Genomic DNA, 57671 nt, shown 5'->3' on the forward strand with positions numbered 1-57671 from the left:
GATGCAGTAAGTGGAGCAACCTATTCCTCCAACGGAATCATCCAGGCAGTTCAGAATGCCCTCTCCCAGGCAGCGGCAGATGGAAACAGCCAGCAGGTCACCCCTACACCTGCGGCAACTGCTTTACCAACTCCGACATCAGCTCCGTCACCTACAAAAAAACCATCCAAAAAACCATCTCCTACAAAGGAACCGGAAGATCCGGACAGTCCCAAAAAATATCTGGACGGTAAATATACAGCTTCGGCAAAGGGCTTCAATGGAGACGTGAAAGTAATTGTGACCATCAAGGATGGAGTGATCCAAGCTCTGAAACAGGAAAATACGGACACAAAGCAGTTTTTTGAAAAAGCATGGAGCGTGCTGGAGGAACAGATCATTGGTACGGATTCTGTAGATGATATTGATGCAGTCAGCGGAGCAACCTATTCCTCCAACGGAATCCTCAACGCTGTAAAAAAAGCTCTTAAAGAAGCGATCAATCCGGAGTATGGAAAGAAACCGACACCAACTCCGACAAAGAAACCGACACCAAAGCCAACAGCCACACCGAAACCTACGGCAACGCCGAAACCAACGGCCACACCGAAGCCAACAGAGACGCCGGCAGCAACCCCGACGCCGGAGCCGGAGAATCCGAATATGACGCCGGTTCCTGAAAAACCCAATGTAACTCCAACACCAGGGACAGATGAGCCGGATGCAACACCGGAGCCAACGGAAGCACCGGAACCGGTGGGAATGTACAGAGATGGAACGTATACAGGCTCGGCTTTTGGATATGGAGGAAAAACATATCTGACAATTACGATCTCAGGAGGCCAGATCGCATCCATTGAGCAGACAAATCAGGATACACCGGAATTTTTTGATCCTGCATGGAGCACGATCTATTCTCAGATCATGGCAAACCAGTCGGCGGATGGGATCGATACTGTCAGCGGAGCCACATATTCTTCCGAAGGGATCCTGGACGCTGCACAAAAAGCCCTTGCCCAGGCAAAGAATTAACCGGGTGAACGTTGGAGCAGCTATAAACATCTGAATCTAAGCCAATAATAAGAGGTGAAAGAAACCTCTGGACTTCTTGATTTTTTTTGAAGTTCAGAGGTTTTTTGCTAGGTTTCTGAAATTGCTTCTATAAATCGATAAAAAAATAACAGGAATGTATACAGAATAATATGAAAAATATCAGAAAATATAAGCGGTTTAAATAATTTGAAATGCAAATTAGCGGGGATTAACCTGAGAAATACAATAAAATTTTTATTGCACAGGGCAATGTTTTATGTTATGTTTGAATGTGTGTAATTAAAGTTGTTATTAAAATGACAAACAACGCTGAAAGGAGAACAAATATGAGCAGTAAAATTACGATCATCGGAGCAGGAAGTGTAGGAGCAACTATCGCTTATACCTTATCACAGAGGAGTATTGCATCAGAGATTGTTCTGATCGATATTAACAAAGATAAGGCTGAAGGTGAGGTTATGGATATTGAGCAGGGAACCAGTTTCCGTGAGCCGATCTCCATCGTGGCAGGAGATTACCCGGATGCTGTAGATTCTGACATTGTGATCATCACTTCCGGTATTGCCAGAAAACCGGGACAGACTCGCATCGAGCTGACACAGACCAACGTCAACATTATGAAGAGTATTACTCCGGAGATCGTAAAGGTGGCTCCCAAAGCGCTTTATATTATCGTAAGTAATCCATGTGATATTATGACTTATGCATTTGCAAAGCTTTCCGGACTGCCGGAAAATCAGATCCTTGGTTCCGGAACCGCCCTGGATACGGCCCGTCTCCGCTGCAGACTTTCTCAGCACTACGGTGTATCTGAGAAAAACATCCACGCCTATGTATTCGGAGAGCATGGAGATACTTCCTTTGTACCGTGGTCCAGAGCCTTTGTTGCAGGTGCGACCCTTGATGAGTTTGACAAGATCGTTCATGAGGATCAGAAAGATCTGCAACCACTTGACAGAGAAGAGGTTCTGGAGTATGTTCATACTTCAGGATCAACTGTGATCGCCAAGAAGGGTGCTACATTTTATGCGGTAGCCGTATCTGTTTGCAGACTTTGCTCGCTTCTTCTTGCAGCATCTGATACAATAGTCAGTGTATCAACCATGCTTCACGGAGAGTACGGTGTTGAAGACGTATGTCTTAGTACCATGGCTTCTATCGGACCGGAAGGTGTAAAACGTATCGTTCGTGTTCCGCTGACCGAGGAGGAGACAGAGAAGCTTCATGCAAGCGCCAATGCTCTGAAGGACGTGATCGCACAGATTGATCTTTGATAAATGTCAGAAGCTGTGTAAAGAGGAAAAAGCAGCCTCAGGCAAATTTGAAACAACGGGAGAAAGATAAAAATGGATATTATTCAGGTAATTACCAGAGAATTGAACGTTGAGAAATGGCAGGTCGAGGCAGCGGTTAAGCTGATCGATGAAGGCTGCACCATTCCTTTTATTTCCAGATACCGTAAGGAAGCAACCGGTACACTGAACGACGAACAGCTTCGTAATCTTAATGAGAGACTTACTTATTTAAGAAATCTTGAGGATAAAAAGGCTCAGGTTCTGGGCAGTATCGAGGAGCAGGGCAAGCTGACTCCGGAGCTGAAGAAACAGATCGAGGCAGCGCAGACACTCGTTGTGGTAGAGGATCTTTACCGTCCGTACCGCCCGAAGCGCCGTACACGTGCCATCATCGCCAGGGAAAAAGGTCTGGGACCTCTGGCCGACATCATCCTTCTCCAGATGACGAAGAAACCTCTTGAAGAAGAGGCAAAAGCATTTCTTTCTGAGGAAAAAGAAGTCAAAACTGTGGAAGAGGCCATCAGCGGTGCCAGAGATATCATTGCAGAACACATTTCTGATGAAGCAGATTATCGTATCAGTATCCGTAAGAGAACAATGGATAAGGGAACTATATGTTCTGCCGCAAGAGATGAGAAGGAGCAGTCTGTATACGAGATGTATTATGACTTTGAGGAGCCGGTGAAAAAGCTTGCAGGTCATCGTGTCCTTGCTCTGAACCGTGGTGAGAAAGAGAAATTCCTTACTGTGAAGATCCTTGCACCTGAGGAAGAGATCATCCGTTATCTTGAAAAACAGGTGATCGTCCGCGATAATCCATACACTGTACCTGTTCTGAAAGAAGCCATTGAGGACAGCTATAAACGTCTCATCGGACCGGCTATTGAGCGTGAGATCCGAAGCGCCCTTACAGAGGCAGCAGAGGATGGTGCCATCCATGTCTTTGGCAAAAATCTGGAGCAGCTTCTCATGCAGCCTCCAATTGCAGGACAGGTAGTTCTTGGCTGGGACCCTGCCTTCCGTACCGGATGCAAGCTGGCAGTGGTAGATCCTACCGGAAAGGTTCTGGATACCACAGTTATTTATCCCACAGCACCAACCAATGAGACCAAGATCCGTGCCGCAAAGGAAACCCTGAAAAAGCTTATCAGCAAATATCATGTGACACTGATCTCTGTAGGAAACGGAACGGCATCCAGAGAATCCGAGCAGATCATCGTGGAGCTTCTTAAGGAAATCCCGGAAAAGGTCCAGTATGTTATCACCAACGAGGCAGGTGCTTCTGTATATTCCGCAAGCAAGCTTGCCACGGAAGAATTCCCGAATTTCGATGTTGGACAGAGAAGCGCCGCATCCATCGCAAGACGTGTACAGGATCCGCTTGCAGAGCTTGTAAAGATCGATCCGAAATCCATCGGTGTCGGTCAGTATCAGCATGATATGAACCAGAAAAAGCTGGGAGAAGCCCTTAACGGCGTTGTGGAAGATTGTGTAAACAAGGTCGGAGTGGATCTGAATACTGCGTCTGCATCCCTTCTGGAGTATATTTCCGGAATCAGCAAGGCCATCGCAAAGAATATTGTAGCCTACCGTGAGGAAAACGGCCGTTTCCAGACAAGAAGAGAACTTCTTAAGGTTGCCAAGCTTGGTCCGAAAGCCTTTGAGCAGTGTGCAGGTTTCACACGGATCACAGGAGGCAAAAATCCTCTGGACGCAACCAGTGTCCATCCGGAAAGCTATGACGCAGCAAAAAAACTCCTGGAAAAGCTGGGCTACACACCGGAAGATGTGGCAGAGCGTAAGCTTACCGGTATTTCTGGGCAGATCCGCGATTACGGAAAACTGGCAAAGGAGCTGGAGATCGGAGAGCCAACCTTACGTGATATCGTAAAGGAACTGGAAAAACCTGCCAGAGATCCACGTGACGAGATGCCGAAACCGATCCTCCGTACCGATGTCCTGGATATGAAGGACCTGAAAGAAGGCATGGTCCTCAAGGGAACTGTCCGCAATGTTATTGACTTCGGTGCTTTTGTGGACATCGGTGTGCATCAGGATGGCCTGGTCCATATTTCCGAGATGAGCGAGAAATTCATCAAACATCCGCTGGAAGCAGTCAGTGTGGGAGATATCGTGGATGTCCGTGTTCTTGGTGTTGATATGAAGAAAAAACGTATCAGCCTTTCCATGAAGGGAATCAGTAAATAAAGAGAAAATCCGAGACATACCGCGCGAATTTATGCGATCAGCATAAATTCTGTGCATCGCCAGGCGTGTTACTGAGAACAGAGTGAACAGTAATGTATATTCAGCAGCATTCTGCGGCGGATTACCGGACAGATATACAATAAAGCTATAACAGAAATACAGCAGTGGTTTATACCCTATACTTTATAGAACCGGAGAAATCAGGTTTACAGGGAAAAACCACTGCTGTATTATTATATTACCAGATGCGGATTATAGGGAATGTTTACATCAGGAATACATAGATCGATCCGCATATGTATATCGAATGATCGATCAGACAAGAGGGATACATATGTAATCAGAAATGTCAACAAATGTGAGTAAATACACTCAAAGGTGTTTAAAATCCAAAACACTAGTTGGTAACTTAAAACTACTGGAATTACAGGAAATGAACCAGTGCAAGTTGAAACAGCCTTGCTAACTATAGGGTAGAACCTTGATGGTTGTAATTGAGTAATGGTATAAGTCTACGAAAACCAAGTAGCAAAGAAAAACAAATATTAAGAAAGGAAAAGCTATTTAGATGAAGTCTGTATAATGTCATATACAAGACTATACAGATATGTACCGATGGCTTAGTCGGGAATTTACGACTGTGGAGTGTACAAGAACTTGTGAGTAGATTGATATTTATATCATCAAAAGCATATACGTTGAAGCAGTAACTACAAATCGTGAGATTGTAGTAAATCATCTAGCATATACACATATGTATATGTTTTTAGTAGCAGGGATTATATTTGGATAGTACTGTACAGACCGTGCAGGAGGTCGGAAATCAGGTAAGCCAGTACAGGCAGATGTTTGAAAATTACCTGCCGGACATCACGAAATTCGGAATCAAGGTTGTTCTGGCTATTGTTGCTTTCTGGGTAGGAAGCACGGTAATTAAATGGATCGTAAAGTTTGTGAGGAAATCACTGACAAAATCCAGGCTGGATACAGGAGTGGCACAGTTTATGTCCTCACTGGTCAAGATCGTACTTTACATACTCCTGATCTTTAACATATCCATAAGCTTTGGAGTAAAGGAATCATCTCTGGCAGCACTTCTCGGAACTGCAGGTGTTACTATGGGTCTTGCCCTCCAGGGCGGACTTGCCAACCTGGCAGGAGGCATGATGCTTCTTCTGTTCAAGCCTTTCCAGGTAGGGGATTACATCATCGTTAACGGACAGGACGGAAGCGAGGGAACGGTAGCCAAGGTCGAGATCTGTTATACAACGTTGTTATCCATTGATAACAAGCACATCGTGATCCCGAACGGTACTCTTTCCAATGTGACCATCACCAACGTAACAGCAAGGGATCAGCGAAGGCTGGAGATCAAAGTGGGGATCTCTTACAATGCAGATATCCAGAAGGCCAAGGATATCCTGGAAGATATCCTCACCGAGGATCCGGATACAAGAGAAGACGAAGAGATGGTGGTATTCGTAGACGAGCTGGCAGAAAGCTCTGTGATCATGGGCTTTCGTGTCTGGGTAGATACCGACCGCTACTGGGCAGCCAGATGGAGATTGAACCAGAGGATTAAGGAAGATTTTGATTATTATGGAATTGAGATTCCTTATAATCAGCTGGATGTGCATATCCATAAATAATGTGCATAAAGGAAGAAAGCTAAAGCCCTTTCACATGGCAGAGAAATTGCTGTGTGGGAGGGTTTTTTGGTGAAAGTAACTGGTTTTGGGATTATTACTGCCATTCACGATAATAGAGAATATGAAAATTATTGACAAACCAGTGTCGGGGTGCAATAATACCCCACAGAGATAGTATTTGGACTCAAAACTATACTCTGGCTGAAATCACTGGAATCTTATATAAAAATAGCCAGCCGGAACCCGGGATCGGGAACGGACGGATATATGAAAATTATAAAAGATACGAGCCTGTATCGATGATAACGAAGGCGTTACAACAGTTATGGGAATTTTGAGCAACTGTTGAAGAGCATGCTTTTCGTGTATAAAAAACAGGACTCAATATACAGGGAATCAATCAGAAGCGTTTCAGGGTCGAAGTGTACCCCGAGACGTTTTTTTATTAAATACGGAAGCGGATGTTTTTATCCACTTGAAAGTTATTCCCTGCAGGAAAGGACTTATATAAGATGACAATAGAGATGTTAAAAGGAAAGATCCACAGAGCAACCGTTGTCCAGGCGGAACTGGATTATGTAGGAAGTATCACTGTGGATGAGGAACTGCTGGAAGCTGCCGGGATACTGGAATATGAGAAGGTCCAGATCGTAGATGTGAACAACGGCAGCCGTTTCGAGACATACACCATTTGTGGAGAACGCGGAAGCGGTATGATCTGCCTGAACGGAGCAGCAGCAAGATGTGTAAGCACCGGTGACAAGATCATCATTATGGCTTACGCACAGTACGAGCAGGAAGAAGCCCGTACTCACAAGCCTGCAGTTGTATTTGTAGATGAAGAGAACAGGATCAGCAGAGTGACCAATTATGAGAAACACGGACTGCTGAAGGATATGGCCTGACGCAGATCAGGAAGATAATAAGACGAAGGTGAATTCAGAAAAGAGGCTATCTCGAATCTATTAAGAAAACCGGTTCCGGAACCGGAAAAGAGGAGAGCACAATGCAGGTAACAAAAACAGTAGAAGAAACAAGAAAACAGATCAAAGCGTGGAAAAAAGAAGGAAAAACAGTAGGCCTTGTGCCAACCATGGGATTTCTCCATGAGGGACACGCAAGCCTGATCAAAAAATGCAGAGAGCAGAATGATATCGTAGTGGTATCCGATTTCGTCAATCCTACACAGTTCGGTCCTACCGAGGACCTGGAAGCCTACCCGAGAGACTTTGAGCGTGACAGCAAACTCTGCGAAAGTCTGGGAGCAGACCTGATCTTCTGCCCGGAGCCTTCCGAGATGTATCATGATCCCCACGCATTTGTAAGTATAGATACTCTGTCAGAGACACTTTGCGGAAAAACACGTCCGATCCATTTCAAAGGTGTGTGTACCGTTGTGACCAAGCTGTTCCACATTGTGGCACCGGACAGAGCATATTTCGGACAGAAAGACGCACAGCAGCTGGCCATCATCCGCAAGATGGTGCGTGATCTGAACTTCGATATTGAGATTGTAGGCTGTCCGATCATCCGTGAGGAGGACGGACTTGCAAAATCCTCCAGAAATACATACTTAAGCCCTGAAGAGAGAAAAGCAGCTCTTTGCCTGTCAAAGGCAGTAAAAGCCGGACAGGAAGCCATTCACGCAGGAATCCCGGCAGAAGAGCTTCTCGGAAAAATGCGAGCAGTGATCGAAGCAGAGCCTCTGGCAAAGATTGATTATGTATCCATGGTAGATGCACTTACCATGCAGCCGGTGGAAAAAGCTGACCGCAGCGTTCTTGTAGCAATGGCTGTTTACATCGGAAAAACAAGACTGATCGACAACTTCAGCTACGAGGTATAATGTATGGGAAAAGTTTTAAAGAAAATCGGAATTATCAGCAGCCTTGCATCCAGATATATCGGGATCATTATCATCGCTTTTTCCTGCCTGGCTTTTTTCTGGCGTGACGGATTTTCCTGGATGACGAACTATACGTCTGTATTTCTGGGAGTGATCATGTTTGGTATGGGTCTGACCATAAAACTGGATGACTTCCGGGCAATTTTTTCCAGACCCAAAGAAGTGGTGATCGGTGCAGTGGCTCAGTATACCATTATGCCGGTGATCGCCTGGCTTTTGTGTAAAGTGATGAACCTTCCGGCAGATCTGGCACTGGGAGTGATCCTGGTGGGATGCTGTCCGGGCGGAACAGCCAGCAATGTGATCACCTATATCGCAGGAGGTGATGTGGCGCTTTCTGTGGGAATGACTATAGTTTCCACACTGGCAGCACCGTTGATGACACCGTTTCTTGTATATGTTCTGGCAGGAACCTGGGTGGAAGTATCCTTCTGGGCTATGGTGATCTCTGTGGTAAAGGTAATTCTGATCCCGGTTCTCCTGGGAGTTTTTCTTCGGAGCCTTGCGGGAGAGCATGTGGATAAGGTATCCGATGTTATGCCGCTGGTGTCGGTTGTAGCTATTGTTATGATCATCGGAGGAATTGTGGCTGTAAATGCAGAGAAGATCGTAAGCTGTGGAGTTCTGGTGCTTGGAGTAGTGGCGATCCACAATTTCTGTGGTATGATGCTGGGATTTCTGGCTGCAAAAATCTTCCATGTGGAGTATTCCAGAACAACAGCTATAGCTATAGAGGTAGGCATGCAGAACAGTGGCCTTGCTGTCTCACTGGCAGCAGCTAATTTTGCAGCCAATCCGCTTGCAACACTTCCGGGCGCGATCTTCAGTGTATGGCACAATATTGCGGGCTCCATTTTTGCGGGGATCCGCCGTGCAGGTGCAGAAAACCTTGCAGAGCTTGACCGGATCAGGGAAATCGACTGCTGTAATTGCGAAAAGCAATAAGCAGTGAATGCGGATTGCGGATATCCTCCTGACGGGGAACAGCAAAGCTGTGGAAGAATGTCTGTAAAGAAAGATCCCGGGGAGTTTGAGAGATAAAATGGCAGATTATGTCGAAAGAAAAAGTCATAAAATGCAGAATTGTGGTTTACAAATTTTAGCCGGTATACTATAATAACCACATGGACGAACAAACGTCCCCAACATATGAAAACAGGGGGGCCCGCTGAAGCGAGCTGAGAGTAGACTGTAAATGTCTTGACCCATAACCTGATTTGGATAATGCCAACGTAGGGACATATGCACGAAGGATTCTTAAAGACACAGAAGATCAGAGAGTACAGAAGAGATCAGAAGTACAGAAGATTTTCATTAAGTACGTAAGAGTAAGAGCCGGTTGCCGTGATGCGTATGCGTTGCAGCAGCCGGTTTTTTGTTGTATAAACACAAAGAATTTATGGAAGGAGATTTTTTTTACATGAGAAATTACAGTACACAGATGGAGGCAGCCCGTAAAGGCATCATCACACCTGAGCTTGAGATCGTAGCTAAGAAGGAACGCATGACAACAGAGGAACTGCTTCCGCTGGTAGCCTCCGGTAAGGTGGCGATCTGTGCAAATAAAAATCACAAATGTATCGATCCGGAGGGCGTAGGCTCCATGCTCCGCACCAAGATCAATGTAAACCTTGGTGTATCCAGAGACTGCAAGGACTACGATGTAGAGATGCAGAAAGTAATGGAAGCTGTAAACATGGGCGCCCATGCTATCATGGATCTTTCTTCCCACGGAAATACCATTCCGTTCCGACGTAAGCTTACATCCGAGTGTCCGGCAATGATCGGAACCGTTCCGGTTTATGATTCCGTTATCCACTATCAGAGAGATCTTGATACGCTGACAGCTAAAGATTTTATCGATGTAGTCAGACTCCATGCACAGGATGGTGTTGACTTTGTAACTCTTCACTGTGGAATCACAAGAAAGACCATCGATCAGATCCGTAATCACAAGAGAAAAATGAATATCGTTTCCAGAGGAGGATCCCTTGTATTTGCATGGATGTGCATGACCGGTGAGGAGAATCCGTTCTATGAATACTACGACGAGATTCTGGATATCTGCCGCGAGTATGATGTGACCATCTCTCTTGGTGATGCCTGCCGTCCTGGATGTCTGGCTGACGCAACAGACGTATGCCAGATCGAGGAGCTTGTACGTCTTGGCGAGCTGACCAAACGTGCATGGGAAAAGGACGTTCAGGTTATGGTTGAGGGACCGGGACATGTGCCGCTTGATCAGGTTGAGGCAAATATGAAAGTACAGCAGTCCATTTGCCAGGGTGCACCGTTCTATGTATTAGGACCTATCGTAACTGACGTTGCACCGGGATATGACCACATCACATCCGCGATCGGCGGAGCAGTAGCTGCTATGTCCGGAGCAGCATTCCTCTGCTATGTAACACCGGCAGAGCACCTTGCACTTCCGAATCTTGAGGACGTAAAACAGGGAATCATGGCATCTAAGATCGCAGCTCATGCAGCAGACATTGCCAAAGGTGTCCGCGGTGCCCGTGAGATCGATGACAAGATGGCAGATGCCAGAAGAAAGCTTGACTGGGAGGCACAGTGGGAATGCGCCATGGATCCGGAGACAGCAAAACGTATCTGGAATGAGCGCAAACCGGAGCATGATGATACCTGCTCCATGTGTGGTAAATTTTGCGCAGTACGAAGCATGAACAAGGCACTTGCAGGAGAACATATCGATATTCTGTAAGAATACAGAATGCATATGAGCATGCAGCATCACAGTAGAACGTGGTGTTGGCAGTATCCAGCCAGAAAACTGGTTGATTGAATGCGGATATGGAAAGAACAGTAATGCTGAAATTGTGGAAAGTCTGATGTTCCGATAATAAAACATAAACCGCTGTGATCTAAAATGAAGATCACAGCGGTTTTTTGCAGAGTTGGGGACATTATTGCAGCTTGCGAAAAGACAGGGCCGCGTTATAATAAAAACAGAACTTACATATAAATGGTTTACATAAAAAGGAAGGAAAGGTACGAAATGAAATTTCCGAAAAAATTGATAGCATTTGGTCTGTCATTATGTATGTCTATTGTTCCATGTGGACCGGTGGTGGCCGAAGATTTTACAGACGCACAGACGGATATAACAGACGCCATTGATACTTTTACAGATGACGGGAATTTTGAGGAATCAGAAAATACCGTAAACACAGATCAGATCGCGGGAGAAGATAATACCGTGAGCACAGATCAGATTACAGAAGAAGAGTTTCCGGGATCAGATATCGGAACGGAAACGGATGAAGCTGAAAGCTCAGAGAATGAGGAAATACAACAGGATTCTGATGAAGGATTAATTCTGGAAGAACCTTCGGCGGTCATCAGAAAAGCAGAAGGAACAGAGGAGGCTGCGGCACCGGAAGAAATTTTTGGTGACGGAGAAAACAAGGAGCAGCAGGAAGATATATTCACAGATGATATTCCGGCAGCAGGCACTTCCGAAAAAGAAACAGATGTGGAGAGTACAGAAATATATCTGTATGCGATGAATGATACTTACAGCAGTGTGATCTCCATGCCGGATACCATGCAGACATCTTATCAGATCCAGACATCCGGCAAAAATCCGGTATATACGGTTGTTTCCGGTTATACTGCGAAAGTCAGCGAAACCGGTCTTGTTACTCCTAAAATGCAGTATGTAACCTATGTAGACAAAAACGGAAATGACGTAAAGAGCCAGTGGGAATACATGTTTGGAGAGACCCTGATCTCTGTACAGGATGGAAACAGTACCGTTTATTATAAATTCATACTCAAAGATTATGCGGAGTATTACGCAGAACAAAAAATGGATACATTCCTCAAAGAAAATATTACTGCGGAAATGTCCGATTATAAAAAGGTTGAGACGATCGCCAGATGGCTTGCCAACAACTTCAATTACAGTCAGTATCATTCCGGTTATACAGGCCTGATGCTGGATGGCGGCGGAGACTGCTGGGCCAATACCAGCGCAGTGAACTATATGTGCGAAAAACTGGGACTGACCGTGTATGCAAGGTATGCGGCAAATGATCCGGGGGCGGGAAGCGGTCACAGGAACTCTGTAGTCATAATTGACGGAGAAAGATATCTGGTTGACTGCGGATATACGGGAAATGCCCCCAGACATTATGAATTGTCCAAAATGGACTATGACTATTCTTATAAGATTCTGAATGATGGAACACTCAGGCTGTATCAGTATGAAGGAACGGATACAAATATCGTAGTTCCGGATACTATTGACGGAAGAAAAGTAACGGTTCTTGGAAACAGTACCTTCCAGTATTGCACCCAGGCTTCTGATATAGAGTCTGTTACTTTGCCGGATTCGCTTACAACCATCGAAAAGAATGCTTTTTACAACTGTGAGAAATTGAAATCTGTTACGATTCCCCCAAATGTGTCATCTATAGGGCTGGCTGCTTTTGTGGAGGGCTTGTCTGAGTCCAGTCTGACAGAAATTAAAGTAGATCCGGAAAATCCGTATTTTTCTGAAAAAGACGGAGTGGTATTCAGCAAGGATGGCACAAAACTGATCGTGTTTCCGTCCGGACGTTCCGGAGATTACCAGATCCCGGATGGAACTGTAAGCGTGGGAGACTATGCTTTTTATTACTGTGTAAATGTTTCTTCCATAACAGTACCGGGAAGTGTCAGAAGCCTTGGAGAAGGTGCTTTCGGAAACTGTTCGTCGCTTACGAAAGCTGTCCTGAACGAAGGCTTGGAAGAAATCGGTGAATATGCATTCCAGAGCAGTTCAGGGATCCGTGATATTATAATTCCCGCATCTGTAAAATCAGTTGGGAAAAATGGACTTCGTCTGTCTTCCGGGTGCAGGATAAGAGTACTGAGCACAGATACTGTCTGGGCGGATGATGCGTTCAGGGATTCAGCACTGATCGCGGGAAAAAAGGATTCCACACTTCAGAAATACGCAGAGGACCGTGGCTGCACGTTTGTGGAGCTGTCAGCAGACAACCGGATACCGCTTCAGAATGAATGGTTTGAACAGATCACTTCAGACTATGAATATAATGGAAAAAGCCATGAACCCGAAATAGAATCCAGTGAATCCGCACCGGAACTTGAGCAGGGCTTCGATTATGAAGTAACTTATGAAAATAACATCAATGCAGGAACTGCGACTGTAAAGATCACGGGAAAAGATATTTTCTGCGGTACAGTAGAGCGGAGTTTCAAGATTACGCCAGATGAAAATGGAATGTATGTGTGCTATTTTGCGGAAAATAATGAAACATACCTGGAAACCACCTTTAAAGGAAAAAAAGTGGAACCGGAAGTGGTAATTGACGGACTGGTACAGGGAAAAGATTATACGGTAACCTATGTTAATAATGAAAAGCCTGGTGAAGCTCGTGCAGAGCTCACGGGAATCGGCAATTATAAAGGATCGGAAACATTATATTTTACTATTTACGGAAAACTGCCGGCTGCGGATCCAATAGCTGATCAGACATATACAGGAAAAGAACTTACACCTGCCATCGTAATCCCCGGATTGAAAGCCGGCGAAGATTATTATATGTACTACGAGGATAATCAGTATCCGGGTGTTGCAACGGTAACCATTTATGGTACCGGTTATTATAAAGGTACCGCAACCATTCATTTCAAGATCATAAAAAAGACAGAAAAGTTTGTCAGCAATGTTAAGCTAAACAGAACCTCTTACACTTATACGGGAAAATCCATCCGGCCATCAGTAACCGTAACTGTAAATGGAAAGAAGATCGGTGCGAGTGCTTATAAGCTGTATTACAAAAATAATAAAAATTCCGGAATTGGAACTGTACAGGTCAGAGGAATCGGAAAATACAGTCGTATCAACAAAACGCTTACCTTTAAGATCCTGCCTCTAAAAACTCTGCTGACAGGACTGAAAAAAGCAAACAGATCCTTTACCGCAAGCTGGAAGAAAAATATACAGGCAACCGGCTATCAGATCCAGTATGCAGCAGACAGCAGATTTACAAAAGAAAGAAAAACGGTCACAGTTGGAAAACAGTCTGCGACCAGATATAAGATATCAGGACTGAAAAACAAAAAGACCTATTATGTCCGCATCCGGTCATATAAAAGAGTCGGAAAAAAGGTTCTTTACAGTAGCTGGAGTACGGTAAAGAAAATCCGGGTTTGATCATAAAGGAGTGGATCTTAGATTTATATAAATGGAGCAGAATGCTTCTGTGACAGAATTAAGGCTTGTAATTATAAAAAGAGCGCGTTATAATGAACTCATAAAAAAGAAAATTTCTTCGGGGCAGGGTGTGATTCCCTACCGGCGGTATAGTCCGCGACCCGCTTTGGCGGCTGATCTGGTGAAATTCCGGAACCGACAGTAAAGTCTGGATGAGAGAAGAACGCGCAGTATTTAAAGAACGTGCTCAGTGCCCCGGGAAGAAGCTCCCGGGGCTTTTTATGTGAAGAAATTTTTTTCGCATAAAGATTTCTTGTGGAAATTTTCTTTGAATATTTCTGAAGAAGGAGAGAGAGTTATGAGTGAACAGATATTACAGAGAGGAAATGCTGTGGAAAGAAGCAGAACAAGAACCATCGCGCAGGTAGCCATGCTTGGTGCTGTGGCAGGAGTATTGATGAATCTTGAGTTTCCGATCCCGTTTCTTGCACCGTCTTTTTATCAGCTTGATTTTTCCGAGGTACCGGTTATGGTAGGAACCTTCGCTATGGGACCTGTGGCAGGTATCCTGATCGAGCTTGTGAAGATTCTCGTACATCTTGTGACTAAGGGAACCATGACTGCCGGTGTTGGTGATGTTGCCAATTTCCTGTTTGGATGTGCCTATGTGGTACCGGCCGGCCTGATCTACCGTTTCCGTCACAAAAAGAGCAGAGTACATGCAGTTGCAGGTATGGCAGCAGGAACAGTCCTGACAGCGATCCTTGCATGCTTTGTCAATGCCTTTGTATTGCTTCCGGCTTACGGTAAGGCGTTTGGAATGCCAATCGAGACCTTTATCCAGATGGGAAGCGCAGTACACAGCTCCGTAAACGGACTGCTTACCTTTGCACTGCTGATCATTGCTCCGTTTAATATCTTTAAATATGCACTGACATCTCTGATCGTATTTGTAATCTATAAGAAAATCCGTGTTGTACTGAAAGGTGACTGATCATAAGCAGCTGCCGGAGGATGAAGAAAAGATCAGAAATTGGTGGTTTCAGATAAATATCTGAGAATGTGAGAAATGCCATGTAATATATTGCCGATGGGCAGTAAATTACATGGCATTTTTTATGTCAGGCGTTTTGTTCTGCAGTTTTCATGACTCCAAGCTCACGTCTGGCAAAAACAACGGCCAGCACAAATGCAGAGGTATCTGCAATTGGTCCTGCGTACATGACGCCATCGATTCCGAAGAAGACCGGGAAGATGACGATCAGCGGCAGCAGGAAGAGCACCTGCCTTGTGAGGGACATGATCACACCAAGCCTGGCTTTTCCAATGGAGGTAAAAAAGCCGGCGGACATAGGCTGGATCCCGTTGGCAAAGGTCATCAGCATGAAGATGCGGAGATATTTTTCTGCAAAATGAAAGTACAGGTCGCTGCCGTTTCCGAAGATGCCTACGATCTGATGCGGGAAGAACTGGAAGCAGATAAAAAATATGGTTGCGATCACAGTACATAAGGTTACGGAATAGCGGTATGTCTGGCGTACACGGCTGTATTTTTCGGCGCCGTAGTTAAATCCCCAGATGGGCTGGGAGCCCTGGGAGATTCCGATGCAGATGGCCATAAATACCTGATTGACTTTGGAAATGATCCCTGCACAAGCGATCGGAATATCACTTCCGTAAGCGGAGAGTGCTCCGTAATGGCGAAGTGTATTGTTCATGACAATCTGCACTGCAGCAATGGCAACCTGATTGATACAGGATGCCATTCCCAGAGAAAAAATGGCAGACAGATTGCGTGCCTTAGGAATCAGCATGGAGTGGTCCAGGTACATTTTTCGGAGTCTGGAAAAATAAAAGATGATCAGAAGTCCGGATACAATCTGGCCGATCACGGTTGCCCAGGCTGCACCTTTGATGCCCCAGCCGAATCCAAAGATGAAAAGCGGGTCCAGGATGGTGTTGATGGCGGCACCGGCCAGGATGCAGGTCATGGAATAGGTAGGACTCCTGTCTGCTCGGATCAGGTGGTTGCCGCCTGTGCTTAAAACATAAAAGGGAAGTCCAATGGCGGTGATCCCCATGTAATCAATGGCATAGGGCATGACGTCCGGTGTTCCGCCGAAAAAATGAAGCAGTGGCTTCAGGAACAGAAGGACGATGACAGAGAGTATCGTACCGGAGATTATCAGCGCGGAGAGTCCGGTTCCTGCAATGGAGCTGGCTTTTTTTTCGTTTCCTGCGCCCATTTCCAGGTTGTAATTGGAGGCGCTGCCGATTCCCAGGAGCAGTGCAGCAGCAGTAGAGATAATGGTTACGGGAAATGCGATGTTTGTGGCGGCGTTTCCAAGCATTCCTACGCCCTGTCCGATAAAGATTTGGTCAACGATATTGTACAGAGCGCTGACCAGCATGCTGATGATGGCGGGAATGGCGAATTTGGCGATCAGGCTGCCTACAGGGGCGGTTCCCAGAGGGTTTTCGGCCTGGGCAGCATTGGTCTGGTTTTTCAATGTTTTTTCCTTCTTTCTTGTCTACAGTAGCTGTTTGGTAATGTGATAAGTGGATTTTTAATTTTATAGCAGGGTATTTATTATAGCACTATTGTGAAGGGAGTGTAAGTATAAAAAATTGACCTTTGGTTTTGGATGGGATAAAATGTTTTTAGAAAAATTTTCGGGAAGGAGCTTTTCAGATGGGTAAGATCAACAGTGTGAAAAAACTTACAGATAATAAGTTCGTGAATCTTTATGGAGTGGATGCGACCAGTGTACATGATACGCCGGTTTCTTATTTTGTGGCCTCCAGGGCGAAGAGTGTGGAGGATATGAAGCTTTCTACAGGGGAGAATCATCCGGATGGGGTGATCATTTACAGTGTTTATGGAGAGAAGCGGGATAAGGTTGTGCTGATCCGTCAGTATCGGTATACGATCGGCGGGTATATTTATGAGTTTCCGGCGGGGCTTGTGGAGCCTGGGGAGGATTTCCATGAGGGTGCTGTGCGGGAGATGTTTGAGGAGACCGGGTTGAAGCTGGAGCCGATCAAGGTTGCGGAGGCTTTTGAGAAGCCTTATTTTACGACGATTGGGATGACGGATGAATCCTGTGCTACGGTTTATGGGTATGCCAGTGGTGAGGTTAGTAAGGCGGCTCAGGAGGATAGTGAGGAGATCGAGGTTGTGATCGCGGACCGGGATGAGGTCAGGAGGATACTGAAGGAGGAGAGGGTTGCGATCATGTGTGCTTATATGCTGATGCATTTTCTTGAGGATGAGGAGGTGTTTGGATTTCTTGGGGAGATTTAAACGGAGGTAGTTATATGGCGGAAGGGGACGCCAGTGAGGGGCTTCTTTCCAGGCTGGGGCTTCGTCGGGGGCTGGCTTCTAAGGTGCCGGAATTCTGCTAAAAGCGCTTCAAAAAATCTCGAACTCGCGTCTGAAGCCGCTCAAACAGCGAGATTTTTTGAAGCAACGCAGATTTCCGCCACCTAAGAAGCAGCTCCCCTCCTGCAGAGTCAGCCTGGAAAGAAGCCCCTCACTGGCTGTGCGTTGGCCGTGAGACGTGTTAAATCTCGTGGGGAGTGTTGCTAGTGGGGTGGTATGACGGGAGTTGGATGAGCCGTCAGCGCTGCGCTGGACGGCTGGGAGGAAAGGCTGAGATTCCTTGTGGCATGACGGGAGTTGGATGAGCCATCGGCGCTGCGCTGGATGGCTGGGAGGAAAGGCTGAGATTCCCTGTGGCTTGAAGAGGGGAATGGGTCATCGGCGCTGCACTGGATGGATGAGAAAAACGGGGAATCTGCGGTTGCGGATTCCCCGTTTTGATCAGAGTTCTATGAGTTTTCCCAGGTCTTTGTTGTATTTGCAGTATTTGCCGTTTTCGGAGATAAATGGCTGGTAGGTGTCGGTACGGTTGTCTTTGACGTAGACGATTCCGGTGGCGATCATTTCTACCAGGGAGAAGCGTTTGCTTAAGCTGGAGATCCAGCGGTAGGTTTTTTCGTTGCCGGAGTCTGCCATGAGGAGGTTGTAGCCGCCTGGGCAGGCTTCCAGGGTGAAGTAGACTTTCTGGGACCGGATGGAGGTGTTGAAGACCTGGCCGGTGATGTAGGTGGAGAAGTTGGTTTCTACAAATTGGCGGAAGGTGTAGAAATCGTAGATCACGCCGGTGGTCTCATCTTTGATCTTGTCGCCGCGTTCGATGCGGGCTTTCAGGAGCTTGAGGACTTCGATGGTCCAATTGATGAAGGAGATGCTGCTGTAGGTCATGCTTTCCTGAAGTTGATCGACCAGTTGTTTTGACAGGATGTTGGATTTTGATGCTTCATTAAAAAGTTCTTCGTTCATAAGGTTCCCTCCAGTGTTGGATTTTTATATGGTTTTCGCTCTTTTTTTGTATCTTTTATTATAAGTCTGAATTATATATAAAGCAATAAAAAATGCGTAAAATACAAAGATGATTATCGGGAAATGATATATAATTGACGATTATGTTTTGAAAATGTCAGTGCTTTTGAGGGCTGGGTTAAATGTGGACTTTAAATATCGAGTTAATTTGGATAACTATAAATAATTATAAGGAAGAGTTTTACCAAATATTCTCATTTTATTGATAAAATTTTGTTGTATATCTCCCTTGACATAAAGCCTTCCTCCGGGTGTATCATAGTGCTGTGTTAAAGGAGGTAGACTATTATGTTTGAGACATTACAGGAGAAGACGGAAGAGAAAGCAATGGTACAGTTCCTTGAACGCTTTACAGATTATCCATTTCTGGTAAAGTTCAAGAATTCCGAGTATCACATTGGAGAGGGTGAACCTACATTTACGGTGAATTTTAAGAAAGCGATTCCTCTGGCGGATCTGATGAAGAGCACATCCCTTGCACTGGGTGAGGCGTATATGCGTGGGGATCTGGATATCGAGGGAAATCTTTATGAAGCGCTGGATCATTTTCTAGGTCAGATGGGGAAATTTTCTACCAATGAATCTGCTCTGAAAAAGATCATGTTCAGTTCAACATCAAAGAAGAACCAGGAAAAGGAAGTGACCAGCCATTATGATATTGGAAATGACTTTTATAAACTTTGGCTGGATGAGACTATGAGTTATTCCTGTGGGTATTTTATCCATGAGGATGATACGTTGTATCAGGCACAGGTAAATAAAGTTGATTATATCCTTAAAAAATTACATCTGGAAGAGGGTATGAGTCTTTTGGATATCGGCTGCGGCTGGGGCTTTCTGCTGATCGAGGCAGCTAAGAAATATAAGGTTCATGGTACCGGTATCACCTTAAGTCATGAACAGTATGCAGAATTTCAGAGACGGATCAAGGATCAGGGTCTGGAAGATTATCTTACGGTAGAGCTGATGGATTACCGTGATCTGCCGAAGAAGGAGTATCAGTTTGACCGTGTTGTCAGTGTCGGTATGCTGGAGCATGTTGGACGTGATAATTATCAGCTGTTTCTTGATTGTGTGGAAAAGGTTCTGAAGCCGGGCGGACTGTTTCTACTTCACTTTATCAGTGCTCTGAAGGAGCATCCGGGTGATCCGTGGGTCAAGAAATATATTTTCCCGGGCGGAACTGTTCCGAGCTTACGTGAGATCCTGAACCATATGGCAGAGGACAATTTCCATACCCTGGATATCGAAAATCTCCGTCTGCATTACAATAAGACATTGCTTCACTGGGAAAAGAATTTCCGGGACAATATTGAAAAAGAAAAGACTATGTTTGACGAAGAGTTCCTGCGTATGTGGGATCTGTACCTGTCAGCATGTGCGGCAACCTTCCACAACGGAATTATCGATCTTCACCAGATTCTTATGACCAAGGGTGTGAATAATGATCTGCCGATGACACGCTGGTATTGATAAAAGCCTTTACAAACCTGCCGGAAAGGAATATCATACTTCTATAAAACTATTTATAAAAACGTATAAGGAGCCTGTGGATTCAGCATATGATTACAGAAATGCTGAATCCGCAGGCTTCGTTTTTTAACCGATAAACCGCGAAGGAGTTATTCGGTCATGAGCAAGTAGCGAAGCGTATTGCGAATATTCGTTTGACTATTCCGTTTACCGATAATTATGGAATGTGCATAAAAACAAAGCTGCAAACTTGTTCAATAAGCAGAATCATAGAAAACTATCTTGACAGATCAGGAGAAAAGAATAATAATGTAATTACTTTAATAAAATAATTAATAAAAGATGATATACAATAGAAAGAAATCAAAGGAGGAGAATAAGATGCTTCAGCAGGTAATGACAAATCCAGGAGAGATTATTTTCAGAGAGGTACCGGTTCCGGAGGTAAAAGATGACCAGGTTCTGGTTAAGATCATGAACATTGGTATCTGTGGATCGGACATCCATGTATATCACGGCAAGCATCCGTTTACCAAATATCCGGTAACACAGGGACACGAAGTATCCGGTGAGATCACGGGACTTGGAAAGAATGTGACAGGTTTTAAGGTTGGTCAGAAAGTTACCATCGAGCCGCAGGTATACTGCGGACACTGTTATCCATGCCGCCATGGAAAGTATAATCTCTGTGAGGAACTGAAGGTTATGGGCTTCCAGACGACAGGAACAGCTTCGGAATTCTTCGCAGTAGATGCATCTAAGGTAACACCGATCCCGGAGGAGATGTCTTACGAGGAAGGTGCAATGATCGAGCCGCTGGCAGTTGCAGTCCATGCAGTGAAGCAGATGTGCGATGTAAAAGGGATGAACATCACAGTGATCGGCGCAGGTCCTATCGGAAACCTTGTTGCACAGACAGCCAAGGGAATGGGCGCAGCCAAAGTTATGATCACCGATGTCAGCGATCTCCGTCTTGCAAAAGCGAAAGAGTGCGGCATTGATATCTGCGTAAACACGAAAGAGAAAAATTTCGGAGAAGCTCTGGTGGAAGCGTTTGGCCCGGACAAGGCAGATGTGATCTATGACTGTGCCGGAAACAACATCACTATGGGACAGGCGATCCAGTATGCGAGAAAGGGCAGCGTTATCGTACTGGTAGCAGTATTTGCGGACATGGCGACTGTTGACCTTGCTGTTGCCAACGACCATGAGCTGGATATCAAGAGCACCATGATGTACCGCCATGAGGATTATGTAGATGCCATTGATCTTGTAAATGCCGGAAAAGTTCATTTAAGACCACTGATCTCAAAAACATTCAAGTTCAAAGATTATCTGAAGGCTTATCAGTATATTGATGAGAACCGTGAGACAACCATGAAGGTTATCATCAATGTGCAGGAGAAATAACGGTTTGTAATCAAAAATAATAAGAACTCCCGGATGTTGTCAGTTATTGACTACGTCGGGAGTTTTTTGTTATGTAATGAGCAGAGTTTCAAAATCAAAAACATTTTGCTCCACAGGACGACAGAAAAAAGAGTTTGTGTTATGATGGAAAAAAGCATAAAGAACGTCGAGTGCAGATAAAAAATAAGTTTAGAAACTGTTTAGTTTTTTCCGCTGTTGTTGTTTAGAAAAACGCTGTATAAGAAAGATGAACAAAAGCGCTTTGCTTAAATATATCTGCAGGAGGGTGAAAACATGGAAAAGGGAACAGTAAAAAGAAGGATTTTTCTTTCAAATGCACTGATGGTGCTGGTGACACTTCTGATCTTTCTGGCCATTAATCTGGTGGTTGTGAAAATTTACGCGGAATCCGTGGAAAAAGAACTGAAGACATCTATAGAAGACCTTATTGGGGGAAGCGGCACATCGAATTTTTCGGATTCTGATAATGTAAAATATCAACATGAGGATGGCCAGGAACTTCTCGGAGATCTGGATGATTTTCTGGAAAGCTGGACAATCCACAGAAATGAGTTTATTCTTTTATTTGGGGCAGATGGAATTATCTGTATCCTTGTACTTTTGCTGATGAGTCAGATTTTTACAAGGAATCTGGAGAAACATATCATGGAGCCTCTGGATCTTCTGGCACAGGGGGCAGACCGCATCCGGCACAACGATCTGACTACAGAGATCCGGTATGTGGGAGATGCGGAATTTGAGGATGTGTGTATCACATTTAACCATATGCAGGAGCACATTTTGCGCGAGCAGGAGAAGAACCGGAAATATGAGAAAGCCAGAACGGATATGATCGCCGGAATCTCCCATGACCTGCGTACGCCGCTGACTGCCATCCGGGGAACGATCAAAGGACTTATGGACGGCATTGCGGCAACTCCGGAAATGCAGGAGAAATTTTTGCAGGCTGCTTACCGCCGGACCGGAGATATGGACGGCCTTCTGAACCAGCTGTTCTATGTTTCCAAGATTGAAACCGGAAATATGCCTCTTTCTGTTCAGAAAATAGAGATTGGGGATTTTATCCGGAATTATGTAAAAGGAAAGCAGGAACTTCTGGATAAGGAAAAAGAGCAGATGCAGGCAGAAACGGGAAATATTCATCTGGATATTAATGCAGATCCGGAACAGCTGCAGCGTATTTTTGATAATCTTCTGGAAAACAGCCGTAAGTATGCAGAACGTGATGTGCTGAAAACAGAACTTTCCCTGAAAAGAACGGGAGGCGGCGTGGAGATTTCTTTCCGTGACAATGGTGTTGGTGTTCCGGAGGAAAAACTGCCCTATGTATTTGATGAGTTTTACAGAGGCGATGAGTCCAGAAACAAAAAAGAAGGAAATGGTCTTGGACTGTATATTGTGAAATATCTCGTGGAAGCAATGGGAGGAAATGTCCGCGGTGAAAATGCGGACGGTTTCGTGGTACGCATGGAGCTTCCGGCAGCAGAAACTCTGGTGGATGTGCAGAAGGGAGAAAAAAATGGCGGACAATAAAAAAATCCTTATCATAGAAGATGATCCGGATATCAGTATGATCGAAGAAGCCTATCTTCAGGCTTCCGGTTTTGAGACGAAGATACTCTCAGATGGAATGGACGCGGCGCAGATCGCAGAGGAGGAGCAGTTTGACCTTGTGCTTCTGGATCTGATGCTTCCCGGAAAAAGTGGCTACCAGGTCTGCCGGGAGATCCGTGATAAAGTGGATATTCCCATTCTTATGGTAACTGCCCGTACAGAATCCGTGGATAAGGTGCGTGGCCTTGGACTGGGAGCGGATGATTATATTTCCAAGCCTTTTGATCCGGCGGAACTGGTGGCGAGAGTGAACGCAAACCTGCGCCAGTATCAGCGGATGGTGGAGAAATTTTCCGACAAAGGGCCGGATGCTTCCGAGGAGATCCAGGTGCAGGATCTTCGGATCCTGGTCAACAGCTGGAAAGTTTTTAAGGGAGATACTGAGATACGTTTTCCAAACCGAGAATTTGAGCTTCTGAAATTTCTGGCAATGAATCCCAACATTGTTTTTTCCAGGGAAAAACTGTTCGAAAAAATATGGGGATATGATTACGTGGGCGACAGCGCCACGGTTATGGTGCACATCAACCGTATCCGGGAAAAAATCGAGGATGATCCCAAAAATCCCAAGATCCTGGAAACGGTATGGGGGGCGGGGTACCGCCTCAATAAATAAAACATACGAGGGAGATGGGGGAAAATGTGGGTACTTTTTGCAGTTGGTTCTTCGTTTTTTGCGGGAATCACGGCGATCCTTGCAAAATGCGGGATCAGAAAGACGGATTCAGATGTGGCGACAGCTATCCGTACGGTGGTGGTGCTTCTGTTTTCCTGGCTGATGGTTCTGGTCACAGGAACCTGGTCCGGGATCAGAAATGTGGATGGAAAAACATTGTTGTTCCTGGTTCTGTCAGGACTTGCCACAGGAGCATCCTGGCTATGTTATTTTCATGCCTTGCAGAAAGGGGATGTCAACAAGGTTGTTCCCATTGACAAGTCCAGTACGATCCTGACGATCCTTCTTGCGCTGATCTTTCTGCATGAAGGTCTGACGCCGGTCAAGATCGTTTCCGTAGTGCTGATCGGTGCAGGTACCATGCTGATGATCACAAGAAAAGAAGGAACCGGAGACGCAGAGGAAAAAAACGGTAAGGAATGGCTGATCTATGCCGTGCTTTCCGCAGTATTTGCCAGTCTTACTGCCATTCTTGGAAAGATCGGAATTGCAGGGATCGATTCCAACCTGGGAACTGCCATCCGTACTACAGTTGTGATCGTGATGGCCTGGCTGATGGTTTTTCTCAAGGGAAAACAGAAAGAACTTCATAGGATTGAGAAAAAAGAACTGAGATTTATTGCTCTGTCAGGACTTGCCACAGGAGCATCCTGGCTGTGCTATTACCGTGCCCTGCAGGACGGCCCGGCAAGTGTGGTGGTGCCTATCGACAAGCTGAGCATTCTGGTTACCATTGCATTTTCCTGGGTGGTATTTAAGGAGAAACTTACGAAGAAAGCGGCATTTGGATTACTGTGTATTCTTGCGGGAACCATTATGATGGCGGTTCTGTAAGGAATGCGGAATGCTTTTATCCGCCTGACCTCCGGGCGTGGAACGGTATGTCCGGGATAACAAGAGTTTAGATATTATTTAGAAAGATACCTTCTGTCTGTTTAAGATCGTTGTTTATGATGATCACAGAAAACAGACAGGAGGTTTTTTATATGTTAAGGGAAGGAATGAACGGATTCTGCATGGCACTTGCGGACAGCGTGCCTGGAGTTTCAGGAGGAACGGTAGCGTTTATCCTTGGATTTTATGACCGGTTTATCGGTTCTATCAATGATTTTGTATTTGGAAATATGGAAAAAAAGAAAACTTCTTTTTCTTATCTGGTGAAGCTTGGAATTGGCTGGATGACGGGCATGGTGCTGGCAGTTCTTCTTCTGTCATCGCTGTTTGAAAGTTATATTTATACCGTCAGTTCCCTGTTTATGGGATTTATCGCAGGTTCCATTCCGCTGATCATCCGGGAGGAAAAAGAAAGCTTTGGCGGTTCCCGGAACATCCTGAAGGGAATCGGGTTCTGCATTGCGGGAATCCTGGTGGTAGCAGGAATTGCATGGCTTAATGGAAAAACCGGTGTGGCTTCCATGGACCTTGGACAGTTTCACATCGGAACCGGGATCCGGCTGTTTTTTATCGGCATGATCGCCATTTCCGCCATGTTTCTTCCGGGAATTTCCGGTTCCACACTGCTTCTGATCTTTGGTGCATATATTCCGGTGATCACAGCAGTACGCGGGCTTCTGGGAATGGATTTTTCCTATCTGCCACTTCTGATCTTCTTTGGACTTGGTGTTCTGACAGGAGCGGTTACGGTAGTAAAAGGAATTCAGTTTTGTCTGGAAAAATTCCGTACCCAGTCGGTATATGCCATTCTTGGAATGATGATCGGATCGTTTTATGCGATCATGCAGGGACCTGCCACACTGAAAGTTCCACAGCCGGTGATGGGATTTGGTAATTTCCAGATTCTGGCAGCACTTGTGGGACTGGCACTTGTGCTGGGAATGCAGTTGATGAAAGAAAGAAGATAAGAGAAAACAGGCAGAGATTTTTTACAGGAGATGAGGTGAAAACATGTCAGTTGTGATCATACCGGCGTATAAACCGGATGAAAGGCTGGTCGGGATCGTAGATCAGCTGTGGACATATGGATTCCGGATTGTTGTTGTGGATGATGGAAGCGGGGAAGATTATCTGGATATTTTTAACAGAATCAACGATGTCTGCATTCTTCTCCGCCATGAGGAAAACAGAGGAAAAGGTGCTGCCATTAAGACTGCGCTTGATTATGTAAACCGTGAGATCTGGGGAAGCACACTGATCGGTGTGATGGACTGTGACGGGCAGCATCTTCCGGAGGATCTGCTGAAATTATTTGTCCATGGGGAAAACAGTGAGAGGCTTATGATCCTGGGTGTGCGGAATGTGGGAAAAGACATGCCGCTGAAATCGAGACTTGGGAATACCATCACGAGAAAAGTGTTTAAGCTTTTAAGCGGAGTCAGCATCTCGGACACACAGACAGGAATGCGGGTGTTTACCTCAGATCTGGTAAAAAAGCTCCTGACTGTGGAGGGCGAGAGGTATGAATATGAGATGAATGTGCTGCTGTTTCTGGCAAAGGAAGGAATCGATATTGATGAGGTTCCGATCAACACCATTTATCAGGACAGAGAAAATTCTACCTCTCATTTCCGGGCGGTGTGGGATTCCATACGGATCTACAAAGATCTGCTGAAGTTTACACTGTCTTCATTTTCCAGCTTTGTTCTGGATTATCTGTTGTTTGCGTTTTTTATGTTTTGTCTGCCACACACAGCCATGTTTGTGCTGGGAGCCAATATCCTGGCAAGATTGGTCAGTGCTTTTTATAACTACTGTATGAACTGTTATTTCGTTTTTCATAAGGAAAAAAAGATCCAGACGGCGATGCAGTATTTTGAACTGGCTGCTTTTATCCTGGTCATGAACAATATCATTCTGGAGGCGCTGACGCAGATCATTCATATGCCTGTGTATCCGGCAAAGATCCTGACAGAGTGTACCCTGTTTCTGATAAGCTGGCTGGTACAGAATTTTCTGATCTTTGCCCGTGATCCCGGGAACCGTCTGATGTCAGGAGGCCGGAGTAGAACATGGTAAAACGAATATTATGGATCCTGCTGGATGTGGCAGTGGCTGCGCTGATCCTTCTGGGGGTGTGGGTCATTAATTTTAAGATTCCCCAGAAGGGGGTCAGGGCGGTGAATATGGCGGAGGAGGACACGGCCGGAAATGATTCCGGAAGTTCCGGTTTGCAGAATTCCGGTGGGACTGGAAGCAGTTCAGATACAGGAAACGGGATGAACGGTACAGAACTTAAACAAACCCGAAAAGTTCTGAGTACCCAGGACTGGCATGAGAAATTTGCGGACAAATTTACCGATACAGTGGTTTCTACAGATACATCATACACAAGTCCCAACCTGTCCATTCAGATTTCTCATCACCAGTATGATTCCGGAACTGTGGATAACACACATGGTGGCAGTTATGCAAAATACGGAAGCAAAATTTCCTATGTGCTGGCGGATATTTACATTGGCGATATCACCTGCTTCCAGACTGCGTTTGCACAGGATACCTATGGAATTGGCTATACGGAAAAGCTTACAGATATGTCTGCAAGAATGAAATCCATACTGTCGGTCAACGGAGATTCCTATAGCAACAATCGTCACAGAGAGAATGGTACGATCATACGAAACGGTGTGATCTACCGCAGCCAGCAGTCCGGGGAGGAAACCTGTGTTCTCAACTGGGACGGAACCATGGATATTTATCAGCCGGGGCAGCTGGATGAGCAGAAACTCATCGGCAGAGGTGCTTATCAGAGCTGGATCTTTGGGCCAAGTCTGCTGGACGCAAATGGAAAGGCGAATGATAAATTCTGGACCTGGACTTACATCCGCCGGTCTCATCCGCGGACTGCCATCGGGTATTTTGAACCGGGACATTACTGCCTGCTTCTTGTGGACGGGAGACAGCAGAGCTCCAGGGGAATGTTCCTGGATGAGATGGCGAAGGTGTTTGAGGATCTTGGCTGCAAGGTGGCTTATAATCTTGACGGCGGCCATTGTTCTTTTATGGAAATGAACGGAAAAGTGGTCAATGATCCGTATAAACCGGAGCACGAGATCGAAGATGGGATTTTTATTACGGAGGGATCTTTATGAAGATATTAAGTACAATAAGAAAAATTCTCCTGCATGTCTGTGTTGTATGCAGTCTGGTTTCCATAACAGCAAAAATCCTGGACTGGTATAATCCGTATATGAATTTTTCCGGACATGTGAGCGGGCTTCAGATGGTGTTATATTTTGTGGTGATCTTGCTGGCAGTAACAGAAGGCGGAAAGAGGATTTCCGGGAAAAAATCTCAGAGCCGTATGAGAGAAAGAAGGTTGCATAATCATTTGGAAAGATTTATCATAGATTCCATGTGAGGATTACGCCTTTTTGGCGTATGAGGATGATGGAGTGAAATGAAATGTATTATGATCTGACAAAAGGCAGGATCGGAAAATGTCTGATCCTGTTTGCGCTGCCTATGATCGCGGGCAATCTTCTGCAGCAGTTTTACAATATTGCGGATACCCTGATCGTAGGACGTGTGCTTGGAAAAAATGCGCTGGCAGCCGTTGGTTCTGCCTATACTTTGATGACGTTTCTGACGTCTGTTTTTCTGGGACTGAGTATGGGTTCCGGTGCTCTTTTTTCGATTTATAAGGGAAAGGGCAGTGACCGGGAACTGCGGCTTTCTGTTGTCCATGCTTTTGGACTGATCATGAGTGTGACGGTGATGTTAAATGTGGTGGTGTACCTTTTTACGGACCTGATCCTCTGGTTCCTGCGGGTGCCGGAAGAAGTGTACGATGGGATGAAAACATATCTGCTTGTGATCTTTGCAGGGCTTGTGGCAACATCCCTTTATAACTTTTTTTCCTGCCTTTTAAGGGCTCTTGGTAATTCCACGGTGCCTCTTGTTTTTCTGGCGGTTTCCGCTGTCCTGAATATTGGACTGGATCTTTTGTTTGTGGCGGTTCTTCCCTGGGGGATTGCAGGTGCGGCCTTTGCTACGGTGATCGCTCAGTATGTGTCAGGAATCGGGATTACCATTTATGTGCTGCATTCCTGCAAAGATCTTCTGCCTGGAAAAGAGGAGCTTTGTTTTGACCGGGGGATTCTTGGTGAGATCGTGAATCTTTCTTCTCTGACCTGTCTGCAGCAGTCAGTGATGAATTTTGGTATTCTGATGGTCCAGGGATTGGTGAACAGTTTCGGGGCTACGGTGATGGCTGCTTTTGCGGCTGCTGTGAAGATTGATACTTTTGCCTATCTTCCGGTTCAGGATTTTGGAAATGCCTTTTCTACATTTGTGGCGCAGAATTATGGTGCCGGGAATCAGGAGCGTATCCGCAAGGGTACCAGGGTGGCTTTTGCCATGAGTATCGGGTTTAGTGTGATGATCTCAGTGCTGGTGTGTCTGTTTGCCGGGCCGCTGATGAAGATTTTTGTCAGTGGGAAAGAGGTGGCCGTGATTGCTGCGGGGGTGAAGTATCTCCGGATCGAGGGTGCGTTTTATCTTGGGATTGGCTGTCTGTTTCTGCTGTATGGTTATTACCGGGCGATCAAGCGGGCGGAGATGTCGGTTGTGCTGACGGTGATCTCCCTGGGACTTCGTGTTCTGCTGGCTTATGTTCTTTCTGTTGTGTTCGGTGAGGTGGGAATCTGGGTGGCGATTCCCATTGGCTGGGTGATGGCAGATGTTACGGGGATTGTTTATATGCGGCGGACGTGGTAGTTATTTGTGGCCGTTGTCGTATAGCTGCTGGATGTCTTTCGGGAGGTTGTCCGGGAGCATCTGGCGGATCTTGTCTTCGTTTCCTTCTTTCATGGCCTGGTCGTAGTACCAGCATTTGTATTTGAGCATATCGAGGGTTTTATTGAGTCGTAGGATTTCCTGTTCTACGGCTTTTTTTCTTGTCTCGAAGAGTTCTTTGCGGTTCTGGTAGGTGCTGCTTCCCTGGTTGCACCATTCGAAGAATTGTTTGATGCCTTTGATTTCCAGGCCGGAGGCTTTGAGGCATTCGATCATGCGGAGGGCTTCCAGTTCGTGGTCGTTGAATTTGCGGATGCCGGATTCGCGTTTGAGGTTGGGGAAGAGGCCTTCTTTGTCGTAGTAGCGTAGGGTGGAGACGGGGAGATGGAACATTTCGGATACTTGGCCGATGGTGTACATTGGGGGTCCTCCTTTGGGTTTTTGTTTTTATTTTATGATAAATGGGGGTGGGATGCAAGTATAGGACGCCGTGGAGTGTGCATCGGTTCTGGCTGGGGCTTCGTCGGGGGCTGGCTTCTAGGCTGCCGGAATTCTGCTAAAAGCGTTTTACAAAAGTCCGAACTCGCTTCGCTCAAACAGCGAACTTTTGTAAAACAACGCAGATTTCCGCCAGCCAAGAATCAGCTCCCCTCCTGCAGAGTCAGCCAGAACCGATGCACACTCCACGGCTGGCTATTCAGGGCGGGAGGGATAGGGTGGCTGCTCGGGAGTTGGATGAGCCGTCAGCGCTGCGCTGGACGGCTGGGGGAAAAGGCTGAGTTTCCTTGTGTTTTTTTTGTGTGTGGGGGGAGGATGTCGGATTATGGGATAATTTTTGGAATAGTTTTGGGTGATGTGGTATAATTTTATATACCAGTAGGAGTGTTAATGACCAACAATACTATATTCGATGATGTTTTCCGGACAATGGTGGAGAAGATGACTTATCTGGTGGTTCCGCTTATTAATGAGGTGTTCCATACCGCATATCCGGAGGATGTTAAGATTGTTCAACTTTGTAATGAACATCAGTTGGAAGATGGGGAGATTATTACCGATTCCTGTCTGAGGATTGGCGATATGTTGTACCATATTGAATGCCAGAGCTTGGATGATGAAACAATGGCGGTCAGAATGGTTGAGTATGACTTTGCGATTGCATTGGAACACAGAAAAAAAGTTGATGGGAGATATTGTGTAGAATTTCCCAGATCTTGCGTACTATATTTGAGAAATGGAAAAAGAACACCGGATTTTCTGGAGGTAGAGTTAATCCTTCCAGATTCTCAGATGTGTGTATATCGGGTTCCGACGGTGAAAGTGGAGAATTATACAAAAGATAGTATTTTTGAGAAAAAGCTTCTGATGCTGCTTCCATTTTATATTATGAGATATGAGAAGGTTGCGGATATAATAGAGAAAGATTCGGAAAAACTTCAGAGATTATTAAGTGAATATGAAGATATACGTAATAAACTGGGGAAAGAAATTTCGATTTCTGGGAGGGCAGAATTATATACAGATCTGAATAGGCTGATTATCAGAATATCGGATTATGTTTTCAGGAATAAAGAAAAAGTTCGGAAAGGAGTTGGCGAGGTTATGGGTGGAAAAGTTTTGCAGTTGGAATCTGAGAGGCTTCGCGAGGAAGGAATGGCGATTGGAAAAGCGGAAGGAAAAGCCGAGGGTGAAGCAAGATTGAGTGCACTGATCAATCGATTGTTTCTGGAGGGGCGGTCGGATGAAGTGCAGCGTGTGGTGACGGATGTAAAATGGCGTCAGAAGCTGTATGGTGAGTATAATCTGTAATAAGTGATGTGTGAGCTATAAACAAAAAGTTAAGGGGATATTTTATGTGGATTTGTGCCAATGATGAGAGGATTCGATATACAGGGAGGATTGACTGTAGGGTGGAGGCGGAGCCGGTCTGGGTGTTTCCGGGGTCTTCGGCGGAGTTTTGGTTTTCAGGGGAGGTGCTGAGGATTCATGTGGAGAATTTTAATGAGTACTGGCAGAATTATCTGGGGTGTATTCTGGATCAGGTGCAGTCGGCGTTTTATTTGAAAAAGTCCGGTGAGACGGTTATTGAGGTTAGGGTGCCGGAGAATGAGTCTGGGGTGCATCATGTGTTGTTTTTTAAGAGGCAGGATGGGTGTCATGAGCTGAAGATTCTGGGGTTTGAGATTGGGGATGGTGAGAGATTGATTGAGCTGCCTCCGGTTTCGGAGCGTAGGATTGAGGTTTATGGGGATTCGGTTTCTGCCGGGGAGTCGGTGGAGGCGATTGATTTTATTGGTAAAACGGATATGGAGCATGAAGGGGGTTTTTCTAATTGCTGGTTTTCTTTTCCTTGGATGACGGCGAGGATGCTTGGGGCGCGACTTCATGATATTGCTCAGGGCGGGATCGCGCTGATGGATGGTCATGGGTGGTTTCACAGGCCAGAGCAGACTGGAATGGAGACTGCGTGGGATAAGATTCATTATAACACCATGCTTGGGGAGATGACGGAGTGGGATTTTTCGAAATTTGTTCCCCAGGTGGTGATCGTGGCTCTGGGCCAGAATGATAATTATCCGGTGGATTATATGAAAGTGGAGGCTGAGAAGAAAGCACAGGGTGTCTGTGTTCACGAACAGGAACCGGATCAGGAGCAGGTGACGCAGGTGGAGAAGAGTTATTCATATTGTTGTGAGATGGCTGACAGGTGGCGGAGTCACTATGGGGATTTTCTGAAAAAGCTCCGTGGTGTTTATCCGGAGGCGTGGATCGTCTGCTGTACGACTGTTTTGCAGCATGATAAGAGCTGGGATGATGCTATTGACCGGGTTGTAAATTCTGTGAAAGATGAGAAGATCTCACATTTTCTGTTCAGCAGAAACGGTGTGGCTACGCCGGGGCATCCCCGTATTCCGGAGCAGTTTGAGATGGCGCGGGAGATGGCGGATTATATCGAAAATGTGCTGGGTGTATATAAAAATAAATGAGATACGTAATGTGCAGCTGCAGACAGAAGAGATTACATTTTTGAAACTGAATTGCGTAAGATCAAGGTTGACGTAAAAAATTGCATATAGTATACTGTGAATGTTCATCGGAGGGTTGATTGTTCGACGGAAACAATGGCTGGATAAGATGACAGGCTGAGATGCCTGTTGCTTATCCGGCTTTTTTAACGTTTATAAAAAGGAGGATAAGAATGGAAAAAAACAACACCTTTACACAGGGTAGGATCCTGAAACCGCTGATCTTATTTGCGCTTCCTGTCCTGCTGGCGCTTTTTCTGCAGGCGATGTATGGCGCGGTGGATCTTCTGATCGTGGGAAAATTTGCTTCTTCTGCGGATGTTTCGGCGGTTTCCACGGGATCGCAGATCATGATGACGCTTACTAATCTTGTGAGCAGTTTTGCCATGGGAACCACTGTGCTCCTGGGACAGCAGATCGGCTGTGGGGAGCGGAAACAGGGAGGTCGGACAGTTGGAACTGCTATTGTGATGTTTACGGTGATCGCGCTGGTCATGACTGCGGTGCTTGTGATTTTTGCACCACAGGTAAGCAGCATTATGAATGCGCCGGAGGAAGCTTTTGACAAAACAGTTGTTTATGTGCGGATCTGTGGCGGCGGTATGCTGGTGATCGTGGCGTACAATCTGATCGGCTGTATTTTCAGGGGGATCGGAGATTCCAGAACGCCGCTGTTTACGGTTGCCGTTGCATGTGTATTCAATATTGCAGGGGATCTGATCCTCTGTGCGGGATTTAAGATGGGAACGTCAGGAGCTGCTTTTGCAACTGTATTTGCACAGATCATCAGTGTGATCGTTTCCTTTGGCGTTATCCGCAAAAAAGAGCTGCCTTTTGAAATGCATAAAACGGATATTGGGGTCCATGGCCGGACTCTCCGGAAAATGGTGGGGCTTGGTGCGCCTATCGCATTACAGGATCTTCTGGTAAGTATTTCTTTTCTGATCATTCTGGCCATTGTGAATTCCATGGGAGTAACGGCATCTGCAGGCGTCGGCGTTGCAGAAAAAGTCTGTGCGTTTATCATGCTGATCTCATCTGCGTTTATGCAGTCCATTTCTGCTTTTGTGGCGCAGAATTACGGAGCGGGACGCATGGACCGGGCAAAAAAAGCTCTGCATTATGGTGTGGCGGTTTCTTTTGCCATTGGTGTTGGAATGTTTTTCCTGTCATTTTTCCATGGAAATGTGCTGGCGGGAATTTTTTCCTCCGATGCAATGGTCATCGAGGCAGCGGCAGATTACCTGAAAGCTTATGCCATTGACTGTCTGTTTACGGCAATCTTTTTCTGCTATATCGGATTTTATAATGGAATCGGCATGACGAAGTTTGTAATGATCCAGGGAATCATCGGTGCTTTCTGTGTGCGAGTTCCGGTGTCATGGTTTATGAGCCGCAGAGCCGGTGCGACGCTGTTTGATATCGGGCTGGCAACACCGTTTTCATCCGTGTTGCAGCTGGTGCTGTGTCTTGGATGTATGTTGTATCTGAGAAAGAAAAAACGGGTGTAGGATACCGTGTAAACGTTTTCAGGAATGTGGTCTGTCCGTCTGCAAAAAACTGTGTTAAAATGAGCAAAGAGGATTTTGTCAGAGAAGGATATGATTAAAGAGACAGAATGTGGAAGTCCCACTGACAAAATAAAACCAGAAAAGTAATGTAGATCATAAAGACGAGGAGGAAATATCATGGAGAATATTTTTCACAGAGTAAGTATCCGTAAATATGAAGATAAACCCGTGGAGAAAGAGAAAATCCTTCAGATCCTGAAAGCCGGTATGCAGGCGCCAAGTGCATGTAATCAGCAGCCGTGGGAGTTTTATGTTGTGACAGATAAGGAGAAGATCAGGGAACTTTCCAAAGCGACTCCTTATTCCGGATGTGCGGCAGGTGCGCCGGTTGTGATCGTTCCGGTATATCGGAAAGAGGGACTGGTTGTGCAGGATATGGCACAGATCGACATGTCTATCGCCCAGGAAAATATCTGGCTGGAAACGGATGCACTGGGACTTGGCGGCGTTTGGATCGGAATTGCGCCGATGCGGGATCGCATGGATCTGGTCCATGACATTCTGAAACTTCCGGAGAATGTGGAAGTTTTTTCCCTCTTTGCCCTGGGATATCCGGCAGAGAGCAGGAAGCAGCAGGATCGTTTTGACGAGAGCAGGATCCACTTTGTAGAATAATGTATGCATCGGGCTGTGTCAGAATACAATGAAGAATGGCAGAACATATGGTTTTCTGGTACAGCAAGACAGATGTGATAGATAGTAGAACAGAATCGAGGACAGAAAAATGGAACATATAGCAAGAGACGAAGCATTTGCATTATTAAAAAAATACAACAAAGATCCTTTTCACATCCAGCATGCACTGACTGTGGAGGCAGTGATGAAATGGTATGCAAAAGAGCTGGGCTATGGCGATGACGCAGAATACTGGGGCATTGTAGGTCTGCTCCATGATATTGATTTTGAACTTTACCCGGAAGAACACTGCCTGAAAGCACCGGAACTTCTCCGTGAGGCAGGTGTGGGAGAAGATATCATTCATGCGGTGGTTTCTCATGGATATGGAATTACTGTTGGCTGTGGAGCTACCATTGAGACTGCGCCGGAGCATGAGATGGAAAAAGTCCTTTTTGCAGCGGATGAGCTCACCGGTTTGATCTGGGCAGCGGCGCTGATGCGTCCGTCCAAGAGTACCAAGGATATGGAGCTGAAATCCCTGAAAAAGAAATATAAAAGCAAAGGTTTCGCGGCAGGCTGTTCCAGAGAAGTGATCCAGCGAGGCGCAGATCAGCTGGGCTGGGATCTTGCGAAACTTCTTACTATGACACTTCAGGCTATGGCAGAAAGCGAAGATGAGATCCAAAAAGAGATGGATGCGGAAGAAGCCTGAATATAGTGAAAGACACCAATAAATCTTCTGATATTTTGTGCAGAATACATTTTGCAGAGCCGGGATTTTTGCGATAAAATATAAGTATAGGAACCGGAAAACTGCATTATGAAAGAGGTGAAGGGTATGAAGGAATACGAGATCATTATTGAAACTATTAATCCCTGTGGTGGTGATCGCCATTCTCAGCAAGAGATCGTTGAAGCAAAGATTGAGAGCCCGGAAGCTTATGTCAAAGAAAAAGGAAGATTTCCAATCATTGATAAGATTGAGAATCCCGACGGCGGGGTTGTGATCGTGACCGGTGATGGAAAAGGATACATGGTAAGATATACATTTTCTGAATAATGGGTAATGCGGCGTATGTGACGGAAAACGGATCATAAAGTGGAGTATGGATCTGTTTTACATATATGCCGCATTTTTATTGCTTTTTCGTGATCGGGCCAAAAAATCCTTGACCTAAAGCAAGGAGCTTGGAGTTGGTTTTAACATCCCATCCATTATCCGTTTTCCATTTGAAAAAATGGTGCGGGAGAATAAGAATGTAAATCTGGTGCGGCTGAACCTGGATGAGGCAGTGATACCGGAGAGCTTTGGTAAAAGGGAAATCGGGATCAACCGGGATCTTTGTATAGGATTTCAGCACAAAAAAAGACACCAAATATGCCCCGGCCATCAGACATCAGCCAAAGCGATATTTAGTGTCAGAAAAATCCATATTCAATTTGCGCGAGGATTATTATAGCAGATTTTTTTCAGGAAAAGTAAAGAGAAAAATTCTGCGAGAAATAGATGCCTTTTATTTTTGAAATTGAAATCTGCACAAAAAAACGTATGCAAATTTATAAAATATGTATAAATTATTTGTTGAAATTTTATAAAAAAAGGAGTAAAACATTAGATAAATAAAAAAGAGAAATGCATGGAACAGGACAGACCACAAAAAGCATGCCGGATTACAGAGAGCCGCAGGCTGATGAGAAGCGGCAGAAGGTATTTTGTGATATCACCTGGGAGCATCCCGCTGAATAGAAATCTTTAAGTAAGCCGGGACGTAGTCTTCACGTTACAGAAGAGGCTGTTTGATATGACAGTAATAAGTGGTCGCGTTTAGCAATAAATACGATAATACAAAGTGGTACCACGGAACATTCCGCCTTTGTTATCCGAAAGGATAGCAAGGGCGTTTTTTGATGCAATAACTGTTTTACGGTCATTGTATCATGTATAAAAAACACAAAGGAAAGAGAGTTGATATTATGAACGGAATAACAATGATGATCATAGCCATTGTAGTTCTCGGAGGCGCATATCTTCTGTATGGCCGTTATCTCCAGAACAAATGGGGTATTGATCCAAAAGCAAAAACTCCTGCTTATGAGCTGGAGGACGGAGTTGATTATGTACCGGCCGATACAAATGTAGTATTTGGCCATCAGTTTGCATCCATAGCAGGTGCGGGCCCGATCAACGGACCTATCCAGGCCGCAATTTTCGGCTGGCTGCCGGTTCTGCTCTGGATCCTCATCGGAGGTGTATTCTTTGGAGCTGTGCAGGATTTTGCATCCATGTACGCATCTGTAAAGAATAAAGGACGTACTATCGGATATATCATCGAAGCGTATATCGGAAAGCTTGGAAAAAAATTGTTTCTTTTATTCTGCTGGCTGTTCTGTATTCTGGTCGTTGCCGCATTTGCAGATGTTGTAGCAGGAACCTTTAACGGATTTGTCGCAAATGATGCAGGAGCTGTTACAAAGGTAGCGGCAAACGGAGCTGTTGCAACCACTTCCATGTTATTTATATTTGAGGCTGTTGCACTTGGATTTTTCCTTAAATATACAAAATTCAACAAATGGGTCAACACTGCAGTCGCAATTTTACTGCTGGTAGCAGCAATTGTGCTGGGACTTAATTTCCCCATGTATGTAAGTCTTGGAATCTGGCATATCATCATTTTTGTATACATCCTGATCGCCAGTGTCGCTCCTGTATGGGCACTGCTTCAGCCACGTGATTATCTGAACAGCTATCTGCTCATTTTCATGATCGTTGGCGCAGTTATTGGTGTATTTGTAGCCAATCCGTCCTGTAACCTGAAAGCTTTTACAAGCTTTAATGTGGACGGACAGTACATGTTTCCGATCCTGTTTGTAACCATCGCCTGCGGTGCTGTTTCCGGTTTCCATTCACTGGTATCCTCCGGTACTGCATCCAAGCAGATCAAAAATGAGAAAAATATGCTTCCTGTTTCCTTTGGAGCAATGCTGATGGAAAGTATGCTTGCCATCATCGCGCTGATCGCAGTTGCATCCTTTGCAGACGGCGAGGCAGCAGCACAGGGGCTTACAACACAGCCGCAGATTTTTGCAGGTGCTATCGCAAACTTCCTTTCTGTAGTTGGCCTTCCACATTCACTGGTATTTACCCTGATCAACCTTGCAGTATCTGCATTTGCACTGACCTCTCTTGACTCTGTAGCCAGAGTCGGACGTCTGTCATTCCAGGAATTTTTCCTTGATTCTGATACAGATGAGGAAAACATGAGCCCATTTCTGAAAGTCGTAACAAATAAATATTTTGCAACAGTTATCACACTGGTACTTGCCTACATGCTTACAAAAGTAGGCTATGCGGAGATCTGGCCGCTGTTCGGTTCCGCAAACCAGCTGTTATCCGTACTTGCCCTTGTAGCCTGCGCGGTATTCTTAAAGAAAACAAAACGTCAGGGCTGCATGCTCTGGATCCCGATGGTATTCATGATAGCAGTTACCTTCACAGCACTTGGTATGACCATCACAAAACTTTCAAAAGCACTTTTTACAACAGGACTGGATCTTGGAAACACCTTACAGCTTGTATTTGCAGTATTACTGCTGATCCTTGGTGTATTGGTAGCGATCCAGGGCGTGAAGAAACTGCTTGAGAAGACAGATGATAAAAAAGCAACGGCATAATATTATCGGATGAGATTACGTATTTTTGTTTGGCTGGAGAAGCATAAAAAGGTACTGATGGATTTGTTAGTGTATTGCAGCAATTCTTTACCTTCCTCCAGCTTGCAGCGCAAAATAAATGCGCTGACAGAAAAACCAAGGGTCTTTTTAAATAATCAGGAAATGATGGCTGCGATGATGGAAGGAATGCCGCTTCGTCAGTTGTTAAGCTTCGTTCCCGGAATTAAAAGAGAAATGCTGGAACAGATGGTTGGTGCTTTAAACGAAGGCTTTGCATATAATAAAAAAAATGTATCAATGGAAATGAAAGCCTTATGCCAGATCAGAAAATAGAGAATCTTCTTAATCTTGCCATGAATGCCCTGCCGCAGGAACGGGCGAAATCGGAAAATCTGAATGTGGGATATGATCCCACCACCAGGCTGTGGGATGTGATCGTGAAATACAGCGGTCCGGAAAGCGGACTTGGTGGTGAGAGGATCCAGGTGGTCCCGCTGCTTGGCAGCTATGCAGTAGTGACATTGCCGGAAACGGAAATTTCTGCATACTCAGTCAGAGAGCAGATCGAGTTTATAGAAAAGCCCAAGAGACTTTATTTTGAGACCTTTGAAGAGCGGGAGGCAAGCTGCATTTTGCCGGTGCAGAATGGAGCCGATGGCTTAACCGGCAAGGGGATTTTGGTGGGTATTGTGGATTCCGGGGTGGACTATTTCCATCCGGATTTCAGAAATGAGGATGGCAGTACCCGGATCCTGCGACTGTGGGATCAGAGTGTAGCTGGAAATCCACCGGAAAACTATGTATCAGGAACTGAATATACGAAGGAAGAAATTGATGAGGCGCTTACACTCGGGGAAACCGAAGGCAGGCGCCTTGTTCCGTCTGGGGATTTCAGCGGACATGGAACAGCAGTTCTTGGAATAGCAGCAGGAAATGGGAGAGCATCGGAGGGAGTGAATCGAGGCGTTGCGTATAGAAGTGATCTTCTGGTGGTAAAGATGGGAAATCCACGGGAAAATTCATTTCCGCGGACAACGGAGCTGATGGAGGGTATTGATTACCTGATACGGCAGGCAGTGAAGATGAGAAAACCGATCGTTATAAACGTCAGCTTTGGGAATAATTATGGTTCTCATGAACCTTATAATTAAGGGAAAACATAAGAAAACACTGATATTTCCTGTGTTTTCAGGCAATTCAGTGTTTTACTCGGATTCATGTTTGGTTGTTGTTTGAGTCTTATAATACTCGGTCAGGATCATGTTAATCTGCTGGGAACGTGTACGATAGTTCGCTTTTGCATCCTTATCAATCTCAGCAACCAGTTCTTTGGACAAAGTAGTATAGACCTGAATATTGTTGGAACTGATAGCCATGTGGCACCTCCGATTCAATTTAATAGAATTATTCTATCATACTTCTTCGGGAGGGGCAATGTGAACTGAAAATTGAAGAATTATTGTTACTGTAAAATTGGAACGGTCGTAAAGAAAATCTATGAATAGAGAACGATAAGAAAGGTAGAACAGACAATGAAGAAAACAATTTTTGAAGAGATGGGCGGTACTTATATCAGACATGGGGATTATCTTATCCCTGCTCTTACCTTACCGAAGGAAGAAGAACAAAGGGTTGTCGGTGTATGGGGACAAAGACATTTGCGGTATTTGAAGGAATACCGCAGATTGCTATATCTGAATATGCTTACAAGCGGCAGGCTGAATGGTTATTTGGCTGATATAGAAGAACAGGCACAGGAACGCTTTGAAAGACTTGTAGAACAGATGAAACAGGCACAAGGCATTACAGAACAGCTAAAGGTGGAAAATGTCTTGGAATGGATAGGAAGAATGAACAATATACAAGTATGTGCGAGGGAGATTGTGGATAAAGAGATAATTTATCAAGAATGAAATGTAAGATAAATAGTGTATAAAATGTAGCAGGGCATCATAAGATAAAATTGTAATTGCATTTTCCACATAGTTCGTGTAAAATGTAATTAGAAAAGCTGTGCATCAGCGGTGGGTTGACACCTAAAATCTGATACGTTTTCCGAACGAAGGTGTCGGAGGTTGGCAGGCAACGGAAAAACCTGATATTTTCCAGACGAAGGTGCTGGAGGTTGGCAGACAACGGAAAAATCAACCATGAGAAGGGAATGTTTAGTGCTGCGGCGTGAACATTCCCTTCTCTAAATTTTATGGGATAAGGATTAAGTTATGGACAAAAGACGTGCAATTCAGATTATGACAAAAGCGGCACAACTATATAAAGAACATCTTGAGGATCAGAAGGTTTTGTTCCTATATGGCTTACCGAAAGAGGTGAATAAGCAATTACAGGAAAGTAATAAGATTTTGTCATCTGTACAGGGATATGAAGTTGTTTTCCATAGATACAATTTTTTACATTTGACAGGAGTTCGATTGAATAAAAAAGAGACAGCTTCTGCAATTCATTTTTACCAGAAATGCCTGGATAAGCGATTAACAGAAAATGATTTTGTTTTTGCAAAAGATGGCTCTACGGGGCAAAAATTGGATATATTGGAACGTATGATGCTTATTAAGAAAAACGTAACAATGATAGGAGAATTTACAGATCGAGGACCGAAATTATATACAGAAAAAGCTGCCGGGAATATATGTGGTTGTATTGGCTTCGTAAAAGATAAAAATACGAAATTAAATGTACCGAACACATTGCTGAAAAAGGACATCAGAGATGTAACAGCACAGCCTACATATAAAGTATTTGCTGTAATATCAAAACACTATACAGATGAGAAATATACAAATCTTGTGAAGATGGACAAAAGTATTGATTTGAAAGAGTGTTGTTTCTCAGAAACAATAGAAAATATGATAGATAGAGAAAATCTATAATGAAATATAAAGAAACCATGCTACTGCTTTTTGTAACAGTATCATGGTTTTATTGTTTGTCGTCTATATTTTAAGTTGATTATTACTTTACAAAATTGGCAATGTTATAATTATCATTGATTTTAGAAGAAGGGAGTATCGAGGGAAATTAGTGGAACTGGTTTTGCAAGCATAGCGTTTGGATATCCAAACGCACTTTGGGAGCCCCCCAAACCCCATTTGTTGGCTTTACAAAGTAGGAATTTTTTGCTCAAGATAAAAAGAGAGTGCGTAAGCGGAAAGAAATCAAATTATGCTTACGCACTTTGTGCCTCACTTTTGCTCGGTGGTTAGCAGTTTGTGAATTATTGGGATGAAGCAATATAACTGTTTTGAGAAAACGGGATATTTTTTATATTAGTAGTTTAAACATTATAGTTCTGTGTTGTGCGATTTTTGCCTGGATTGAACAGGATGTTTTTTTTGCAATTCCTGTTTCCTCTGATATTCAAGTTCCCAGGTACGATGAGAGAAGCTATAGGGATCTTCCATATTGAGATCATCCACTTCATGGGTTGCGATATCACGATAGTGATAGTCATAATATTCACCAAAAGTACCTTTGAGCTGCTCAATCAGTTTCTCTCGGAAAGTAGGTCGTATCTGGATTCTGGCATCCAGTAATTCTGTATATTGCTCTGGTTTAGGCCGGAGTTTTTCCTCTTGGAAAGCGACAGCATCTTTTTCAAGCTGCTCTTTGAGAGCCATATCCTGAGAATCGAGAATATCCAGATTCTTATCCATCTGGTCGTATTTTCTGGAAAGGCTCGCCATATCTTTCTCTGTGGAGCATTCAGCCTGAAACAGCAGCTGTTCTTTGGCAGATTTCAGTTCCTCGATTTCTTCTGTTACGGTTGTAAGCTGCTGGTTTAACTTTATGTGCTGGAAAGGATTTAGAATACTGGTTTTACTTTTTTGCACATTTAGTTCTTTCTTTTCAGTAACTTTCGCTTTGAGCTTTTTCTTAATGGTATCATATTTATTTAGGATAGGACGAAAATGCTGCATCCAGTCATGGATCACTTCTTTTTGCATTTCATTATGAAGTAAATGATATTGTGTAAAAATCATATGATTGCGGATTGCTTCTAATGTTTCTGCAATTACCGGAATAGATTTTTCGACAGCTTGAACCAATTTTTTTATCTGTGTTTTTAATTCCCGTAGTATTCTGTTATCCGCACGAACCCGACGGTTGATTTCACACCGGTCTGCTATCATGCCTTTCTTTTCCATATTCTGGGCAATGTAGCCTTCGTGGATGGTTGGCTGTTCAGTGATTCCCTGAGCTGCAAAACTGCGGTGATCAATGGCGGCATTTATCTGATTAAGGGCAAGCATTTTATTTACGGCATCTGCCCAGTTTGCTCTCCAGAGGCAGAGCTGTTCCTCACTGTTCCATTGTTCGGAAATCGGGTTTTGTCTGCCATACCGGGTGCTTTTTGGATGTTTGTCGATACGTTCATAACCTTTCTCCTGTGCTGCCGAGGGAGTCAGATATACTTTCTTTTTCCCAGCTTTATAACGATACTGTTTTTCCCAGCCCTCTTTCTGAGCATCCTTAAATTCAGAAGCAGTAAATCCCTTTTCCTCTCCATCTTTGATGCATAGATATTCTTTTTCGGTTTTATACTGCCATGTTCCGTTTTCGTTTAATGGACGGACAGTAAGTAGAATGTGTGCATGGGGATTGTGACCATCTGTATCGTGAATGGCGAAATCGGCACACATTCCCATATCTACAAAATTCTTTTGAATAAAATTCTGAAGAAGAGAAATATTGCTGTCTTTATCCAACTCAATAGGGAGTGCGACAACAAATTCTCTTGCCAGTCGGCTGTCTTTTGTTTTTTCAGCAGCTTCTACAGCATTCCAGAGTTGCTCCCGGTTTTTCCATTTAGGCGGAGCCATAGGGGGAAGCATTACTTCCTGATAGATCAGTCCATGTTTTCGGGTGTAGTCATGCTGGATGCCATCGTAATCATTGTATATGCGGCTACAGCTCATATAAGCAGATGCAGCGACAGCAGACCGCCCGGAACCACGGCTGACGACCTTGGCTTGCATATGATAAATTGCCATATCTGGCACCTCCTTTCGATGTTGCCTGCAACAGCGGATAGCCCTCGGCAGAGCGCACGAGCCCCGTAGGGGATACCACCGCCCGATTTATCGGGTGGTGAGTAAGTGCGCCCTTCGGGAGTAGAACTTGTGTATTTACATTCCTCTTAGCCGGAGCATCAGCTCCCGCTTTAGGGTATCTAAATCCATTTCTTTAATATGTGGAGCAATGCTTTCCAGAATCGCTCCTTCTTGAATCAATCTGCGTGTTCTGGCATTACGTTCCTTTTTACGGTTTCTTGCTTCGATTTCTTCCAGTCTGTGTTTTGCCTGTAAAAGCACTTTTTCTTCTGGTGTCATAATTCTTTTATTTGCCATATCTGGCACCTCCTTTTTATGCCCGTATCCGGGCGATTTAGTTTTAAAATCTTGTGGTTTAGTACTATAGTTTTAGATAACTGACAGTGGCATGTCTCTGGTGATAAATAAGAAAAGAAAGTAGTACTACTGTCAGTGAAAAATAGTTATTGTGCGATGCTGCTTTGTTTCAACTCTGGTTTGAAGTGTGATTATCTAACAGAATTTTTTTCGTTTTTTTTAAATTAGCTGTTGCATTGTCCTGACGGATATTCCGGTTATTGATACGGATGGGAACACATCTCTCCAGAATCCGGTCATAAATTCGCTTGTGTGCGATATCAGCGGCGTTATTCAGCTCTGATAAAGTGAGATTGGTTGTTATGATCAGGGGCTTTTTACTGCGGTAACGGCTGTCAATCACATTGAATACCTGTTCCAGTGCAAAGTCAGAGTTCCGTTCAATTCCGAGGTCATCAATGATCAGAAGGCTGTAGCGGTTTAAGCTGTGGATGAACTGATTCCTGTCTTCAAAATGCATTCCGGTAAGGGTATTCAGAATCCGGGAAAAGTTGGTCATCAGTACCGGGACGCCTTTTTCCAGAAGGGCATTGGCAATGCAGCCTGCAAAGAAAGATTTTCCAGTACCGACATCGCCCCAGATGAGAAGTCCGGAAGCGTTTGCTTTCATCTCTTCCCAGTTACTTACATAATTGTGTGCAAGTTTCATTTCCGGATTGCTGCCGTTATCTTTGGCAAAGGTGTAGTCATAAAGTGATTTGTCCTGTAAGCCGCTGGTTTTGAGATGCTCTATTTCCATTTGCTTTTCATGAAGTTTTCTCTGGGCTTCCTCCTGTTCAAAGATCTCCTGCTGGCACTTACAGCGGATGGAAGGAATAAGAACCTTTCCCTGTAATTCATGCCTGCACTGTCTTGGCGTATTGCATTTGGAACAGTAGATCAGGTGATTTGTTTCGTTAAAATATTCATCAGACTGAAGCTCTCTGTTTGGTGTGATAGCTGTTGGTTTTTCTGTAAATGTTGTCATAATGTTTCGTATTCCTCACTTTCATAATTTCGTTGCCGGGAAACAGGATGATCCTGTCTTGCCCAACGGATGATGGTAGCTGCATGGTTTTGGTATTGCTTTCCGGTAGAAGCCATATAACCGGATAAGCGTTCCATATAGTCCTGCCAGTCAGGGATTGTCTGCCGGATATTTTCCAGCTCCGTCTCTGACAGAAAAACATTTTGAAATGTTCCATAGGGTGAGCGTGGCTCTTTACTCCCTCTTATTGTTAAATGGTTCTTTTTTATCTCTTTCTTATTACTGGACAGTTTTCTGTCTGTATCAGGGAAAGAATCCTGTCTGTCAATAGGACAGTTTTCTGTCTGTCTTGAGGAAAGAATTCTGTCTGTATTGCTGAGGGTTTCTTTCGGGATTTTTACATAGATCCGATTAGGGTGTCCGGGTCCCTGCCGTTTTCGGAAGATAAGCTCTTGTTTTTCCAGTACTGCCAGAGCAGTTTTCACCGTCATCTGGCTTTTGTGGAGAACTTCTGCCAGTGCTTCAATCGTAAAGTAGAGGAACACATGACCATTTGTATCTGACCAGCCCTCATTTTTCTGGGAAAGCCTTGCACGGTCGAGCAGGATCATATAAAGCATTTTGGCAGTTTCGTTTATTTCCATGTCCAGAAGAAAACGGGGAAACATCATATAAGATGGCAGGCTTGTGTCTGCTGTCAGAAAGTCCGTCATGTGTTCACCTCCAATCACAATGGTTTATTCTCCAAGAAAATCCCAGTCTATATCACGATCCGGCTGTTCTTTTTCAGGAGCTGGAAAGGGCATCCTGATGGGGGATTCCCTTTCCAACATGCCTGCAGTCAGCCCGGACAGAAAAATCGGCAATGACTGTTTCAGGCTGTGTTCTACTGCTTCTACAATCTGTTTCACAAAAAGTTCTTCCCGTTCCCTTGTTTCCAGATAGGGATCAGCCTGAGTGCGGTAGTAGCGGTCAAAATAATCGACCAGTGCAAGGGAGATTACCTGGCTGTAAGATTTAAAATTCTGTCTGTCCATCGTCTGTAAATATTCCCAGGCTCTCCGCTGCTGGTCTTTGTCCAGATTAAATCGCAGGTTTGTGTTGCGGATATGGTTCTGCATGGCTTATCCCCTCATTTTCAGGCTCATATAAGCCAGAGATTCATAACCTTTGGCAGTGGCACAGATATCATCAAGGATGGTAACTCGTGATTTGTCATACGCTCCAAAGTTACGGATCAGGCATCCACCGCCTCCGACCACATACAGGCGCATCAGGCCAGGATTGTATTCATATTTGCGGAGCGTGGCAAAAATATCTGTGACATACTGTCTGGCAACAGCAGTAATACAATCCAGATAAGACGCTGAAATGTCAGCGGTTCCAAACCGCAGAATCTGCTCTACGGTAGATTCTTCAATCTTTACTCCGAAGTTGTCCAGAACAGCGTTTTTAGCGGCAATCATGCATTGGTTTACGCCAAACTTTTCTGTCCAGCACCGGCTTTCCTGTGCTTTCTTATTATTGATATACAGAATGTTCATGGTTCCGTTGCCGATATCTGCAAGAAGATTTGTCCCCTTGAAATCTCCAAGTCGGTTTACGATAGCCGGATATCCCTGCGGGTAAAGGCTGCATCCCACAAAACGGAGATGATACTCTTTGCTGTTAAATCGGTAATGGACTTCTGGATTCTGGAGCAGATAGGAACGGAAATCTTCTCTCTGGTTTCTGATCCATGTCAGAGGAAGCCCGGCAGCCAGATGAACGTCTGCTTCACGGATGGAAAAGACATTCAGTTCCCTTGCAATCGCCATGAGAGTTAGAAGATAATATTCTTCGTCCATAGCTTTATCTGGGATAAATTCTTTGTGTCCTTCGCCAATCCGGTAGTAAATGCCGTTATATTCCAGAATATTCCCGGTGAAGATGGGTTCTGTTTCATAGGCTTTGATTCCGGTTGGTGTGACGGTATTTGCTGTTTTCATGTTGCCGTAGCCGTGATCTACAGCAATGATTTTTGTGTTTCTGAGTTCTCGCATAAAAAACACCTCCATTTTCGTATTGATTAATTCAGCAGGCTGTACCGGTGTGGTACTGCTTTGCTGTGAGATAAGCATACGAAAGTTGGAGGAAAAAGACATTGAGGGAAAATTGAGTTGGAATTGAAAAATAGGATATAATTTTGTAAAATAGAGCAATTTCTTTAGTTTTTTATAGCCCTGCATTTTTTGGTTATAAACGTTCATTAAATGTTGACATGTTATTATATAAATGGTAAAATTGTACAATAAAATGTGGAAAGTTGGATGGAATTTATTGAATTATAATAAAACTAATCGTACTTAACTGGCGGCTTATGTATTTGTAGAACTTAGAATAATAGAAAATTTAAAATATTATCAATTTTTACAGCTGTTGCAATGCTTTCAGTAGGAACAACAGTTTTTGCAAGTCCTTAACTGTTGTTTGATAAGGAGTGTAGTTTTATACAAATAGTGATATTATTGCAAAAAACTAGGATTTTATAAAAATAAAAAAATCAAGTCTATAGCTGTTTGAAGTGAGGAGAAAAGCGTATGAGAAATGTGTTGGCAACGGACATAAAAAACAATATTCGAAGCATTCGCTTTATTTTGGGGATTTTTCTAATCGTTTCGGCTACCCTGATGTCTGAGCATGAGATGTTGCAGAAGATCATAAATGCAGGCGGATCTGCAGAAGGACCAGGCTGGTTCGTAGCATACACCTATTGTATGAACAGCGTTAATATGCTTCTGTTTGTTCCCATTGCTGTTGCTTTTGCGGGTGGAGAGAATACGGAGGCTGAGCTGCACAGTCGTTTTTTTCTGTTCAGTTATATCCGTTCAGGGAGAAAACAGTATCTCGTAGGAAAAGCAGCAGGATTGTTGGTCTCCGGAGGTTTGACAGCTTTTTTAGCCATGGTGTTCCTTCTTGTAATCTGTATACTGAGGTTCGGTCAGTATCCTTCTCTGATTGACGGAAATTATGAGATGGCAGTGCTTGTGGGCAGAACGGCGGTAAGCTTTCTGAGATTGTTTTTAAATGGCGCTTTTTGGGCGCTAATTGGCGGTACGTCGGCTGTCATAACAAAAAATCGCTATATGTCCTATGCCGTTCCTTTTATTCTTTATTATGTCCTGACCGTATTTCAGGAGCGTTACTATCAAAAAGCATTCTTTCTGAGTCCCCGCTATTGGGCGGCGTCTATTTACTACAATGATATCTTCTGCATTGCTATATTAGCGGTTGGAAGTTTTTTAACGGCACTGATCTTTATGTGCGCAATAGAAAGAAGGTTGCGGTATGCGTGATATTAAACAGGCTTTTTGGATTGCAGGCCAGAATTTCTATGGATGGAAAAAAAGTCCGAGGATCTGGATGACCTTTATTTTGGCAGCTATATTATGTCTGATGCTGTCGGATCAGATTATTTCCCATGCGATAAAATATGAGACAATCCTTCAGGTATTCGAGCCGTTTATTTGGACATATGGGGATGCATCCTCTGTTATGCTGTCCTCCCTGCTTTTAATCCTGCTCTTTGCGGACATGCCATTTATCAGTCAGGCAACTCCGTATTGGCTTGTACGCACAAAACGGAAGATATGGCTTGCGGGTCAGATTATCTATGTGATCCTGGCGACTGTGATCTATAATATTTTTTTGGCTGTGATGCTTGGAATTATGGGAGCTCCCTTTTCCTTTACGGGAAATGTGTGGAGCGAAACAGCGGCAATGTTGGGCTATGGCGGTGGGGAGAGCATAACCGTTCCTGTTTCCATAAAAACAATGGAAAGCTCAACTCCTTATATGTGCGCAGCAATAGTGTTTGGACTTGTACTTTTATATACTCTTTTTATCGCAGTTCTCATGTTGTTTTTAAATCTGGCTGCGGGAAATATGGCAGGGGTGATCGGTGCTTTTGCAGTCAGTCTGTATGGGCTCCTGCTGAACCCAGATGTTTTCCGGAAACTGTTTCATTTTACAGAAAGTCAGGAATATAGGGCGAACGTGTTCTGCGGCTGGCTGTCTCCGTTGAACCAAGCTACCTTTCCCATGCACAGCTTTGGTTATGATTACCTGCCAGGGATCGGGATGAGCATGTTCATATTTGCAATATTAATCATAGCGCTGATCGGCTTGTCAGCCGTCCGAATTAAGGGCTATAATTTCTCTTTTACGCAGACAAACGAATAAATGGAGGGCAAAATGGAATATGCAATCAGGTTGAAGGGACTGACAAAATCCTTTCAAAAAGAAAAAGTATTAAAGAACATTACCCATGATTTTGAAAAAGGGAAGATTCATGGGATTATGGGGTTTAACGGTTCAGGGAAAACCGTAATGTTTAAATGCATCTGTGGATTTTTACAACCTGAGAGCGGCACAGTGCTCGTAGGGGGAAAACAGATCGGGAAGGAGCTGGACTTTCCAGATTCCGTAGGCATTATCATTGAAAACCCTGGCTTCTTTCTGGATCTCAGCGGTTTTGCGAATTTAAAGAGACTGGCGTCTCTGAAACACCGTATTTCCGATGACGATGTGAGGGCGACGATGCGTGCCCTAGGGCTTGATCCTCTGTCTAAAAAGAAGGTAGGACAGTATTCTCTTGGAATGCGTGAACGTCTTGGTATCGCACAGGCAATCATGGAAGATCCGGAGCTTTTGATATTGGACGAGCCTTTTAATGGTCTGGACAAGCAGGGGGCAGGAGAGGTCTGCGAGCTTTTGCGGGGATTAAAGGAACGAGGGAAGACTATTCTTATCGCAGCACATAACATGCTGGAGATCGAATGGCTCTGCGATACGATCTGTGAGATGGATGCAGGTGTCCTGACGCAGATAAAATAAAAATACGGGGGAAAGAATATGGGAAAATAAATAAGGTAGTCTGTTTCTAAAAAATATACGAAAACGTTAATAGTGTCAGGAAGGTATTTATAAGTTAAAGAGTTTATAATTGAAGTTTCGTGAAAAAGCGACAATTCTATAAGATATATGGAGGAAAAATGAAAAAAAGTGTTTTAGCAATTATGGTAGGTGCGTTGTGTATTATTCTTTCCAGCTGTCAGGAAACACCAGAGGAGAGTTCGGTAGTCAGCAAAGTGGATGGGATTAGCGAGGCGGCTGTCTGTGAACCTCTTAAAAAAGGAGAAAAGAGAGAGACAAATGTTCCAACGCATTGGAAATTTGAAGAAAAGAAAAGCAACGACCGTGTGGTTATCCAGGCAGATATTAAGTTGGGCGAACAAAGCATTGGCAATCTTCCAGTCATAGAGATGCAAAATCACGAGTTAACGCAGGAAGAACTGAATGGATTGATTGATTATTTTACGGACGGTGAGGAACTATATATGCCACAGATGGTGACAAAGGATGCGTATCAGGAAGTGTTAGACAGGATTTCCAGCAAGGAAGGAAGTTACTTGCAATCAGCATATTCTACATCGATTGCAGGGATTCAAAACGCAACCCGAGAGGGGATGGAGCTTGCACCGGATGAAGCGTCTGCACCGGAAAAGATGGAGATAAAATTTCAAAAAAAAACAGAGGATCACGGTGTGGAAGCGGCACGGAGTTGGATGAGTACTGAATTGGAAAACACAGATACAGAGGATTATTTTACTGCAGATGTGGGCGAGGACAGGAAGGCATATATAGAAGCAGAGCGGTATAATCAGGAAATTGACAATGACAGTAGTTTTCTCTGGATGGAGGGTTCTAATTTTATAGAAGAAGAAACAATAGAAACTGAGGAAATGCAGAGTGAGTATTACAGTAGCTTTGGCATGGATACCAACGGCTATACAGAGAAATTTCATGAACTGGCAGATGCGTATCGAAAGTGCATGGACAAGATCACCTTTACAGAGGAAGATGGAAAGGAACAGGCAGAACAAGTTTTAGAGGATTTAGGTATCGATGGAATGGGCCTTGTAGATTCTGATCGTACCGTGTGGTTCCCGAATGGCGCATGTTCAGAGCGCAATGGTCTGGGACTTGGTAGTGATGCTTTGTGGCAGGGAGATCTGGATAGAGGATTACCGGGATATCTGTATTGTTTTTCGAAAAGTGTAGAGGGTATTACTTCAGTTCCTGATGGCGTGGTTGCGGAAGAAACAGTGGATAGTTATGTGCCTCCGTTCCAGGTAGAAACAATCTCTATTCTGATAACAGAGGAAGGAATTAAATATTTTAAATGGGATGGGATATCGGAAGAAGTCTGTACGGTGACGGAAAATACAAAGCTTCTGCCTTTTGAAAAAATACAGGCAAAGCTGACAGATCAGATTTTTTATTGGTATTCCGGAAAAGGCCAGTCTGCCAACGACACTACCGCACTGGAGTATGATGTGGTAAACGCAAAATTGCAGTATACTTATACCACAGCCTATCAGGAGCCGAAACACGCATGGTTGGTTCCAGCATGGATTTTTACTGTCAGGGAAAGTATTGGTGGAAATTCTCTACAGGAGCTTTCTTATGTGATCAATGCTTATGATGGCAGTGTGATTGGAGAAGCATATTAGGGTTCAGCGACACTTGAATTTTTATTGACCATAGAATTACAAGGTTTATCATGAGAATAATAAATATGCGATATTTGGCTTGGATATATAACAGGTAAGAATAGGAATAGTGCAAATGATTAAGCTCGCATTGATTGATAACGGTATACCTTATCATATGAGAAATAACAGGAATCAAAGGATTGTTCATAAATCTTTTTTGGCTTCTAAATGCGATCCAAGTGAGTATAAAGACGATAAATCATTCCATGGCGCTGTATGCGTCGGAATTATCACAAGCATATGTAGTGATATAGAATTATGGGACTTGAATGTGACTGACTCTGCAGGAACAACACAGATCACAGTTTTGCTGGAAGCTTTGGAATGGTGTATTCAAAATAAAATAAAGTTAATTCACATGAGTCTTGGAACAATCAATTATTTTGATATTAAACCCTTATGGATTCAAATAAAAAGATTACTTGATGCTGATGCGATTATAGTAGCAGCATATCATAACAGAAATATAAAGACTTATCCAGCTGCATATCCAGGTGTTTTTGGTGTCAGGCAGGATCGTTATGGTCTTTTGGGAAATGGTCAAATTCTGTTTCAAGAACAAAAAGGTTATAATATTGAGAATTCTATTATAGCAAATTTTTCGTGGAATGGGATCGTAAATCAAGCCAATAGTTATGCGGCTCCTGTTGTCACTGGACATATTGCTACATATTTAAACAGAAAGCCCACAGCAGGATTTGATGATGTTATGGACTTTTTGATGACTATAGCAACGCATAAATCTGATTATCCGGATATACTAGAAAATGTAATAAGGGATAAAACCAATATAGAGATACCGGTAATTGCCGGTATTGATTTAGATTACGAGGAAATGATACAGCTAAAAGTGATGTTTAGTCAGAACGGTTATTACGCAATAAATCTGCAGAAAAATCCTTTAGATGAAAATGTAATTCCTTTAGAATATTATGACGATTCCAATGAGTCATTGAACGATATCCTTTATACAGTATATATAGCTTATGAACCTGATATTATTCTTTTGAATCAAGAGGAAGAAATATTTGAAAGTAGTAAGGCATCAGATATAGATATGTATATTGTGCGTAAAAATAATATGTATGAATTGTATGCAGAAGATCGAATAGGAATCACTTACAATATAGAGGATATATATGAGCTTGTTTGTCAATATTTTGCTTAACGAATAGTGAGGATGGCAATTGGATATGAGAGAAAATGGGAAAACATGGTATCGAATTTGTAAAATGTTGTGTGAATATAAAAAGTATTTTCCAGGGATTATCTGTTGCCTTTTGGGTTCATCATTCATAACGTTTATACACCCACTGCTTATAAGACAAATAACAGATTGTGGTATATTGCAGAAAAACATGAAATACATTCTTTTATTTTCTGTTATATTAATAATAATTTCTTTAACCCAGCAAGAGTTAAATATAATCCAAACAAAATTATTTTCAAATGTACATAATCAGTTTACACATTCTCTCTATAAAAAGACTTACTGGAAAATCAATAGGATGAAAATACAGTATTTTGCTGAAAGAGGAAGTGCAGAGATTATAAATACAATTGGTATGGATATTGATAATGTGTCATCTGTTGTGGATCAGATTACTCAGTTTTCTATATCATCAATTCTCCAAATAATAGGAGGAGTAGTTGGGCTGTCCTTATTAGACTGGAAATTAGCAATATTGATAGAAGCAATTATTCCACTGAAATTTATAATAGTGTCCTATTGTGCAAACAAGAAACGGGAAGTGTTTGAACAGTGGATTGAGGATAAACGAAAGTTTATGAGTTGGTTTGCCGAGTGTATAAATGGAATTCATGAAATGAAGCTCTGGAATCTGTTTCAGGTAAAAAAATCTCAATTTGAAGGTCTGCAAAAAGATTTGATGGATTCATATAAAAAGAACGCAATGCTAGATGAATATAGTACTGTCAGTGTTGTAGTAATAGACACGGTTGTAAATGCGTTATTATATATATTAAGTGGGCTTTTTATAATAAAAGGAGAATTCACTATAGGCGGAGCATTTGCTTTTATTACATATAGTGCATATGTTGTAAATCCAATTTCAGCATTGATAAACATTAAATATTATTTTGCGCAAATTGAGCCATCGGCAAAACGTCTTTTTGAGTTATGGGGACAACCGGAAGAATTGGAAATGAAATTATGTGAAATGAAACCTGAGAAAATTTATCAAGATAGGGATATGGTTTTTGAAGTAAAAAATCTTGTCTTTGGTTATGAACCAGGACACCCTATTTTAAATGGTATTTCACTATGTGTAAAAAAAGGGGAACGAATTGCGATCGTAGGAGAAAATGGAAGTGGCAAATCAACACTTTTGAACCTTTTGGCGGGATTCTACCGGCCACAAAAAGGAATAATAAAATTGTATGGAGCTCCTGTGGAATTGATGGATATACAAGATATGAGAAATAGAATTGCGGTTATAAGCCAAAGGCCATATCTATTCCAAGGGACTATAGAGGAGAATGTTAATATCGATGGAAAGGCGTCAAGAGATGCAGTTGTTGAAGCATGTAGAAAAAGTGGTGCTTTAGGTTTTATTGAAAAATTGGATCATGGATTTGGACAAAAAATTGGACAAGATGGTGCAAAACTTTCTGGAGGAGAAAGACAAAAGATAGCTGTAGCTAGGGCTCTGCTGAAAAATGCAGACATTTTACTTATGGATGAGGCTACAGAAGGATTTGATGTTGAATCAAATGAAGCTTTACGTGAGTTATTACATAGTGAATTAAAAAATAAGACTATCGTTTTTATTACGCATAAGTATAAAGAACTGGAAAGTGTTGATAAAGTATATCGCCTTTCAAAAGGAATTTTAGAATTGGTGCGGAGTTAGAGATATAAATTTCTAATAGAACTGAGCCACTATGCATTTGACATATTGTATCAAACAGTAGGTTGATGACGAGATGATTGTAATGTATCGCAGATTGAACAAGCAGAGGAGCATATTTACAAGTTCTCAGGCATTGATGAAGGCAATATACCTAGACTATAAAAAATTTGAGATAGGAGGAGCGAAAAGTGTCAAAAAAAGAAAAGTGATCCTTATGTAAACGCTCCATGTCTAAGAAAAAATGGAAATGGACAAGCGCCTAGTCTTGGAGTGTATCTCAAAACTAGGCGTTTACATTATTGAGGCAATATATTTTACAAGTGTTTGTAGGAACCGTTAGTGCTTGGTGAGAAGAATACTTTTTGCCAGAGCAATTCCAGCTTGTGGATACAATTCTTGAATTGCTTGATATTTTTCTTCAATCAATTCGGGTTCGTCTGCCCATATATCCTCATAAATTTTCAAGGCTTTTTTAAAATGGGTTTTCGCTTGCGAAATATTTGCAGTGATCAGGCAGATACTTCCAAGGGATTCCTGTACCTGGGCATAATCCAAACAGTGGTTTGAATTATATTCTTTGATAATCTGTGCTAATTTCTGAAGAGCAGACAGGGCAAGGTCAGGTTCTTGTATTTCAATTAAGAGGACAGCATAATTATTAATCTGAGGAATACTGTCATTAGTATAAAGAAGCTGGTATTGTTGTAAAAGAGAGATACCCATTTTCATGTGCCTTTTAGCGAGATCAAGTTGTCCGTTGATTCGGTAAAGCCCTCCAAGATTGGAATGGAGGTTGGAAACCAGGTGGGCATTTTCTTTTGTGGTTTCTTTTATTTGAGCAAGTGCTTCTTTTTCTAATTTTATCGCTTTTTCTGTTTTGGGTTCCAGAGTTGCCTGATAATCCAATAGTAAGGCACGGTCAGATGCAGTCCCGTAAGTATTTGCTTTTATAAAATGCTGTAGTTCCTGGATGATTTTTTTCATACCCTTTTGATAGTGGTACTTCTCCATATATGGAAAAACATCTTCTAAAAATAACAGGTATTGGGGAATATCGTCCTTTTCAATGAAAAGCATGATGTTTTCTACTGTTTGAAATAATTTTTTATAATAGCTAACTTCAATGCCATGCATCAAACATATTTTTTGCAGAGAATCCAATAACGTGTGGCAGCTTGTAACAGAAGGTGCGGTCTCGGAAACTGCAATTTCCTGAATCATTGGATGCAGAGAAATAGTATGCCGGAGACTTGACTGTACAAAACCTGTCTCGATCAGATCATTCACGTCATTTAAAGTAGGCAGCTCCAGCCATTTGGAAAATATACGGGCAGAAATACCAGATGAAGGCATAAAACACATATTGCACATAATATCCTGCTGTTTCCGTGATAAGGAGTATAACGAAAACAGGGTATGGATATGGTTGTAATAGGTGGCTTTTTTGCTCTGACCATCTTTCATTACTTTAATCTTATCTTCATTATGAAGAGAAGCCTTTTCCTCTTGAAGTTTTATCAATAATTGCTCTGGAGTTAAAATTCCATTTTCCAGAAGTTTGGCTGCCAGTTCGACAGCAAAAGTATGGTAGTGTACAGTTTCTATGATTTTTTCTACGATTGCCCGGTTTTCCTCTGCTTCTGAATAAAATACAGATGTCAGTTGAAAAAGAGTGGGTATATCTTTCAGTTCTTTTAATTGAAAACTACAGTATTCAGACAGTTGGCTTCTGGTTGTAAATAAAACCCGGCAACGGTATTTTAATACGACTGACAGGCAACTGTCCTGTGTGGATGTGACATTAAAATTGTCTATGATCAGCAGTGTATCAGATTTCAAAGAGCGTAAGAAACGGTTATGTCTTTGAAAACGTTCCTGCTCACTGATTTCTGGTGGATCATCAATAAAATCCATGTCTACAATATCTTGATATAGATTACCGGTGTATTCCATATAGAGAATATTGGTGTACTGTTTTCTGTATTGCTTTGCATAGGCTTTAGCAAGCTCGCTTTTTCCAATTCCGGCAATTCCATAAAGAAATATATGTCGGTTCTCTTCAAACAAAGTATGGAGTTCATCCAGTTCTTCTTCTCTTCCTAGAAAATGACGGCATGGTTTTGGGACTTCGCTGTCCATAATGTAATCCAGAACAATCGGAGATAGAACACCTCCTGCAATCAGTTTTTGATTTCTTGTATCACGTTTAATAAATTGCCGTTCCATACCAAAAGAAAGTACTTTTGCTAAAAACAACAGCCTTGAATCAGAAGGTTTATATAGAGATACAAGTTCCTGCTTTTTTGTATCCGAAATCGTATCGTCCTGTATGAATAACGTGTAAATGTCCTGTATAACCATGTTGCAGTCTGCCATTAAGGGAAGTAAGTTCCGCTGAATGGTTGTTGCCAGTTTTTTCTGATTGCTGGGTTTTGCATAATATGAGGTTATTTTGGGACTGATTTTTGCTTGTCCGGTTATCCAGCGGCAAATTAGACCATTATCCATAGAAAAATCTTCATTTATCGGATCATTCATAAAATCTTCAAATAATTCGTATAAAAAATCAGGTTGGTTCATCTGATTGCTTTCACTGATTTGATTTTTTAGGCATGTGCTAATAGAAGAAAAATCACATCGTTCCATCAGAAATCCCTCCTTTGGTTTTCGTGTTTTATATTCTTAAAGTCTTTTTATTATAACACGAACAAATGTTCCGGACAATAGGAATTGATACTGTATAGGAAGAAAATGAATCTTAAAAACTCAATCTGCGGTCAATTTCAATTCAATGTGATTGGTGCAGAATAATTTTAGAATGTAATCAGGCTTTCGAAAGCCGAATTCAATTCATACAGAACTTTTGTACAATCCTGCCGGCATAGGATGTAGAGAGAACTGTATGCTGAAGGAGGCATATAGCATGAATACGTTATTTGATTCTGTAGAAGTTCTGGATACAAAAAAAGAAATCCAAAAAGAGAATGTAAGCTATGAACATGCAGGATATCAGATTCGAGTGCATTTTAATGGGGAAAAGACATTGATCCAGTGCATTCAGAATCTTACTGAACGAAAAATTGCAGGTTGATTTTCTTAAGTTCTTGTTGTAAAATAAAGACAATTAAAGACAATGACTACGCAAGACCGATGAAAAGAGGGATAGAATGTATCAGGCAGGAATTTATTGCCGAATTTCCATTGAAGAGCAAAATAAAGAGGGTGAATACAGCAATAGTATTCACTCTCAGATTCAGATGGCAAGAGATTATATTGCAGAGAATAAAGATATTGCAGAGAAAAAAGTTTATGTAGACGATGGGGCTTCTGGAAGTAATTTTGAAAGAACTGAATT

Annotated in this window: 51 protein-coding genes, 1 riboswitch and 1 other annotated feature (2 of these 53 cut by a window edge); of the genes, 40 read left to right on the plus strand and 11 right to left on the minus strand. The window is 43.4% G+C overall.

Annotated features, from left to right (window positions below):
• The 10 genes from EAI83_RS05965 to EAI83_RS06010 all read left to right on the plus strand — a co-directional run.
• Positions 1-1011, plus strand: partial view of an FMN-binding protein gene (locus EAI83_RS05965; RefSeq protein WP_129974769.1) — the 3' portion only. Its footprint begins 606 nt before the window's first position; only the last 1011 of its 1617 coding nucleotides appear in the window; the start codon falls outside the window, past its left edge; the stop codon is at positions 1009-1011.
• Between the two features lie 347 nt (positions 1012-1358).
• The gene (locus EAI83_RS05970) at positions 1359-2306 is read left to right on the plus strand and encodes an L-lactate dehydrogenase (protein WP_015526226.1); all 948 of its coding nucleotides are present in this window, start codon (positions 1359-1361) and stop codon (positions 2304-2306) included.
• 72 nt (positions 2307-2378) lie between these two features.
• Positions 2379-4535: a Tex family protein gene (locus EAI83_RS05975; RefSeq protein ID WP_129974770.1), complete on the plus strand. Its 2157-nt coding sequence runs from the start codon at positions 2379-2381 to the stop codon at positions 4533-4535.
• 785 nt (positions 4536-5320) lie between these two features.
• Complete coding sequence (locus EAI83_RS05980) at positions 5321-6184, plus strand: mechanosensitive ion channel family protein (RefSeq protein ID WP_330383034.1); 864 nt, start codon at positions 5321-5323, stop codon at positions 6182-6184.
• Positions 6185-6696: 512 nt separating this feature from the next.
• A complete protein-coding gene (gene panD, locus EAI83_RS05985; RefSeq protein ID WP_015526224.1) occupies positions 6697-7089 on the plus strand; it encodes an aspartate 1-decarboxylase in 393 nt (130 codons plus the stop codon).
• Between the two features lie 101 nt (positions 7090-7190).
• Positions 7191-8030, plus strand: a complete 840-nt coding sequence (gene panC / locus EAI83_RS05990; protein WP_022426185.1) for a pantoate--beta-alanine ligase — start codon at positions 7191-7193, stop codon at positions 8028-8030.
• 3 nt (positions 8031-8033) lie between these two features.
• The gene (locus EAI83_RS05995) at positions 8034-9035 is read left to right on the plus strand and encodes a bile acid:sodium symporter family protein (RefSeq protein ID WP_015526222.1); all 1002 of its coding nucleotides are present in this window, start codon (positions 8034-8036) and stop codon (positions 9033-9035) included.
• A 475-nt stretch (positions 9036-9510) separates the two neighbouring features.
• On the plus strand, positions 9511-10815 hold the full coding sequence (gene thiC, locus EAI83_RS06000; RefSeq protein ID WP_022426187.1) for a phosphomethylpyrimidine synthase ThiC: 1305 nt from the start codon (positions 9511-9513) through the stop codon (positions 10813-10815).
• A gap of 294 nt (positions 10816-11109) precedes the next feature.
• On the plus strand, positions 11110-14277 hold the full coding sequence (locus EAI83_RS06005; protein WP_161206343.1) for a fibronectin type III domain-containing protein: 3168 nt from the start codon (positions 11110-11112) through the stop codon (positions 14275-14277).
• Between the two features lie 110 nt (positions 14278-14387).
• Positions 14388-14505: riboswitch (FMN riboswitch) on the plus strand.
• Between the two features lie 130 nt (positions 14506-14635).
• On the plus strand, positions 14636-15271 hold the full coding sequence (locus tag EAI83_RS06010) for an ECF transporter S component (protein ID WP_022426189.1): 636 nt from the start codon (positions 14636-14638) through the stop codon (positions 15269-15271).
• Positions 15272-15398: 127 nt separating this feature from the next.
• Here EAI83_RS06010 and EAI83_RS06015 read toward each other — a convergent pair whose 3' ends face one another.
• Positions 15399-16787, minus strand: a complete 1389-nt coding sequence (locus tag EAI83_RS06015) for an MATE family efflux transporter (protein WP_243113450.1) — start codon at positions 16785-16787, stop codon at positions 15399-15401.
• Between the two features lie 182 nt (positions 16788-16969).
• On the opposite strand from EAI83_RS06015, the gene EAI83_RS06020 reads away from it, so the two are divergent.
• Positions 16970-17581: an NUDIX hydrolase gene (locus tag EAI83_RS06020; protein ID WP_015526218.1), complete on the plus strand. Its 612-nt coding sequence runs from the start codon at positions 16970-16972 to the stop codon at positions 17579-17581.
• A gap of 519 nt (positions 17582-18100) precedes the next feature.
• Here EAI83_RS06020 and EAI83_RS06025 read toward each other — a convergent pair.
• The gene (locus EAI83_RS06025; RefSeq protein ID WP_015526216.1) at positions 18101-18622 is read right to left on the minus strand and encodes a hypothetical protein; all 522 of its coding nucleotides are present in this window, start codon (positions 18620-18622) and stop codon (positions 18101-18103) included.
• Positions 18623-18970: 348 nt separating this feature from the next.
• On the opposite strand from EAI83_RS06025, the gene EAI83_RS06030 reads away from it, so the two are divergent.
• From EAI83_RS06030 to EAI83_RS06075, 10 genes are all read left to right on the plus strand, one after another.
• Entirely contained in the window at positions 18971-20155 is a 1185-nt protein-coding gene (locus EAI83_RS06030; protein ID WP_015526215.1) for an SAM-dependent methyltransferase, read from the plus strand.
• Positions 20156-20536: 381 nt separating this feature from the next.
• The gene (locus EAI83_RS06035) at positions 20537-21565 is read left to right on the plus strand and encodes a zinc-dependent alcohol dehydrogenase (protein WP_129974772.1); all 1029 of its coding nucleotides are present in this window, start codon (positions 20537-20539) and stop codon (positions 21563-21565) included.
• 294 nt (positions 21566-21859) lie between these two features.
• Positions 21860-23119, plus strand: coding sequence for a HAMP domain-containing sensor histidine kinase (locus EAI83_RS06040; RefSeq protein WP_092069816.1), 1260 nt, complete (start codon positions 21860-21862; stop codon positions 23117-23119).
• Complete coding sequence (locus EAI83_RS06045) at positions 23106-23816, plus strand: response regulator transcription factor (RefSeq protein WP_092069818.1); 711 nt, start codon at positions 23106-23108, stop codon at positions 23814-23816. The genes EAI83_RS06040 and EAI83_RS06045 overlap by 14 nt, the downstream gene beginning before the upstream one ends.
• Positions 23817-23840: 24 nt before the next feature.
• Positions 23841-24710, plus strand: coding sequence for an EamA family transporter (locus tag EAI83_RS06050; RefSeq protein ID WP_092069821.1), 870 nt, complete (start codon positions 23841-23843; stop codon positions 24708-24710).
• A gap of 152 nt (positions 24711-24862) precedes the next feature.
• The gene (locus EAI83_RS06055; protein ID WP_092069823.1) at positions 24863-25738 is read left to right on the plus strand and encodes a DUF368 domain-containing protein; all 876 of its coding nucleotides are present in this window, start codon (positions 24863-24865) and stop codon (positions 25736-25738) included.
• 43 nt (positions 25739-25781) lie between these two features.
• Entirely contained in the window at positions 25782-26849 is a 1068-nt protein-coding gene (locus tag EAI83_RS06060) for a bifunctional glycosyltransferase family 2/GtrA family protein (protein ID WP_092069825.1), read from the plus strand.
• A complete protein-coding gene (locus EAI83_RS06065) occupies positions 26843-27922 on the plus strand; it encodes a phosphodiester glycosidase family protein (protein ID WP_092069828.1) in 1080 nt (359 codons plus the stop codon). The genes EAI83_RS06060 and EAI83_RS06065 overlap by 7 nt, the downstream gene beginning before the upstream one ends.
• Positions 27919-28191, plus strand: a complete 273-nt coding sequence (locus tag EAI83_RS06070; protein WP_129974773.1) for a hypothetical protein — start codon at positions 27919-27921, stop codon at positions 28189-28191. Before EAI83_RS06065 ends, EAI83_RS06070 begins: the two co-directional genes overlap by 4 nt.
• Positions 28192-28235: 44 nt before the next feature.
• Positions 28236-29549 (plus strand): MATE family efflux transporter, encoded by a 1314-nt coding sequence (locus EAI83_RS06075; protein ID WP_129974774.1) that lies wholly within the window; start codon positions 28236-28238, stop codon positions 29547-29549.
• Here EAI83_RS06075 and EAI83_RS06080 read toward each other — a convergent pair whose 3' ends face one another.
• Positions 29550-29987 (minus strand): MerR family transcriptional regulator, encoded by a 438-nt coding sequence (locus EAI83_RS06080; RefSeq protein WP_021975878.1) that lies wholly within the window; start codon positions 29985-29987, stop codon positions 29550-29552. It abuts the gene before it with no gap.
• A 468-nt stretch (positions 29988-30455) separates the two neighbouring features.
• Here EAI83_RS06080 and EAI83_RS06085 point away from each other — a divergent pair, with 468 nt between their 5' ends.
• From EAI83_RS06085 to EAI83_RS06130, 9 genes are all read left to right on the plus strand, one after another.
• Positions 30456-31376, plus strand: coding sequence for a hypothetical protein (locus EAI83_RS06085; RefSeq protein WP_129974775.1), 921 nt, complete (start codon positions 30456-30458; stop codon positions 31374-31376).
• A gap of 44 nt (positions 31377-31420) precedes the next feature.
• Positions 31421-32554, plus strand: coding sequence for an electron transporter RnfD (locus tag EAI83_RS06090; RefSeq protein WP_129974776.1), 1134 nt, complete (start codon positions 31421-31423; stop codon positions 32552-32554).
• Positions 32555-32766: 212 nt separating this feature from the next.
• Positions 32767-34104, plus strand: a complete 1338-nt coding sequence (locus EAI83_RS06095) for an MATE family efflux transporter (RefSeq protein ID WP_092069846.1) — start codon at positions 32767-32769, stop codon at positions 34102-34104.
• 177 nt (positions 34105-34281) lie between these two features.
• Complete coding sequence (locus EAI83_RS06100) at positions 34282-34779, plus strand: nitroreductase family protein (protein ID WP_021977528.1); 498 nt, start codon at positions 34282-34284, stop codon at positions 34777-34779.
• Positions 34780-34888: 109 nt separating this feature from the next.
• A complete protein-coding gene (locus tag EAI83_RS06105; RefSeq protein ID WP_021977529.1) occupies positions 34889-35494 on the plus strand; it encodes a hypothetical protein in 606 nt (201 codons plus the stop codon).
• A gap of 108 nt (positions 35495-35602) precedes the next feature.
• On the plus strand, positions 35603-35842 hold the full coding sequence (locus EAI83_RS06110; protein WP_021977530.1) for a hypothetical protein: 240 nt from the start codon (positions 35603-35605) through the stop codon (positions 35840-35842).
• 569 nt (positions 35843-36411) lie between these two features.
• Positions 36412-36661: a binding site (T-box leader), on the plus strand.
• Positions 36662-36756: 95 nt separating this feature from the next.
• Positions 36757-38454, plus strand: a complete 1698-nt coding sequence (locus tag EAI83_RS06120; protein WP_129974777.1) for a carbon starvation CstA family protein — start codon at positions 36757-36759, stop codon at positions 38452-38454.
• A 9-nt stretch (positions 38455-38463) separates the two neighbouring features.
• Positions 38464-38787 carry a hypothetical protein gene (locus EAI83_RS17200; protein ID WP_161206344.1) on the plus strand — a complete coding sequence of 108 codons (324 nt, stop codon included), beginning with the start codon at positions 38464-38466 and terminating at the stop codon, positions 38785-38787.
• Entirely contained in the window at positions 38769-39605 is an 837-nt protein-coding gene (locus EAI83_RS06130) for a S8 family serine peptidase (protein ID WP_129974778.1), read from the plus strand. Before EAI83_RS17200 ends, EAI83_RS06130 begins: the two co-directional genes overlap by 19 nt.
• 54 nt (positions 39606-39659) lie before the next feature.
• Here EAI83_RS06130 and EAI83_RS17205 read toward each other — a convergent pair whose 3' ends face one another.
• The gene (locus EAI83_RS17205) at positions 39660-39830 is read right to left on the minus strand and encodes a hypothetical protein (protein WP_005428285.1); all 171 of its coding nucleotides are present in this window, start codon (positions 39828-39830) and stop codon (positions 39660-39662) included.
• Between the two features lie 156 nt (positions 39831-39986).
• Here EAI83_RS17205 and EAI83_RS06135 point away from each other — a divergent pair, with 156 nt between their 5' ends.
• Together EAI83_RS06135 and EAI83_RS06140 are read left to right on the plus strand one after the other, a co-directional pair.
• Positions 39987-40367 (plus strand): TnpV protein, encoded by a 381-nt coding sequence (locus tag EAI83_RS06135; protein ID WP_005428283.1) that lies wholly within the window; start codon positions 39987-39989, stop codon positions 40365-40367.
• A gap of 309 nt (positions 40368-40676) precedes the next feature.
• Positions 40677-41342: a PBECR4 domain-containing protein gene (locus EAI83_RS06140; RefSeq protein ID WP_005428282.1), complete on the plus strand. Its 666-nt coding sequence runs from the start codon at positions 40677-40679 to the stop codon at positions 41340-41342.
• 411 nt (positions 41343-41753) lie between these two features.
• On the opposite strand, the gene mobQ is transcribed toward EAI83_RS06140, so the two are convergent.
• From mobQ to EAI83_RS06170, 6 genes are all read right to left on the minus strand, one after another.
• The gene (gene mobQ, locus EAI83_RS06145) at positions 41754-43463 is read right to left on the minus strand and encodes a MobQ family relaxase (RefSeq protein WP_023924145.1); all 1710 of its coding nucleotides are present in this window, start codon (positions 43461-43463) and stop codon (positions 41754-41756) included.
• Positions 43464-43598: 135 nt separating this feature from the next.
• Positions 43599-43820: a hypothetical protein gene (locus tag EAI83_RS06150; RefSeq protein ID WP_005428277.1), complete on the minus strand. Its 222-nt coding sequence runs from the start codon at positions 43818-43820 to the stop codon at positions 43599-43601.
• A gap of 169 nt (positions 43821-43989) precedes the next feature.
• Positions 43990-44847, minus strand: coding sequence for an ATP-binding protein (locus tag EAI83_RS06155; protein ID WP_005428275.1), 858 nt, complete (start codon positions 44845-44847; stop codon positions 43990-43992).
• Entirely contained in the window at positions 44844-45560 is a 717-nt protein-coding gene (locus EAI83_RS06160; RefSeq protein ID WP_005428274.1) for a replication initiator protein A, read from the minus strand. Before EAI83_RS06160 ends, EAI83_RS06155 begins: the two co-directional genes overlap by 4 nt.
• 24 nt (positions 45561-45584) lie before the next feature.
• Positions 45585-45968 carry a hypothetical protein gene (locus EAI83_RS06165; protein WP_005428271.1) on the minus strand — a complete coding sequence of 128 codons (384 nt, stop codon included), beginning with the start codon at positions 45966-45968 and terminating at the stop codon, positions 45585-45587.
• 3 nt (positions 45969-45971) lie between these two features.
• Entirely contained in the window at positions 45972-46889 is a 918-nt protein-coding gene (locus tag EAI83_RS06170; protein WP_129974779.1) for a ParM/StbA family protein, read from the minus strand.
• A 537-nt stretch (positions 46890-47426) separates the two neighbouring features.
• On the opposite strand from EAI83_RS06170, the gene EAI83_RS06175 reads away from it, so the two are divergent.
• The 6 genes from EAI83_RS06175 to EAI83_RS06200 all read left to right on the plus strand — a co-directional run bounded on the left by EAI83_RS06175 (position 47427) and on the right by EAI83_RS06200 (position 54316).
• Positions 47427-48182: a hypothetical protein gene (locus tag EAI83_RS06175; protein ID WP_005428267.1), complete on the plus strand. Its 756-nt coding sequence runs from the start codon at positions 47427-47429 to the stop codon at positions 48180-48182.
• Positions 48175-49068, plus strand: a complete 894-nt coding sequence (locus tag EAI83_RS06180) for a hypothetical protein (RefSeq protein ID WP_005428264.1) — start codon at positions 48175-48177, stop codon at positions 49066-49068. The genes EAI83_RS06175 and EAI83_RS06180 overlap by 8 nt, the downstream gene beginning before the upstream one ends.
• Positions 49069-49080: 12 nt before the next feature.
• On the plus strand, positions 49081-49722 hold the full coding sequence (locus tag EAI83_RS06185; protein WP_009245407.1) for an ABC transporter ATP-binding protein: 642 nt from the start codon (positions 49081-49083) through the stop codon (positions 49720-49722).
• A gap of 158 nt (positions 49723-49880) precedes the next feature.
• Positions 49881-51401: a DUF6034 family protein gene (locus EAI83_RS06190; RefSeq protein ID WP_005428257.1), complete on the plus strand. Its 1521-nt coding sequence runs from the start codon at positions 49881-49883 to the stop codon at positions 51399-51401.
• Positions 51402-51516: 115 nt separating this feature from the next.
• The gene (locus tag EAI83_RS06195; RefSeq protein ID WP_009245400.1) at positions 51517-52611 is read left to right on the plus strand and encodes a S8 family serine peptidase; all 1095 of its coding nucleotides are present in this window, start codon (positions 51517-51519) and stop codon (positions 52609-52611) included.
• 25 nt (positions 52612-52636) lie between these two features.
• Entirely contained in the window at positions 52637-54316 is a 1680-nt protein-coding gene (locus tag EAI83_RS06200; RefSeq protein ID WP_005428253.1) for an ABC transporter ATP-binding protein, read from the plus strand.
• Positions 54317-54652: 336 nt separating this feature from the next.
• Here EAI83_RS06200 and EAI83_RS06205 read toward each other — a convergent pair whose 3' ends face one another.
• Positions 54653-56896, minus strand: a complete 2244-nt coding sequence (locus tag EAI83_RS06205) for a tetratricopeptide repeat protein (protein ID WP_005428247.1) — start codon at positions 56894-56896, stop codon at positions 54653-54655.
• 343 nt (positions 56897-57239) lie between these two features.
• Here EAI83_RS06205 and EAI83_RS06210 point away from each other — a divergent pair, with 343 nt between their 5' ends.
• Both EAI83_RS06210 and EAI83_RS06215 read left to right on the plus strand, forming a co-directional pair.
• Positions 57240-57407, plus strand: a complete 168-nt coding sequence (locus tag EAI83_RS06210) for a hypothetical protein (protein WP_009245398.1) — start codon at positions 57240-57242, stop codon at positions 57405-57407.
• Positions 57408-57483: 76 nt separating this feature from the next.
• Positions 57484-57671 carry the 5' portion of a recombinase family protein gene (locus EAI83_RS06215; RefSeq protein WP_009245397.1) on the plus strand. The gene runs 1402 nt beyond the window's last position, so only the first 188 of its 1590 coding nucleotides appear in the window; its start codon is at positions 57484-57486; its stop codon lies beyond the right edge, outside the window.

This window comes from Blautia sp. aa_0143, assembly GCF_004167315.1.
Classification (GTDB): domain Bacteria; phylum Bacillota; class Clostridia; order Lachnospirales; family Lachnospiraceae; genus Blautia_A; species Blautia_A fusiformis.

Coding starts and splice junctions, on each gene's coding strand:
- EAI83_RS06010 (WP_022426189.1), top strand. CDS start 14,636: ATGAGTGAACAGATATTACAGAGAGGAAATGCTGTGGAAAGAAGCAGA.
- EAI83_RS06060 (WP_092069825.1), top strand. CDS start 25,782: ATGTCAGTTGTGATCATACCGGCGTATAAACCGGATGAAAGGCTGGTC.
- EAI83_RS06200 (WP_005428253.1), top strand. CDS start 52,637: ATGAGAGAAAATGGGAAAACATGGTATCGAATTTGTAAAATGTTGTGT.
- mobQ (WP_023924145.1), bottom strand. CDS start 43,463: ATGGCAATTTATCATATGCAAGCCAAGGTCGTCAGCCGTGGTTCCGGG.
- EAI83_RS06030 (WP_015526215.1), top strand. CDS start 18,971: ATGTTTGAGACATTACAGGAGAAGACGGAAGAGAAAGCAATGGTACAG.
- EAI83_RS06105 (WP_021977529.1), top strand. CDS start 34,889: ATGGAACATATAGCAAGAGACGAAGCATTTGCATTATTAAAAAAATAC.
- EAI83_RS05975 (WP_129974770.1), top strand. CDS start 2,379: ATGGATATTATTCAGGTAATTACCAGAGAATTGAACGTTGAGAAATGG.
- EAI83_RS06040 (WP_092069816.1), top strand. CDS start 21,860: ATGGAAAAGGGAACAGTAAAAAGAAGGATTTTTCTTTCAAATGCACTG.
- EAI83_RS06085 (WP_129974775.1), top strand. CDS start 30,456: ATGACCAACAATACTATATTCGATGATGTTTTCCGGACAATGGTGGAG.
- EAI83_RS06160 (WP_005428274.1), bottom strand. CDS start 45,560: ATGACGGACTTTCTGACAGCAGACACAAGCCTGCCATCTTATATGATG.
- EAI83_RS06100 (WP_021977528.1), top strand. CDS start 34,282: ATGGAGAATATTTTTCACAGAGTAAGTATCCGTAAATATGAAGATAAA.
- EAI83_RS06070 (WP_129974773.1), top strand. CDS start 27,919: ATGAAGATATTAAGTACAATAAGAAAAATTCTCCTGCATGTCTGTGTT.
- EAI83_RS06185 (WP_009245407.1), top strand. CDS start 49,081: ATGGAATATGCAATCAGGTTGAAGGGACTGACAAAATCCTTTCAAAAA.
- EAI83_RS06205 (WP_005428247.1), bottom strand. CDS start 56,896: ATGAACCAACCTGATTTTTTATACGAATTATTTGAAGATTTTATGAAT.
- EAI83_RS06025 (WP_015526216.1), bottom strand. CDS start 18,622: ATGAACGAAGAACTTTTTAATGAAGCATCAAAATCCAACATCCTGTCA.
- EAI83_RS06065 (WP_092069828.1), top strand. CDS start 26,843: ATGGTAAAACGAATATTATGGATCCTGCTGGATGTGGCAGTGGCTGCG.
- EAI83_RS06140 (WP_005428282.1), top strand. CDS start 40,677: ATGGACAAAAGACGTGCAATTCAGATTATGACAAAAGCGGCACAACTA.
- EAI83_RS06130 (WP_129974778.1), top strand. CDS start 38,769: ATGCCAGATCAGAAAATAGAGAATCTTCTTAATCTTGCCATGAATGCC.
- EAI83_RS06175 (WP_005428267.1), top strand. CDS start 47,427: ATGAGAAATGTGTTGGCAACGGACATAAAAAACAATATTCGAAGCATT.
- EAI83_RS06210 (WP_009245398.1), top strand. CDS start 57,240: ATGAATACGTTATTTGATTCTGTAGAAGTTCTGGATACAAAAAAAGAA.
- EAI83_RS17205 (WP_005428285.1), bottom strand. CDS start 39,830: ATGGCTATCAGTTCCAACAATATTCAGGTCTATACTACTTTGTCCAAA.
- EAI83_RS06120 (WP_129974777.1), top strand. CDS start 36,757: ATGAACGGAATAACAATGATGATCATAGCCATTGTAGTTCTCGGAGGC.
- EAI83_RS06150 (WP_005428277.1), bottom strand. CDS start 43,820: ATGGCAAATAAAAGAATTATGACACCAGAAGAAAAAGTGCTTTTACAG.
- EAI83_RS06155 (WP_005428275.1), bottom strand. CDS start 44,847: ATGACAACATTTACAGAAAAACCAACAGCTATCACACCAAACAGAGAG.
- EAI83_RS05995 (WP_015526222.1), top strand. CDS start 8,034: ATGGGAAAAGTTTTAAAGAAAATCGGAATTATCAGCAGCCTTGCATCC.
- EAI83_RS06195 (WP_009245400.1), top strand. CDS start 51,517: ATGATTAAGCTCGCATTGATTGATAACGGTATACCTTATCATATGAGA.
- EAI83_RS06020 (WP_015526218.1), top strand. CDS start 16,970: ATGGGTAAGATCAACAGTGTGAAAAAACTTACAGATAATAAGTTCGTG.
- EAI83_RS06135 (WP_005428283.1), top strand. CDS start 39,987: ATGAAGAAAACAATTTTTGAAGAGATGGGCGGTACTTATATCAGACAT.
- EAI83_RS06110 (WP_021977530.1), top strand. CDS start 35,603: ATGAAAGAGGTGAAGGGTATGAAGGAATACGAGATCATTATTGAAACT.
- EAI83_RS06045 (WP_092069818.1), top strand. CDS start 23,106: ATGGCGGACAATAAAAAAATCCTTATCATAGAAGATGATCCGGATATC.
- EAI83_RS06050 (WP_092069821.1), top strand. CDS start 23,841: ATGTGGGTACTTTTTGCAGTTGGTTCTTCGTTTTTTGCGGGAATCACG.
- EAI83_RS06035 (WP_129974772.1), top strand. CDS start 20,537: ATGCTTCAGCAGGTAATGACAAATCCAGGAGAGATTATTTTCAGAGAG.
- panD (WP_015526224.1), top strand. CDS start 6,697: ATGACAATAGAGATGTTAAAAGGAAAGATCCACAGAGCAACCGTTGTC.
- EAI83_RS06170 (WP_129974779.1), bottom strand. CDS start 46,889: ATGCGAGAACTCAGAAACACAAAAATCATTGCTGTAGATCACGGCTAC.
- EAI83_RS06080 (WP_021975878.1), bottom strand. CDS start 29,987: ATGTACACCATCGGCCAAGTATCCGAAATGTTCCATCTCCCCGTCTCC.
- EAI83_RS06180 (WP_005428264.1), top strand. CDS start 48,175: ATGCGTGATATTAAACAGGCTTTTTGGATTGCAGGCCAGAATTTCTAT.
- EAI83_RS06095 (WP_092069846.1), top strand. CDS start 32,767: ATGGAAAAAAACAACACCTTTACACAGGGTAGGATCCTGAAACCGCTG.
- EAI83_RS17200 (WP_161206344.1), top strand. CDS start 38,464: ATGAGATTACGTATTTTTGTTTGGCTGGAGAAGCATAAAAAGGTACTG.
- thiC (WP_022426187.1), top strand. CDS start 9,511: ATGAGAAATTACAGTACACAGATGGAGGCAGCCCGTAAAGGCATCATC.
- EAI83_RS06190 (WP_005428257.1), top strand. CDS start 49,881: ATGAAAAAAAGTGTTTTAGCAATTATGGTAGGTGCGTTGTGTATTATT.
- EAI83_RS06005 (WP_161206343.1), top strand. CDS start 11,110: ATGAAATTTCCGAAAAAATTGATAGCATTTGGTCTGTCATTATGTATG.
- EAI83_RS06075 (WP_129974774.1), top strand. CDS start 28,236: ATGTATTATGATCTGACAAAAGGCAGGATCGGAAAATGTCTGATCCTG.
- panC (WP_022426185.1), top strand. CDS start 7,191: ATGCAGGTAACAAAAACAGTAGAAGAAACAAGAAAACAGATCAAAGCG.
- EAI83_RS05970 (WP_015526226.1), top strand. CDS start 1,359: ATGAGCAGTAAAATTACGATCATCGGAGCAGGAAGTGTAGGAGCAACT.
- EAI83_RS06055 (WP_092069823.1), top strand. CDS start 24,863: ATGTTAAGGGAAGGAATGAACGGATTCTGCATGGCACTTGCGGACAGC.
- EAI83_RS06165 (WP_005428271.1), bottom strand. CDS start 45,968: ATGCAGAACCATATCCGCAACACAAACCTGCGATTTAATCTGGACAAA.
- EAI83_RS06090 (WP_129974776.1), top strand. CDS start 31,421: ATGTGGATTTGTGCCAATGATGAGAGGATTCGATATACAGGGAGGATT.